Origin of the sequence: Prevotella dentasini JCM 15908 (assembly GCF_000614065.1) — a bacterium.
GTDB lineage: Bacteria > Bacteroidota > Bacteroidia > Bacteroidales > Bacteroidaceae > Prevotella > Prevotella dentasini.
Genome location: NZ_BAKG01000004.1, coordinates 1 through 57,671, shown reverse-complemented (window position 1 = coordinate 57,671; position 57,671 = coordinate 1). Strand labels below are relative to the sequence as shown.

The following is a 57,671-nucleotide window of genomic DNA, read 5'->3' as shown; positions in this document are numbered from 1 at the left end:
ACAAGAGCCTGCGTCTCTACAAGAAATGGCCGCACGCCCTCGATGGCACTTGATATGGCTACGCCCGAAAGGCCGTCGTGGTCGTTGGTAAGCAGCAGCTCTGACGGGTTGCTCACTTGCCGGAGTCCGTTCTGCTCCATCTCGTAGATACCCAGTTCCGAAGTAGAGCCAAAACGGTTCTTGATGCTTCGGAGGATGCGGTACATATAGTGTTGGTCGCCCTCGAACTGAATGACCGTGTCGACGATATGCTCCAGTATCTTCGGTCCGGCGATGCTGCCTTCCTTATTAATATGTCCGATGAGAATAACAGGCACACCGCTCGTCTTCGCAAACCGCAGCAGGGCGGCTGCACACTCGCGTACCTGCGCCACGCTGCCCGGACTGCTGCCAACCTCTTCGGTAGCAATGGTCTGAATGGAGTCGACGACTATCAGCTCGGGCTTGACTTCCCTCACATGCTCGAAGATTCTCTCCAAAGATGTTTCGGAGAGAATCATGATATTGTCAGGAATATCCCTGCTGATACGCTCCGCACGCATCTTTATCTGATGAGGACTTTCTTCGCCACTGATGTAAAGCACGCGTCGGTCAATGCGGAGAATGGTCTGAAGCGTCAGCGTACTTTTACCTATGCCCGGCTCGCCTCCCAAGAGGACGATGCTCCCCTGCACGAGTCCGCCCCCGAGCACGCGGTTCAGCTCGGCATCGCACATATCGGTCCGCGGTTCTCTTTCGACAAGACATCACGCAGTCGCTGTGCCACGTTCTTTCCGGCCGCAAACACCACCGATTCGCCTGCCCTGATAGTCCGGGCGGCATTGCGCGCTGCTGCCGTCCCTGTATCGGAGGCGATGCGTATCTCCTTGAAAGTATTCCATTGGCCACAGTTGGGACATTTCCCAATCCACTTCGTGCTTTCCTGTCCGCAGTTGTTGCAGACGTATGCTATCTTATCCTTTGCCATTGCACGACAAAAGTAACAATAATTTTCCTTGTTACAAAATTTATGCTTAATTTTGCAAGACAATGAAACGATTACATTACCTCCTTATATTAGCTATTCTGGCACTCACAAGCTGCGGTCAGACAACAGAACAGCGAAAGGCAGCAGAGGCAGAGAAGACAAAACTGGAGAAGGCGGCCTACACGGCAGCCTTCAAGATTGCCGTCATGCCGACAATGGACTGCCTGCCCATCTACCTGCTCAAGGACAGCGTGCTCTACGATACAACGAAGGTTGACATCCGCCTGCTCCGCTTCAATGCACAGATGGACTGCGACACAGCCATCATACGGGGCCACGTACAGGCAGCGGCATCCGACCTGATAAGGACGGAACGGCTGAGGAGAATCCGGCACATACCCATAACCTACATGACAGGCACCAACCTTAGTTGGCAGCTCATCGGCAACCGCAAGTCCAAGCTGTCGAAGCCTGCCGACCTCAGCGATAAGATTGTCGCCATGACCCGCTTTTCAGCCACAGACATGCTGACCGACAAGGTAGTCAAGGCCGCCCAACCGAAATATCAGGTATTCCGCTCGCAAATAAACGACGTCTTCGTCCGCATGAAGATGTTACAGAATAACGAGCTTGACGCTTTCTGGTTCGCTGAACCACAAGCCACGCAAGCCCGGCTCTCAGGGCATAACGTGCTCTACGACTCGGCAGAAGATGCCTTCCGTCCCGGTGTCATTGCCTTTATAGAAAAAGACAACCGAACCCTTCAGCAAAACGCTTTCCGGGAGGCTTACGATAAAGCTGTCGAACTCATCAACAAAAACGGAACCGCCTATTACGCCGCCCTGATAGAGAAATACATGCAAGCCGACAAGGCTGTTGCCAAGAGTCTGCCGAAAATAATCTACGAGAAAGCGAACGCTCCCCGTCCGTCGGATGTTCTACAAGCGAGAAAACATTAATGGAGACAAGGCCGGTAAAGACTGCCGCTCCTCTAATCCGCCAGCCTATTACAATAAAAAGTCATCAGCAATGAACGCCAACGAAACTATCAGCACCGCCACCAGCCACATCATAAATCGCCAACTCAGCGAGGCCATTGCCCTGCTCCGTCCCCTCTACGAACAAAAACCCTCGCTTATAGGACACGACGAGTTCGATGCCATCGGCAAAGACTTCCGCCTCATGCAGGACTTTATGCTCCGCGGCTTCAACGACCCGCAGCGCGAACAGATGTACAACACGCTCGTGAGGCGGCTCTACCGTGTGGCGGCAGACCTGCTTATAAGCTGGAACTGCAAGAATACCGACACATACATCACCGCCTTCCGCCTCAGCGACCACCTGAACATGGGGCACGACTTCATCCGCTCAGTGCTCGAAGCTTCGTCTCCGACATAGCCATGCTCTCTTTAGAGCCGGAAGACATGCAGAAGGAGCGGTCGGCAGCCCTCTACAACCGCCATCAGACATTCATGGAACGCCTCTTCAACGCTCTGTGGATTTCATGCCAATGGACGGTAGACGACGAAGACTTCTACACCACCCTGCTGCTCTCTCCCATGATAGACACCACCGACCAGCAGCTCATTCTCTCCGCGCTCCTCATTGCCAACATGAACCATTTCGACATCCATAAGTTTCAGACCCTTGTAAACGTCTACGAACATGCGGAAGACGAGCACGTAAGGCAGCGCGCACTCGTTGGCTGGGTACTGACTATATTCGACGAGATGGACATATTTCCCGAACAGCGCAGCCACATAGAACGGCTCTGTGAAGACAGGCAGACGACACGTGAGCTGCTCGAACTACAGCAGCAGCTCTTCAGCTGCATGGATGCCGAGAAGGACCACGAGCACATACAGCGCAACATCATGCCCGACATCATGCGCAACTCCAACCTGACCATCAGCCGCTTCGGCATACAGGAGAAAGAGGAAGACCCCACCGACCGGATACTCGGGAACAGCGACGAGGACGAGAAGATGGAACAGATGGAAGCCAACATCCAGAAGATGATGAGCATGCAGCAGCAAGGTTCCGACATCTACTTCGGAGGCTTCCGGCAGATGAAGCGTTTTCCTTTCTTCAGCCAAATGGCCAACTGGTTCATGCCCTTCTACATCGCCCATCCCGCTCTGCGGGCCACGGTGGACAAGCTCGGGCCATCCCGCTTCCTCGACGTGCTGATGGAGCGCGGCAGCTTCTGCGAGTCAGACAAGTATTCGCTTGCCCTTGCCATGTCGGCCGTCATTGACCGCATACCCAAAAACATGCTCGAGATGCTCAATTCCGACGAGGCTGTAGGCATCGGAGCGTCGGACATTGACACCCAAAGCCCAGCCTATATACGCCGGATGTATCTGCAAGACCTCTACCGGTTCTACCGCCTCTACGGTGGTGCGGCCCATCTGCTCAACCCCTTCAAGGACGACGGGAAAAGCGAATTTTATGCCGACGCCTTCTTCTTCGAGTACAAAATTTTCATACAGACCGGATTGGATGCACGGAAGGGCGCACTCGCCACCTACCTCTTCCGTCACCACCGCTACGACCAGCTGCAAGAGCTGCTGCCGACATTCTATGCCGACACCACGCAGTACCATACCCTCACGGGCTACAGCTGCCTGCACCACGGCTATCTATCCGTGGCAGCCGAAAACTTCGAGCATGCGCTCAACCTCCAGCCCGACAACGAATGGGCGCAGAAGGGGAAGGCACGCACAGCAATGGAAATGGAAGACTACGAGACTGCCGTCGACGCTTACGACGCCCTGCTGCTCGCACAGCCCGGAAACATATCGTTCGAAATCAGCCGCGCCATCGCCCTGCTGAAACTCGACCGTACAAAGGAAGCACTCGAAAGCCTCTACCGCCTTGACTTCGAACATCCGGACAACGACAACGTGAAGCGCGTGCTCGCGTGGACGCTCCTCTGCGACGGCAATGCCGCAAAAGCCGCCAATCTCTATGAGCAGCTGTTCAGCAACGCCCCGTCAGCCGAAGACTATCTCAATGCAGGTTATGCCGACTGGCTGCTCGGCAACATTGCTTCAGCAATAGACAGGTTCCGCCAGTGGAAGAATCTCAGACATGCCGACCTTGCCGACGAGTTCGACAAGGACGGATACATGCTCGACAAACACAGCGTCTCCCCCACCGACCGCCTGCTCTTAATCAGTCTGGTAAACAGAACGTAGACCGACGCCCGTCTTTGCAGCCCCATTGTAGGCCTGTCTGCAACACTACGACAGAAAGAATCTGCAGGATTTTCACCTTAAAAGCACGTACTTTTTGACTAAAACAAATAATGCTTCTTGCCAAAACATGTAATGCTTTTAGCGAAAGCGTATATACCTTTCGGTTAAAACGTATATACTTTTTAGTGAAAACGTACGTACTTTTAAATGAAAACGTACGTACTTTTAGGTGAAAACGTACGTACTTTTAAGTGAAAACGTACGTACTTTTAAGTGAAAACGTACGTACCTTTAAGTGAAAACGTACGTACCTTTAAGTGAAAACGTACGTACCTTTAAGTGAAAACGTACGTACCTTTAAGTGAAAACGTACGTACTTTTCTATGAAAACGTATAATGCTTTTCCAGAAAAGGCATATCCTGTCCATGAAAAGCTATTATCTCTCTTCTAAAAAACACGGCAATTTGTACCTGCCGTGCAACGTCGGAAAATCTACGCAGACGGTTCTCCGTCTGCCGATGCCCGGCAGGACAGCAAGGCCCGTTCGGAGCGTCGTGCCAGCTGCGACATCATGACCGCGCTAAGCCCTGCCGTCTCCGTACGCAGGCGGCTGCTGCCCAGCGTTACGCTCTCGTAGCCATGCTTCAGCGCGAGCCGTACCTCGTCGGTGGAGAAATCGCCCTCTGGCCCTATCAGCACCGTTATGTCGTCGTCGCCGGTGGACCTCCCGATTTCCGTGAAGAAGTCTTTCCGCTCTATCTCCTCATAGCAGTGGCAGATAAACTTCCGGCCGCCAAGCGGTGCCGCAACGAAATCGGAGAAGCTGCAAAGCGGATTTACCTGTGGCTTCCACCCCTTTCGGCTCTGCTTCATGGCCGAGACGACTATCCGCTCCATGCGGTCGGTACGGATGTTTCTGCGTTCGGAGAACTTGCAGTTCAGGAACGTAATTTCGTCAAATCCCACTTCCGTTGCCTTCTCCGCCATCCATTCCATCCGCCCGATGTCTTTCGTGGGGGCGATTCCCAGATGAATCCGCCCACGCCACGCGCGTTCCTGCGGCAGGGTCTCCACGATGCGGTAGAGGCAGTGCTTGGAGCTGGCCACCGTTACCGCGGCCTTGCAGAAGCATCCCTCGCCGTCCATGAGGAACATCTCGTCCCCCGGCTGCAGGCGGAGGACACGCAGCGCGTGCACGGCCTCGTCCTGCGGAAGCTCTTCCCGGTGCTGCGCGTCGGGAACATAGAAGAATCTGACTTCTTTCATACAGAGTGCATATAAATGATTTTCAGCGACGGAGCTATCCTTGACGTTGCCTTATCTCGTCTCTGAGATAAGACGCCAACTCGTAGTTCTCGTTAGCAATGGCTCGCTCGAGCGCCTTCTGTAGCATGACGTCGTCCAAGGCGTTCACGGGCAGTGCCATGCGCGAATTGTCCTTTTTCATAGAGACGCTTTGCACGTCGAAGAGATGCCGCTCCATAAAAATGTCCAGCCTCGCTATCAGCGAGAGCAACACCGCGTCCGAAGCCCTTACGGGAATGGCTTCGGCCGTCGCCTTGTCAGTCAGCAACGCCTTGTACTGACCGTTGTTTATTGAACTGAAGAATATCTCGTAATGTTCCGCATCCATCCGCGGAACCAGACGGCACAACGTCTCCGGCAGCAGGGTCTCTAAATTGGGGGCCTTGTTCAACCTTATCCCTATCTGGTATTCACTCGGGCCATCACAGACGATTGCCACCTGACGGGCTTCGGAGCGGTCTGCCAGAATCAGCAGTCCTATACCTCTTCGCCTACAATCTCAGTAACTCCTCTGAAAAAGAGCTGTACCTTATCCATTACGAATGTTTGGGACGGAATATCAATGCAAAGCTAATCGCAACAACCAAGGCATAGCCCGCGAAGATGAACCAGCACGTCTGCCAGTCTCCTACCGTCAGGACATCGCCGCCTATGGGCAACGGATGCGTAAAGCGGTTGATGATGGCTTGGGCCGCCAGTGTCCCGATTGTAGCACCGATGCCGTTGGTCATCAGCATGAAGAGCCCTTGGGCCGAAGACCGTATCTTCTCATCCGTACTCCGGTCTACGAAGAGCGAACCCGAGATGTTGAAGAAGTCGAACGCTACGCCGTACACTACCATGGAGAGGACAAACAGCCACACTCCGGGCGTGCCGGGATTACCAAGACCAAACAGGCCGAAGCGAAGCACCCAAGCCAGCATGGCAATCAGCATGACGTTCTTTATCCCGTATCGCTTCATAAAGAAGGGAATGAGGAGAATACAGCAAGTCTCGCTCACCTGCGAGAGGCTGATTAGGATATTTGCGTGCTGCACGCCGAAGCTGTCGGCAAATTCAGGTTGCGCCCCGAAACTGAACAGGAACGGGTTGGCAAAGCTGTTGGTTATCTGAAGGCTCACACCCAACAACATGGAGAAGATGAAGAATATAGCCATCTTCTTTTGCCTGAACAGGGTAAAGGCACGAAGCCCGAAGGCATCTACCAGACTCTTCTTCTCCACATCCCTTGAAACTTGGCAATTGGGCAAGGTGAATGTATAGAAGAACAATATGATGCTTACGACACCCGAGGTAACAAATTGGTTCTGATTGCTTTGAAAGCCCATGATGTCAACCAGCCACATTGTAAGAATAAATCCGATAGTACCGAAGACGCGGATAGGCGGAAAATCCTTGACCGTATCCATTCCTGCCTGAGTCAATGCAGAGTAAGCAACCGAATTGGTCAAAGCCAGCGTAGGCATATAAAAGGCAACGGACAAGGAATAAAGCCCGAATATGATATGAAACTCAGCTGCACTTCCTGCACCAAGACCATAGGCGGCAGTGCCGAACATAAACAATCCTGCCAAAAGATGACACAGACCCAACAGCCTTTGGGCAGGAATCCAGCGGTCAGCCACAATACCCATAAGGGCAGGCATGAAGATAGACACTATTCCCTGCATGGAATAGAACAAACCTATGTTCTCTCCTATGCCAAGGTTCCCAAGATAACGCCCCATAGAGGTCAGATAAGCTCCCCACACTGCGAACTCCAAAAAGTTCATCAGTGCCAAACGTACTTTCAGATTCATGTTTTCAGCTAATTTTCTTTGGCACAAAAGTAGTAAAAATATAAGAAACGACCAAAAGAGAACATAAGAATAATTTCACATAGAAGCAGAAACAAAAAAATTGATTGTCTCACGACAATCAATCTTTTATTAACCTTAATAATCTAATACCATGAAAAACACGATGCAAAGTTAGGGATTTATTATTAACTTGCAAAGTTTCCAAGGCAGAAAGAGTGTAAGATTAACATTACTTAAATCTGCTACCGTCCCAATTATATTTTGTTTGCTTAACTATAGCCGAAACCTCCTGTCGTTCAGAAGACGTGAGCATTATTTGGGCATATTGGACAGACAGGCTATTATCTTTCTCCGAAAGCTGCAACCATATTAATTGGGGTTCCAGTAAAGCCAACAGATGCTCATATTCATCGGTACTCATCGTATCCGGCTTCTCCGTCAAGCAGACAGGAGAAAACGTTGACGGCATTGACTGCCATGCAACAGAATAGAGAGTCAGTCTGCTTTCCGGCTCAGGGCCAAACCATGTCTGCACCATGGCAATAGTCTTCTCATCCAACAGCTTCAACTCTATAACAGACGAATTGCTGAGCTTCACCTTCATGTAATTACTTGTCAGCAAGCTGACAACGCTCGTATCTCCCGACAGGTTTTCCACGGGCATCCAGCCTCCTGCTTCCTTTTCCTGAACCATCTGTTCCCGTAAGGTCTGATTGAGATAGGGAACGACAGAATCAGGCATACTTGCCCACAACTCCCCCATAGTCTGGGCTGACGCCCCGAAGACAATTGTCAAGCACACAATAAGCAAATATAATCTCTTCATATATCAAATAAAACAAAAGTACGATATCGCATACAACTACTAATATTCCCCATCTCATCCATGCAAATAGGACAGTCTCGAAGCCATCAAGCTAACGAGTCTCCCTTCCAAGCACTATCTCAGAAATGGGCCGAAAGTCATATCGCAACGATTACGAAATGTTGAAATGGTAAACAGCCTTGCACCACCAGTGTCAAATCCAACCACGAACTTCCCGTCCTCCGGTGTTTCATCCTCCGTCGTTTGATATTCGCCCCCGTATTTTTCCCATAAACTATTCATACTTGCCACGGCTGTAGACTTGTCAACGCAGGTTTTCTTCAGTCGGAGCAAATGCATTCTTCCCTTCTCGTCAAAGAAAAAGTTAGCCTCGCTGTACCTCTCACCATCGAAAACGACATCCGCAAATACCAGCTTTTCCCTTGTTTCCGTTACCGGAACACCAAATCTGCTTATTAGCGTATCGGACAGCTGCCCATACGCAGTCATAAACCGAATACCATCAATTGTTTTCTGCGCACTGACCATCAAGGTACAAACAGATAAAACAAGGATTATCATCAATCTTCTCATTTGGAATCTTACTTTTAATGTTTAATGCCAATAAACGAGTGCAAAAGTAAGCAAAAAATAACAATTACATGCAGGCATCTCCATAAAAAAGAAACAGACTATTGAATAAATAAAAAAGAGAAAGACCTTATCTTTCTCTTTTTGTAGTCGGTACGAGAATCGAACTCGTATGCCAAGATTGAGAATCTTGTATCCTAACCGTTAGATGAACCGACCGTTAGCCTTTTCATTCAAGAACTTGCTTCCAAATGAGCGGAAGGAGGGGGATTCGAACCCCCGGTACGCGGAAGCGTACGGCAGTTTAGCAAACTGCTGGTTTCAGCCACTCACCCATCCTTCCAGTCAGGGCTCGTTTAACCGAGTTGCCAAGCATTGTTCTCAAATGCGGTGCAAAGATACTATTAATATCCGAAACTGCCAAACTTTTCTAAAAGTTTTTTCTACATTTTTATTTACATCCTATACCGTACGTAGAGGGTAGATTCCAATAGCAAGTGCAAAATTAGACGATTAAATTGTAAAACTCTTGTTTTGGTGTATAGAAAGTGCCGTTTTCGCAGTCTGAAAACGGCACAATCACCAGACCAAAGTGCCGCTTTCACCATGCCTTTCTGTCCATCTGACTATCATATCTTCCGAGGACAAAAATTAATCTTTACATTTAGATAAAACGAAGACAAACATGCTGAATAAAAAGAAAGCGAATACGAAGGTTACAAACTCCATATTCGCCTTTTACCTGATTACGTACAGACAAGACGGATGCTTCATCTGCAATAACTGCAAAAAGAAGGAAACACAGGGGAGAGCACTTAATACTCCGTCTTGTCGGCCTTATTGCGCCATAAATCGAAAGCAGCCATAGCTTCGTTACGGAGGAGAATCTCCGACGGTTTCTTGCGATACTGGGGCTGTACATCTATTTCCTGATAGATAAAATCGTCGTCGAAGCCTATGTCGGCGGCATCCTTGCGGTCGTTGGCATAGTATATCTTGTCAAGATGTGCCCAGTAAATGGCACCGAGGCACATAGGACACGGTTCACAGGAAGTATAAATCTCACAGCCCGAGAGGTCGAACGTCCCGAGTTTCCTGCATGCCTTGCGGATGGTGGAGACCTCGGCATGAGCCGTAGGATCGGTATCAATGGTAACGCTGTTGCTTCCTTCCGCAACAATCTCCCCATTTCTGGCAATGACAGCCCCAAACGGGCCACCTCCGTTACGCACGCTGTTAACGGAAAGCTCAATGGCCCTTCTCATCAATTCTTCTTTGTTCATATTTGTAATGGTTTGTTCTATTTGCTATTCTATTTCTTTCCGCCTTCGGAAAAGAACGGATGCCTCCTTTCAGGAGGAAATTTCTATATATCAACAGACACGGCCGGGTGATTACCCGCCTTGTGCGCGGTCTGAAGACAACTTGTAAATTCTCTCAAAAACCCTGCGCAATTCTGCTTCGTCGTCGATGGTCCGGCGAATCATCTCAAGGTTTTTAGCATTGGGAGAATTGGGAATCCACAGCTTCAGATAGCCCGAACGGCCATACTTCTCCTTTATATGGGCATGAAAACGCTGCCACATCTGCTCCTCGTTTTTCTCCGGGTAATTCTCCATACCGAACTGTACGGCACGCAGGAAAATCATCTCCGGCTCCAAGTCGCGGTCGGCCTCGGCAACAATCTTCCCGTAGATGCTGCGCGGTGCACGGGAACTGCTGGCACGGTGGTCTTCCACCGCCTCTTTCATTATCTTAATCTGTTCGGGCGAGAACCATTTCTTTAGCCGGGCATCGGCAGTGAGAATCTTACCGCCCGTAATGTGGTGGATGGCACGCGGCCCCTCCATGCCGAGGTCGTGGTAGGCAGCTATGACGTAAGCCATATTGGGGTCGGCACCCGTAACGCGCACAAGTTCCATGGAATTATGGATAACCCGCTGTACGTGAGTGAGTCCATGCGATTTCCCGAAAGCAGTATAGCGGGGAAGTATCTGCTGCTCGACAAATTCCATCAAGTCCAAATTTACGTTCTTCGACATCGTTTTGAATAATTATTTATAATGAAAATGACAGCGGAGACTATCGTGTTTGTCAAGAGGCCATGAGCAGACCGAGCGTCGTAACGATACCGAAGACAAACATATTCCGGGCCGTCTGTCCCAGTATCTTGTTGAGTTCGCGCCCTTTCCGTATGCGTATCATCTGCTGATAGGTCAGGACATGGAGGAAGAGGTAGACATCCGGCAAGAAGAAGGCGACGAAATCCGTCCACTGACGGTTACCGTCCCAAACCGTAAGCTGTACGCCCAACACGGCCGCCAATCCCAGCCCGAGGTAGAGCCGTTCGGCATACTTCTCGCCGATTCGTACCACCAACGTCATTTTTCCGTCCCTACGGTCGTTCTCCCGGTCGCGATAGTTGTTGACAACCAGCAGGGTGTCTATTACCAGTCCGCACCAGACAGAAACCGAGAACACGTGCCAGTCGATGCGTTCCGCCCCCTCGGGAAGAACAACATAGCAAGTCAGGCACACGGGAACAATACCGAAGAAGACCAAGACAAGAAGGTCGCCAAGTCCGAGATAGGACAGCCGCGTAGTATAAAGGAAACAGAAAGCGACACAGACCAACCCGACGACTATCATCTCCCAACCACCATAGACAATAAGCGGAAGCCCTGTCAGGCAAGCCAAAGCCGTCGTAACGACAATACCTGCGCGCATGGCAGGGAGCGTTATCCATCCCTCGCTGCACGCCCGTTTCGGGCCGAGCCTCGTGGCTGCGTCGTCGTTGCCCCTAAGACAATCGAAATAGTCATTGATGAAGTTGGCATCTATCTGCATAATGAACGCAAAAAGAAAACAAAGAACGGCAGGCAGCAACCTGAAGCTGTCCCATCCGCCCAACCGCAGCGCGAAAGCGATGCCAATCATAACGGGAACAGCTGCCCCCGTCAGTGTCTTCGGACGTGCTGCCAAAAGCCACGCCTTTGCCGAATTGGCAGCGACAACAGGCTGTGGCTGACTGATATTTCCTTTTACCGGGTCTGTCATGCTTGGTTTATGTTTATCGTTCCGTCTCCTATTCAGGAATCATTGCATTTAGTTGAAGAAGTTCCAGCTGACTCCAAAACGGAATATGCGCTGATTGAGCGGATAGTGGGGCATGAAGAAATAATCACCGCTACTGCCGCTGTTCACGTGAGAGTACATTACAAAGAAGCGTGTGTGCTGGAGCTTAAAGTTGGCATAGACGTTCAGGAGCGGATAGTTGCCTATCTCCGTGCGGCTTGCCTCCGTCTCCTGAATACCGAAAGCTCCGATTCCCGGAATATACTCGGGGGCATAATACTTCGTGAAGTAGCGGCCGTCTACCCCGAAATCGCAATCAAGCACCTTGGCTATCCTGAATCTGATAAACAGGTTGGAGTAGGCATTGAACGCCGGAAGGGGCAGCACTTCCTGCTCGCTCGACTTCTGGAAGGTCAGCACATTCTGCCAGTTGAGGATACCCAGCCGGAAATCTTGCTGAAGCTGAATGGTAAGAAGACTGATGGGACTGCCGTGCTGACGTACATTTGCCTCGCTGTTCTGCACCAGATAATTGTCATTATTAGCCACACGGTCGTTCTGAAGGCCAAAATAAGTATAGTTCTTTATCATATCGTAGCCGACGCGGAGCCGCGTGCGCGTCTTTTCCAAGGCGAACTCTCCGAGCAGGCGCGTGTGCGTCTGAAAACCGGTATTGTTATCCCACCAAAAGTGCCGCGAACGGAAAGTATTCATATAGAACGACGGCGAATCGCGGTGGAAGAAGGCAGTTGCCGCCAACTGCACCGTGTCGCCCAACAAGGGGAAGTTGAGTTCGGCATGGCCGTCCAGATGCAATTGTCCCATATTGGCTCCTGCCACCCACACTTCGCCCGTAAGGTCGTAGTGAAGCGTATTGCCCGATGTTCTCAACAGCTGTCCGCCGACAGACAAGTCGTGCTGATTCCACGCCTGATAGCCATCGAACATAGCCGCAGCAGAGGCTGTGGGGGCAAGGACGGACGGCAGTTCGTAATGGCGCAGCTCGTAAGAGGCAAACGCCTTCAGGCCTGCCTTCGCCCATTTATTGAAACCCTCCAACAGGGCGACGGCAAAGGTGTTGCGGAACGACCAGTGCCGGGTGCGGTCGTAGATGGAATCGCCCGGCGCATCGGGAGAGGTGTAGTAATCGTTCTTATAGTAATTGTCGGGAGTGGCGTATGCCTGATAGATACGGCGATAGTTGTCGAACCGCATCGTATGGATAAAGCTCGTAACGGGCACGTATTCCTCTTTCATCCACTGGTCTGCCGTGTCTTTCACGACGGCAGGGATTTCGGCAAGCTGCTTCATCTGCACGGAATCCTGCAGGTCTACCGTAATCCGCCCTCCACCGTCCTGCTTCTTGGAAGCGGAAGCAGGCGCGTCGCCGACAATCTTGGCATCATCGGGCCGGCCGGAATTAGCCGCATGGTTCCTGTCGTAGCTTCCTCGTCGAACTCCTCCCCGTCTTTCTGCGACTGACGGCGCGCCTTCTCCTTGGCTTTCTCCGCCTGCTGGGCCTGCTTCGACTTGAGGGCAAACTTACGGGCCTCTATCTCCTCCTTCGTCATCGGTACTTTCCTGAAGAATCCGAGGCTGTAGCGGTGGTTGAAGAAAGCATGCTGGTTGTCATTTCTGTTCCAGTTTTTCGTAAGCTGCGTGGGAATCTCCTCCTCGGTGAAGCTCTCGTTGAACGTTTCGGGATGCGTAATGTAGGCATCGTTGGTTATGCCTCCGCCCTCGGCTACCTTCTGATGGTTGAGCGAGAACAGCAAATGCGCCTGATAGCGTTCGCCCAGATAAGAGCCCCACATGGAATAGTCAAGATGCGAGGCACTCTGGTTGCTGTAATAGCCACGCCCGTACAGATAGTCGAACTTAAATCCGAAACCCCACTTCCTGCCTGCATTGACGGCAAAGAGAGCCTTGAAATGGTCTTCCCCGTTGGTTCTGTTTCCTGCCGTATTATAGGAAAGGTTGGTTATAGGCGACAGACTGGAAGTGAAATGAAAGTCGCCCGGCTGGGTGATGGCGTAGCCGTAGGGGTCGAGGAAGAAGAACTCGGACGCGTCTTCGCGGTCTATGAATATGCGGTTCTCGCGCGGTGAGCCGAGATTGCCCAATGAATTGTACTCGCCACGGAGTCCTGTGGTGAATATAGTGTTCATATACATCTCCGAAAGCGTGTCGGGCGTGGCTTCGGTCCGGTTGCCGAACCGCTCGTCTATCGTCCAGACCTTCAGGCCGCGCGGAACAATCTTGTGCTGACTCTGCACGGAATCAGACCTGCCGAGACGGCGGTTGTTCTGATAGCCCTCGGCAGCAAACGTGCCGTCGTCCACCGCCTGAAAATCGTCTATCTGGGCATTGACGGCACACGCTGCCATCATTGCGGCTATAAGCAGGGAGATTCTTCTCATCATCAACGGATAATGCGCAATAAGGCTTCGACAAACTTGAATAGCATGGAGACCAAGACGATGATGATGCCAACCGTCCTGTCTTCCGACATCAGCATAACGATGACGCCGGCAATGGCCCCCAACATGAAGATACCGTTGAGCCACTGGCGCGTATGGATGAACCGGTCGTGCTCTGCCGGACGGCGGCGACGGCTGGGACGGCGTGCCGTACTGTTCTGAAGTTCTTCTGTCATAATAAGATAATAATGAGATAAGGGAATGAAAGTCTTTACTTTAATGAATCCTTGAAAACCTTGAATATATAGTCCTTGCGGTCGACGGTCGCCCGACGGAACTTGCCGGAAACGGGAAGCAGGCGCGTGCGCTTCTTGTTGACGCTGGCCTTGTCGGTTATCCACTCCTCGGCAGTATAGTTGCTGACCTTTCCCTGCACGTCGTAGTTATAAGTCAGGCGGGTCATGGTCAGCACCGCAGCCCCGTCGGTGCAGCTCACCTGCAATACGTAGTTGAACTTGCTGAAGTCCAACGACAGGAATGTGGACGAGAAGACGAGTTTCTCGTGGATGGTGGCAATCAGGCTGTGCTCTCCCGGATTGACCAATGCAACCTTGCTCTCAGCCAACTGATTCTCCTCCTTCGTGAGTCTTGTCAGAAACGCAAGGGCCTTGTCGTAAAGCCGCTCAGCCGGCACACCGGGCACTTCGACCCGTTCCGACCAGACCACCTTGCCGTCGACAAGAGGGATACAGTCTGGCCGAAGATAGACATCGTCGGCCTTGGGGAGGGATGGCCTGCCTTTCGGGGTTGCGGCACTATTGCCTTCGCCGCCTGCAGGCACCGCCCATGAAGACGGCCGAACGGCTTCACCCTCCTTTACGGTTCCCGCCGAAACTGATTCCGAGACAGCCTCCCTTGCCCTTGCAAGGTTCTGCTCGGCTATTTCGAGCTGCCTCCGGGCCTCTGTCAGCTGCCGCTCCGCCTGCCGGAGCTGCTCTTCCGGCGTCAGCGTATTCTGTGCCACGGCCGCCAGAGGCAGGAGAACGACGGCAAGTGCCCATATTTTCTTCATCATTCTGCTGTTTCTTTTCGATTACGAGTAGCAAAGATAGTCATTTTTATTCAATTGCCCTTTTCCGCCTCTTGTTTTTAACCTTTTCCGCCACAGAATTTAACGGTTAACAGAGCCTGCAGGGGCAGACGGGGCACCTGTCCCTGCGCTGTCAATTGTCATAAGGAAGGTTCTCTGCGCCGAAATCCGTTCATTGCGCACATTCTCTCCCCATTGCAGGCGAAGCGCAGACGGACGGACATAAAAAAATGGTGCAAGACCCGTCATAGCGACGGACCTTGCACCCCAAGTAATTTTAAGAGTCATGTGTTTCTTTCTTATGACAGAACGGGAGTGTCGTCGCCGCTGCCCGACTGGCTGCCCTTCTCCTTCACCGTCTCGTATGACGTTTCGCGCAACGAGGCTTTCAGCTCAACGCCCGGAGTGAACGTAACACGGGGCTTGATGTCATCGGTGTTGAAATCCTTTTCCTTCTCCGCTCCCTTGCTCGAAAGCGTGAGGCGCATCGTTCCGAAGTCGCCCAGCTGCACGCTGAACCCGTCGCGCAGATAGCCCGGCAGGCAGTCGATGAAATTGAAGAGCACGTTCTCGATGTCGCCGCGCGTCAGCGACGAGCGGCCGGAGATGTCGCGTGCAATGTCGCGCAGGCTCTTTCTGCCGGCATTGACGGGATTGGCATAAAATTTCTCCTCGGTTTTCTTCTGCGGATTCTTCCGCTTGATTAACTTTACTTTCATACTCGAATTGTTTTAAGTCAATAGTATCCGTGCCTATTGCACGTCAGGGCTGTCTGCCCGTTTTTCTCTTTGTCTTGCAGCCTGTCTCCGCTCCCTGAAACCGGGATTCGGGGAGGCTTTAAATTTATATACGGTTAGCGGAAAATTTCTATACGTATAGAAATATTTTTCTAACCGCTTCCCCGTAAATTTATATACGGTTAGAAATTTTCCGCTAACCGTATATAAATTTACCGCACGCGGCAAGCGGCTTTTCTGATGTCTGAAAAGGGAGGATTCGGTCGCTGTACCACGCTTGGCCCGACTGAAAAGGGACATGGCGGAACGCGCAAAGGAAACTTCCGGGAATCCTTTGCCTACGGGCGTTTGACGGCTGCCGCCGCACGCGTAAGCGTGAGGGATAAAGCGCGGGGTTGCGTCAGATACGTTACCTATATATATGAGAGAGAGAGAGAGAGAGAGAGAGAGAGAGAGAAGTAACAAATTATTTGGAACTGCCAAATAATCCGGCAACTTTTTTTCATCCCGATGAAAATTTCCCTTTCCCGATTGTCTGTCAGAAAGACATACATACTCATGCCTACACCTTATATTATATAGGTGCTGCTGTGTATGGCTATGATTCTCTCTTGTGTTCATTCTTTAATAGTCGTAATTCTACGGCAAAGATATGAAAAGTTTTCCAAAACAGCAAAGAAAGAAGGAGGGAAAGTCATTGAAATGATAGTTTTGCAGAAGCCCCGAAGTATCGGGCCTGATTCGTGTATGGATGTTCTATGCTTAGCGGACGATAAAATAAACCATGCCGTTCTGGTTTTTTGTACGCTGACACAATTTGCATTATACTCCCGGAACGGATGAGTGATTATAAGCCGGAATATACTCTTTCGTTCATTCTTTTTGAACAATTAGCACCAATAAGGGACAGGCCCGTGTCTATCCGGCTTATTTGCCTTAAACAGATGAGAGTGCCTGTCCCTTACAGTTTTTGTTGCAGTCTTTCGACTATATACGAAAGCTACAATTTTACCTTCTTTTTCTTGCCCGTGCTTTCATTGCTCATCCTGTCCAAAGTGGTAACGACGAAAGTATATCTGTCGTTACCGTCACGATAGTTCAGGCGCACCATCGGCTCAGAGGTGATGGCTACAATCTTGGAAGCGTCGTCCAAGTTGACCGGTGCTCCCTGTGCGAAACAATAGACGACGTACTTATAGGGGGCATCCTGCCATCCTTCACCCTTCGGAGCTTTCCACGTCAGGCAGTACCCATCGCTCGTCCAACGGGCCTTCACGCTTTTGGGCTTCCGGGGGGGCTGGCCGTCAATGAACGGCATGGAGGGCTGCAAAGCCGGATAACGCCAGTAGTTGGTGCGGAGAAGCGTCTCGTAATTGCCGGGATTCTGAACTACGGAGGAAGAATACCAAAGAACGGTCCCCGAAACGTTCTCGGCCTGCCCGTGCAGACGACGCTTGGCCGGCAGCTGGTGGGAACGGGGATTCTGCGGGTCGACATTCTTCACGGTTCGCAGTACATCCTCCCCGATGTACAAGGGACGGTTTCCTGCATGATTGTTCCACCACCCTATCAGCTCCTTGTAGTCTGCAGCCTTGTTGCCTATCTCCCAGTAAATCTGCGGAACGCAATAGTCTACCCACCCGTTGTTTACCCATTGTATAACATCAGCATACAAGTCGTCGTAGTTCTGTAGTCCGTTTGTCCGGCTGCCAACTCCCGGCGCGCTCTTTGCATTACGGTAGATGCCGAACGGCGACACGCCGAATTTCACCCAAGGCTTGACGCCGTGGATGGCGTCGCCAAGCTGCTTGATGAAAACACTTACGTTGTCTCTCCGCCAGTCGCCTATGTTCTTGAAGAGATGGCCGTGTTCCTGAAACTCCTTTTGGTCGGGAATTGTCTGCCCAGCCACAGGATAGGGGTAGAAATAGTCGTCGATATGGAATCCGTCAATGTCGTAGCGTCTGACAATGTCTTCTGCTATCTTGTAGATATAATCCCTGTTCTCTGCAATTCCGGGATTGAGAACGTACAGCCCGTCATAGGAAAAGACACGTTCGGGATGGGTAACGGCTATGTGGTTCTGGGCCAAGCGAGTGGTTGTCTTTGTCTTGGCGCGGTAGGGATTTATCCATGCATGGAGTTCCATTCCCCTCTTGTGGCACTGCTCTACCATCCACTGCAACGGATCCCAATAGGGCGAGGGCGGTGTTCCCTGCTGTCCTGTAAGAAACTTGCTCCAAGGTTCATAGCTGCTCGGATAGAGGGCATCGCACTCTGCACGAACCTGAAAGATAATGGCATTGACACCGTCTTTCTGAAGCGCATCAAGCTGTTGGGTCAGCATCTGCTGCATCCTCGCCGTTCCAATATTCTGGAACTGACCATTTACACACTGAATCCAAGCTCCCCGAAATTCACGTTTCTTAGGACCGCCGGCAAAGACACAGCCTCCTATCCCCAAAAACAGAAAAGACAGGAAAGCAATAGATAGAATACGAAACTTATTCATCAATATTTATATTCTGAATGTGATTTTATACGAAAGAAAGGATATGGGACGTCATCTCCGCCGTTTTGCGACATGCTGCCTGCCGTTGCGCTTGGCAATTCTACGAAAGAACTGCCGGTGAAATCTATGTTCTGCCTTCAGAATCTGGCTGAGCTTTACGGCAGAAACAACCTTCAGCATCTTTGCATGATAGTCTTTTTCTAATTCCTTCATCTTAATATTCAGCTCGTCGCACTTTTGTATGGCCTCTTTGGCAGCAGCTTCCGAAGCCGGTTCCTGACGACGATAGAAACGCAAAGATTGATGTAACGCCCGACGCTTCTGCTGCATTTCGTCATAGACAGGGAAAAAACGGGCAGCCTCTTTCTGAGTAAGATGGGCATTGGCAGCGATGTAGCGATGTATTTCAGCAGTAAACTTATGAGAATCGAACTTCTCCTGTGCATAACTTATCAACACTGAAAAGGAGAAAAGAAGCAACAGACTGACTTTATTTATCTTCATAAACCTATATTCTGATTAATATTATTATTCGTCAACAACTATTGTTCGTCAATAACGGCAACATAAAACTCGTCGTCGTCCAAAGCCATATAGTCGATAGCCTCATCCAATACGTCTCGGGAATTATTTTCAGCAAAGGAGGAAACGGAAACTGCCGAAGAAACAGAGCCTTGTTCTGAACTTGTCCGACGATTTTCCTGCCTTGACAACATCAGCCCGGCCACCAGTACCACTACGAGGAACGAAGCAGCTATAGCCAATGGACGCAGGAAGCGGATAACTATGTGCGAAGAATGTTGACGTCCGGCCGTTCCGTTATCCTTAATGCGTGTCATCAACCGGATAGAGAAACTGTCAAAATAACCGTCGGGAACATTGAAAGCACGTTCCTTTCCATATTGTGAATATAGTTCTTGTTCAGAGTTCATAGCTGTATATTTTTTGTACTTTTAGGACGCAAAAGTTCTTATAAGGTTTAATGAAAGGGCGATTAATTGAAATCAAGAATGAGATTTTACGTACTCGGTTATCTTTCGTACGGCAATATGGTATGATGCCTTCAAAGCTCCTTCGGTTGTTCCCAACATCGTGCTTATCTCGGAATACTTCATTTCATCGTAATAATGGAGCACAAAGACAGTCCGCTGCACGTCGGGCAGCTGTGCAATAGCTTCCTGCAAGACAGCCTGCCCCCTGTCCCCATCAAAGTATTCGTCCGCTGTCAGTTTATTGGCAATTCCTGTTTCTTCATTAGAATTTGCCGAAACAAACTTCTTTTGACGGCGAAGAAAATCTAATGCTTCATTTATGGCTATGCTGTACAGCCAAGTAGAAAGTTTGGATTTCCCCTTAAAATCATCCAAACTCTTCCATGCTTTCATAAAAGTATTCTGCAATACATCATCAGCATCGTCATGAAAAAGGACAATGCTACGTATTTTCCAATACAGAGACTTGCTATACTGATTGACCAATAATGCAAAAACTTTCTCCCGACAATCTCTATCAGTCAGGAGACGACCCATCTCAGATTCTTCCATCTGCGACATATCAACTTATACGCCCACTCTATGAGAGGCATACAAGTGCTTATCTGATATAGATTTTGCGAACAACCTTACCCACCTTTACGATATAGCAGCCTTTCGGAAGATTCAGATTATAACGCTTGTCGTTACCATCCACACGAACGCTCATCACACGAACACCCGTTACATTGTAAATCTGAAGTACCTCGTCATTGGCACCCACAACCTGAAGTACGGAACCTGAAACGGAAATAATGATGTTCTGTGCTTCCTGCTCAATAACCTCAATGGCAGTATTGGCCTGCAACCTCATAGGGGAAGCAAATATAGCCATTGAACAGATAAGTATATAGGCAAATATCTTCTTCATCTTTTATTTTCTTAATGCAACTATGCAAAGATAGCATTTTTTAGTGAAAAAGAGGACAGCAGGGCATTATGAAATATTGTTCGATTTGAATTATTTAACAATTATACGTCAAATACAGCTCCCTCTTTTGTCAAATAACTATTCGGAAAGACTTCTTGGGCTTCATGCAGCAAGCGAGTTTCATCGTTATAGCGAGCAGAGTAATGTCCCAAAAGCAGCTTACCCACATGAGCATCCCGTGCTACAATTGCCGCTTGCCGGGACGTACTATGATAGTAAAGCCTTGCCCTGCCTTCATTATCACTGGCATAGGTACTCTCATGATAAAGAGTACTGACGCCCGAAATCATCCGATGGAGATGGCTCATATATCGAGTATCCGAACAATAAGCATAGCTGCGAGAAGGTGTGGCCGGAGTAGTCAGTCTGGCATTAGGAATAATTTTTCCATCTGCATCTATCCAGTCGGCACCCATTTTTATATTATTGATCTGGCTGATGGGTATATGATGGAAGTCTATCATGTCGCGCCGGATATGCGGCAGCATCGGCTTCTCCCTGAAAAGAAAGCCACAGCAAGGTACACGGTGCTGTAAAGGAATTGTCTCAACCGTCAAGCTCTTATCTTCAAAGATAACTGCCGATTGTTCCGTATCAACCGCATGGAACACCACATCGAACTCTAAGCCGTGGCAAAAATAGTCAAGCCCCTGCTTCAGCATAGCACCTAAATCTGCAGGGCCATAGATATGCAGGGGGGCAGTACGACCTGTCATTCCGAAGGAAGAAATCATTCCAAGTAACCCAAAACAATGGTCGCCATGGAGATGGGAAATAAACACGGCAAGCAGTTTGGAAAAATGGATATGCGAACGTCGTAGCTGAATCTGCGTGCCTTCCCCACAATCTATCATAAACAGCTTCTCCCGGATTTCCACAACCTGCGACGAAGCATAGTGCTGAAGGGTGGGAAGCGCACTTCCACACCCTAAGACATGTATTCTAAACGGATTCACTATTATTTCTTTCGCGTAAACGAGAAAATGCCTTCTTTGTTTTCCAATAATAGAGAATCCGCACCTAACTCTTCAACCTCGAAGGTATCACGCGACAAAACGAGCTTACCATTGTATATCTTCCACGAAGTCCAAGGATTCCGTTCAGCCTCAGTGTGCGACACGATAGCTCCCCCTTCCTTTATATCAAAGTTTTTATCAATACTCGTCCATGTACCTATCAGCGAGGTTAAGTTAATGGCCTTACGGATGAAACGGTCGCCATATTCCATATACCCAACGGCTGCAAACTTGTCTCCATTGATTTTGCCTCCTTTGACCACTTCTATTGTGTCGTCGGGATTCACCAAATACTCAATCGTATCACCTGCATCTGTAACCAAAATCAACGAGTTCATGCCACCGTCGACCATAGTTCCGTAAACCGTACTGTCACCAGCGTTCAGCGTGTCAGTGTTCTCTACATTCTTATCCAACACAGGCTTAGCCTTATCCTGCTTACATCCTGCTATGGAAAAGCCGAGGATGCCTACCAATATAAAAATAGTCAGTTTCTTCATATTTGTAATTTGATAATGTAAAAATCAACCCAATAGCTTTTTAGCTTCATTCCAAAGCTCATCCATCTCCCCAAGCGTCATATCCTTTAAAGATTTTCCTGTTTCTGAAGCCCTCTGCTCAATATGCGTGAACCGCTTGATGAATTTCTGATTCGTATATTCCAAGGCATTGTCAGGATTCAGATGATATAACCGGGCTGCATTGATAACAGAAAAAAGGAAGTCGCCTAACTCTTTCGTGGATTTTTCCATGTCTTCTACCTTTAGCTCTGCCTTCAGCTCATCCAGTTCCTCGCTGACTTTTTCCCAGACATCTTCTTTTTGCTTCCAGTCGAAGCCCACATTACGGGCTTTATCCTGTATACGGTACGCCTTGATGAGACTGGGCAAAGAGTCGGGTACACCTGAGAGTACGGTTTTATTCCCCCCCGCTCTTTCTGCTTCCGCTGTTCCCACGTCGACTCTACTTGGACGGACGTAGTTGGAACTTTCGTTTCGCTACTCCCAGTCTCAGGGATATTGACCTGCGACAGTTCGTCCTTGTAAACGACTTGCCCATTTGCATTAACAATCATTTGACTATTCGTAACCACCCAACCAGTCCAGTCTATGAAGTCGTGCCTGAACATCAGCTTGTCCGACTGCGCGTTGCAGACATCGGCAATATCGAATGTATCCGTTTCATTCCCCAACATGGCATAAAATATGACATGCTCCAAAACATCTCCCAACTCCTTGCAGATGTTCTTTACATCTTGTTTCATCAAGGCATCTGCCAACTCGAAAACTTCCTCTATTGTGTTCGGACGAAGACTTTCAAAAGTTTGCTTCCTGTCCCATGGACATTCCTTTCTCAGCCGGTCTTGTATATCCAACAACCGTCCGAAGGCTTCCAGTTTTTCTTTCTTGGTATGCAATCTATTCTATATAATTAGTTAAAAGAAGTACCTTGTACCACTAAATACTAATGCAAAGATACATTTTTCCAATGATTTTTTCGTAATTTTGCATCTGTTTTTAATGATAATAAAGAAATAATATACAACGTAATGGAATTAGCAAGCAAGTACGACCCACAGGTAGTGGAGTCTAAATGGTATCAATACTGGATGGATAACAAGCTATTCAGTTCTAAACCAGACGGCAGAGAGCCTTACACTGTGGTTATTCCACCACCCAATGTAACGGGCGTTCTTCACATGGGACACATGCTGAACAATACCATTCAGGACATTCTCGTCCGCCACGCACGGATGGAAGGCAAGAACGCTTGTTGGGTACCGGGAACCGACCATGCCAGCATTGCCACAGAGGCAAAGGTGGTCAACAGACTTGCGCAGGAAGGTATCAAGAAGACCGACCTTACCCGCGACCAATTTCTGAAACATGCTTGGGACTGGACACACGAGCATGGCGGAATTATTCTGAAACAATTACAAAAGCTCGGTTGCTCCTGTGACTGGGAACGCACAGCCTTTACTATGGATGAAACCCGTAGCGAAGGAGTTATAAAGGTGTTCTGCGACCTGTATAACAAAGGATATATATACCGTGGTGTCCGCATGGTCAACTGGGACCCGCAGGCACAGACTGCTCTTTCCGACGAAGAGGTTGTTTACAAAGATGAACACTCAAAGCTCTATCACCTTAAATACTATGTCAGTCCTGACGACCAAGCCAAGGTAGAGCGCAAGTCGGAAGAAAACATAATGCACAAGGACGACAAGGGCTACTATGCAGTAGTTGCCACAACACGCCCGGAAACTATTATGGGCGACTCCGCAATGTGCATAAACCCCGAAGACGGAAAGAACACATGGCTGAAAGGACTTCATGTCATCGTTCCTTTGGTTAACCGCTGCATCCCCGTAGTAGAAGACAGCTACGTTGACATTCAGTTTGGTACAGGCTGCCTGAAGGTAACTCCTGCCCACGACATCAACGACCACGCACTGGGACTGAAGCATGGACTGGAGACCATCGACATTTTCAACGACAACGGAACTCTCTCCGAAGCAGCAGGCCTCTACGTCGGACAAGACCGCATGGACGTGCGTAAACAGATTTCCAAAGATTTGGAAACGGCCGGACTGATGGAGAGAATTGAGGACTACGACAACAAAGTGGGCTACTCTGAACGTACCAATGTACCTATTGAGCCTAAACTCTCCACACAATGGTTCCTGAAGATGCAGCATTTTGCCGACATTGCGTTGGCACCAGTCATGGACGACGAGATAGAGTTCTATCCAAAGAAATACAAAAACACCTACCGCCATTGGCTGGAGAACATCAAGGACTGGTGCATCAGCCGCCAATTATGGTGGGGGCATCGTATTCCTGCCTACTATTTCAAGAACAGTGAAGGAAAGAACACATACGTTGTAGCCGAGAGTAACGAAGAGGCACTGCGCCTTGCACAGGTTCAGAACCCATCCATCACAGCCACAGACCTCGAACAGGAGAGCGACTGCCTTGACACTTGGTTCTCGAGTTGGCTTTGGCCGATTTCCGTATTCGATGGTATCAATAATCCTGATAACGAGGAAATCAGCTATTACTATCCGACAAGCGACCTCGTAACGGGTCCGGACATCATATTCTTCTGGGTAGCCCGCATGATTATGGCAGGCTACGAATATCGTGGCAAGTTCCCGTTCAAGCACGTTTACTTCACGGGAATCGTCCGCGACAAACTCGGCCGCAAAATGAGCAAGAGCCTTGGCAACTCCCCCGACCCTCTCCAACTGATAGAGAAGTACGGGGCCGATGGCGTGCGTATGGGCATGATGCTGTCAGCCCCTGCCGGCAACGACATTCTCTTTGACGAAAGTCTCTGCGAACAAGGAAGAAATTTCAACAACAAAATATGGAACGCCTTCCGACTTGTCCAAGGATGGGAGACTGAGGAACAAAAGCAGCCTATTGCCAGTAGTCTCGCTATCAGTTGGTTTGATGCTAAATTGAAGGCTGCCAATAACGAAATGGAAGAACAGTTCAAGAGCTATCGCATATCCGAAGCCTTGATGACTGTCTACCGACTCTTTTGGGATGAGTTTTCAAGTTGGTATTTGGAAATGATCAAGCCGGAATATGGAAAACCCATCGACAAGCAAACCTACGAGGAAACCCTCCGCTTCTTCGACGCATTATTAAAGATGCTCCATCCATTCATGCCCTTTATCACGGAAGAACTTTGGCAACACATCTACGAGCGCAAGGATGGTGAAAGCATTATGAGCGTACAGCAGCATCTTCCTTCCCCAACGGCAGAAGAGCTGAAGCTCATTGACGATATTGAGAACGTAAAGCAGATTGTAGGTGGTGTCCGCATGATTCGCAACCAAAAGAATATTGCACCAAAGGTAGAGCTGGAGCTTCATGTCATTGCGCCAAGCCACTATGACACCTACAACAGCATCATTACCAAGATGGGCAATCTCAGCACAATTAAGGTTGTGGAGGAAAAGGCCTCCGATGCTTCCGCTTTCATGGTAGGAACCGACAACTTTGCAGTTCCCGTTGGTGATTTGATAGATGTTGGGGCCGAGTTGGCAAAACTTGAAAAAGAACTTGCCCATTTGGAAGGTTTCCTTACAGGCATCAAGAAAAAACTCTCAAACGAAAACTTTGTTGCCCATGCTCCCGAAGCGGTTATCGCACGCGAGCAAAAGAAACAAAGCGATTCGGAAGAAAAGATTGCCACCATCAAAGCCAACATTGAAGAGTTGAAGAACAGACAATAAACATGTTTCATCATAAATGGTGGTAGGTTTCAGGTCTACCGCCATTTACTTTTACATCCACTATGGCATATTCCCTATATATAATAAGGTTAAAGAATAGACTACAGACTCTATGTACCCTCTTGCTCCTGTCCCTCCTGCTGCTTACCGCCTTTGGATGTGGACACGACGAAGACTTCCCGGTGCCAGAGCCTTCCACGGTCAACAAAACTCTGTTTATGTTTTTCCCATGGACAGGAAGTGCAACCAGCTCGGGATTATACCATAACTTCCTGACTAATATTGCAGGAGTTGAGGCAGCCATAGAAAAAGGGAAGTCTGCCCCAAACACCCGTACCATCGTCCTTATTGCCGATAGCAGAGAGTCTGCCAAGATGTTTGAGATTGTCTATGACGCCGATAAGGGTAAATGCAGCCACAAAATCGTCAAGCAGTACAAGGCTTTGGAAATGACCGGAAAAGGTCTGCAGGAATATATAGGAGAAATGAAACGCTACTCCCCTACTCCACTCTATGCCATGATAATGGGTGCTCATGGCAGCGGATGGATTCCCAAGACCGAGAAGGAAAAGAGAAGCCGGAGCATTGGCGGACTTACCTACACCGAGCAGCTGAACATATCCGAGATAGCATACGCCATATCGTCGAATGGCATAAAGATGCAATTCATCTGTTTTGACGACTGCTATATGTCCAATATAGAACTGGCATACGAACTTAAAGATGCAGCCAACTACCTGATAGCTTCGACGAGCGAGATCATGGAGGAGGGACTGCCTTATCAAGATGTCTTCCAATACATGGCAGCACAGACCCCGGACTACAAGGCCATCACAGATGGCTTTCTCGGCTATTATACCATAGCGAAATATCCATACGGCTCCTTGTCGGTCATAGACTGTGCATACGCTACCTCCATGGCGCAGGTATTACGGCAGATGAACACTTCGGGAATCACCGCCCCCGAGGCTTCCACCCTTTCGGCACAGGATGGTGAAACCGCCTGCCGTTTCTACGATTTGGGCAATTACCTGAGAGAATACAACCATAACCTGCGCATGGCGGACAGAGATACCGTAGAATACCGTTCGGTTATGGAACGCCTGATACCTTCTGCCGTAAAGACCCCACACCTGTTCACCGTCTATCGCGGATGGGACGGCTCGGTCTACGATGTCAGTGCCTACAGCGGCATCACCATCAGCGACCCGTCTACGGCACCAAAAGTTATCCGCAGCAAATCAGAAACCTCATGGTGGAAGGCCACGCACTGATTATTCGTAGTCGTCCACTATGCTGTTGATGAAGTCCATCATCGGTTTTCCCGTCCTGCCAATATCCACCAGACGGCCGACCCACTTGTCGCCCTCGAAGAAGTCGTCTGAAACCTTCACCCAGCAACAATAGTCTTTCATGCGCAGATACCGCATGTACTCATAGTCTTTTGGGAATCCCTTGGGTGCAGTCTTCAGGGCTGTCAGCCCGAATCCTTTCTCACTGATTCTTCCGTCAGTCCATTCGCCCTCATTGGGATAGCCGAACATTTTAACGAACTTCCCATTCTCAACAGCCTTTCTCCACACATCAATGTTTCCCATTATTTCGTTTCGGCAGGAGGTCAGGATGTTTGTAGGCAGCCAGTATGAGCCGACAGCCACCAGACTGTTTCCCGGCTCAACATGGATATAGTATCCTCCACGGAGGGCTTTGCGCCCATGACCGCAAATATATGCTCCGAAATGCCGTTTATAGGGACTCTTGTCGGGTGAGAAACGGATGTCCCGATAGAAGCGGTAAGTACAATCCTTCACACTCAGATGCGAGACTTCGTCATCAAAAGTAGACAAAGCCTGTATGGCCTTTTCTATTCCAGCTTCAAAATCGGCCTTCGCCACCTCGTATTCTCCTTTATGTTCCTGAAACCAAGGCCGGTTATTGTTTGCCGCAATATCCGTCAGAAACCTTGTCAATAGTTTTGTATTCATTTGGGTTGTTGTTTATTCAGTGTATGAGAAACCGTACATAGCCTTAATCCAACTTGCTGTTTTCCAACAGTTTGGGGCAGAAGTCGTCGAACGGGCACTTGCTGCACAACGGGCGTGCGCTCTTGCAGATATAGCGGCCGTGGAGCAGAATCCAGTGATGGGCGGAGGAAACCTCGCCGAGCGGGATATTCTTCATCAGATAATCCTCCACCTTCCGAGGCGTGTTGGCATCCTTCGGTACAAGCCCCATCCGATGACTGACGCGATAGACGTGCGTATCTACGGCAAGCGTCGGCTTGCCAAACCATACAGCCTGAATAACGTTGGCCGTCTTTCGCCCGACACCCGGCAGCTGCGTCAGCTCTTCGGGCGTAGAGGGAACCTCCCCGTTAAACCGCTCTGTCAGCATCCGGGCCATCTCCACCAAGTGCCTTGCCTTGGAGTTGGGATAGGAAACGCTCTTGACCAACTCAAAAACATCTTCACTTCTGCCTTTGCCATCGTCTGGGCATCGGGGAAAACACGAAACAGCCCGGGAGTTATCTCGTTGATGCGCTTGTCGGTACACTGGGCAGAAAGCAGCGTTGCACAAAGCAGCTGAAAGGCCGAGCCAAACATCAGCTCTGTCGTTACCTCGCCAACATTTTCCCGAAAATAACCCAGCACCTTCTCATATCGTTCTTTTCTATTCATCCTGTCTTTTTGTTTTTATCTTGTCAGACATGCAAAGTTACTAAAAACTTAGATAAAATTTGGCTTTTCCATAAAGTTAATGTACTTTTGCATCTGCAACAAAACAACCGTACAATTATGACAACTCCAATGATAGGACTTATTGCTCTGCTCGTTATCGGCCTGATAGGCTGGGGAATCGCAGAGCTGAAGAGCAAAAGCATCACCTTTGTTCACTCCGAAGAGGAAAAGGAAGGCGAAGAAGAAATGCAGGAAGCCTTTGAAGCCAACGGCTGCAAGGAACTGAATCTGCACGACTTGCTGGAACGCAACAGCACCAAGGCTACGACGCCATATAAAAATCCCAAGCTGCCCTCCTGTGCAGGACAGCCGTTCCCTTTTGGGAGGCATCATAGCCCTTAATAGCAAGAAGCCTTAAAGGCTCTGCCAAAGTGCCACTTTTGCTCTGTCAAAGTGGCACTTTGGCATGATGATTCCGGCTATATCGGATAGTCGTTGCTGCCCATGCGCAGACAGGCCCCAATCTCCCGTCCGCCGAAGCGGGCAGCACAGCAGCCCGCCCAACACGTAGAGGAAGGTCCGAACTCCGACGAAGAACTTCCCTAACGTATTACCATTGTAAAGTTACGCATTTGTATTCAGCAACCAATGCACTTTTCAGATTGTTTCAGAAATTTTCCAGAAGCAGGACATCCCCGCAAACAAGCAGTTTTCTTGATAAAAGTAAGGGAAGGCCTTGCCACTTCTTAATTTTGCATTGCAATTCCGATGGGAATCGTCGCTGGAGGGAACAGCGGAACGCCCGGGCACAGGCACAAAAGACCGGCAAACTAACCCTCTCCGAGAAAGAAAAAAGAACCGGGAGAACCGTCCGCAACAGCTCCCGGGGAACGCCCGGAACGATTCCTTAGGAACGACCAAAGCGACTCCTAAGGAACGGTAAGAAGACTTCCTAAGGAACGACTAAAGCGATTCCTAAGGAACGGCAAGAGGACTTCCCAAGGAACGGCCTACCAACCTTATCATAGGGTTTCCTTATCCCGAACTGGCGCATGACATTGAACCCAAATAGTTAATTCCACAATTATAAAAACACACCAACATGAAAAAAATCCCTCTAAAGATAAAATTATTAAAAAGTTATTTGTATCTTTGTGCAACAAATTGAGTTCTTAGTAAACATTGACTCGGACAGATAGAAACTTACCATCTCCACTATCAGACAGTATAGACTACTGATAATGTATAGTTTTCTCATTCGCTCCTCCATGCGCGCAGCGAGGAAGGCTGCACACACCTATCCAAGGCTTTTGATACAGCCCCTCAGCATGAAAATCTGTCTATTCCGGAATAATCTGCGGACATTGCCTGTCCTTAAGCAGTACATTCTCGCTCCCGTTCCATAACACCCATCTTGCCAAACAAGTATGGGGAGGGGAAAGTATGCAAAATACTATCACATAAAAGCAGAACAGCATAGTTTTTTGACCCTGATTATCATACTAACGACATCTCCATGACCATTATTCAGATTAAAGATTAAGACTAAACTTAGAAAGTAATGGATTACAAAATTCTAAAATAGATAGCAGAGCAGATGATTAATCGAAAAGTAATCTAATAAGATATTTTTTATTGTCTCTGAAATAATTTATGTCACAAAAAACATCAAATAACAATAAACAAATAGCAAAGAACACACTACTTCTGTATTTCAGAATGATTTTCATGATGATAGTGAGCCTCTTCACCTCACGTGTTGTCCTGAATACATTAGGGGTGGAGGACTTTGGGCTTTATAATGTCGTAGGTGGCTTCGTTACAATGTTCACGTTCCTGAACAGTGCAATGGCGTCCACAACCCAACGATATCTAAATTTCGAATTAGGCAGAGGAGACACACAACACTTACACAAAGTTTTTTGCACCAGTGTGAATATTCATCTAATGATTTCTGCCGTCATATTTGTCTTGGCTGAGACAATAGGATTGTGGTTCGTTTATCGGTATCTTACTATCCCACCATCTCGTTTTTCATCAGCTATTTGGGTCTACCAGTTCTCCGTCCTTTCCACTATTATAATGGTGATGAGCATCCCTTATAATGCAGCTATTATCGCCCATGAGCGAATGGGTGCCTTTGCATATATTTCTGTTTTGGAAGTAATACTTAAACTCCTTATCGTATATATACTAATAATTTTCAACTTCGACAAATTAAAGCTGTATGCAGTTCTCATGTTTTCTGTTCAGCTATTTATCAGGGTTGTATACGGACAATACAGCGGTAGACATTTCAAAGAAACCCACTATAGATGGATTTGGGACAAGAGTTTATTTCACGAGATGACAGGTTTTGCAGGATGGAATCTTTTTGGCAACCTTGCAATGGTGGGATTTACGCAAGGACTAAACATCCTTCTAAACATATTCTTTGGCCCAGCAATCAATGCGGCGCGAGGCATTGCTGTGCAAGTACAAAACACCATTAAAGGTTTTTGCCAAAACTTCCAGACTGCTATTAATCCTCAGATAACAAAATCATACGCAGAGAATGATTTTGAGTATATGCACTCTCTCATCTTCACCAGTTCTAAGTTCTCCTGCTATCTGCTTCTATTTCTGTCGTTGCCTGTACTGATAGAACCCCAGCAGATACTTGAATTGTGGCTAAAAATCGTTCCAGAACACACTATAAGTTTTGTTCGCTTAATACTCATTATTTCCATCATCGACAGTATGGCCAATCCTTTGGTTCAGGCTGCACTATCAACGGGCAATATAAAAAAATATCAAGTCGTAGTAGGGACTATGCTATTGATGATTCTTCCCATCTCGTATGTTCTTTTGAAATATTTCGGGTGTTCTGCGGAAATCGTGTTTATTGTTCAGTTAGTAGTATTTGTAATTGCATTGTTGGTAAGGGTATGGATACTTAGGTCTATGATAAGTCTATCTTTTAGAGCATATTCGTGGGCCGTTCTATTACCAGCAGGGTCTGTTTGTCTCCTTTCCCCGATACTTCCTTTAATTATCTCTTTTTTTATGGAGGAGGGTGGATAGCTTTTCTTGTGGTAATGATATTAAGTTTCCTGTCAGTCCCCCTGACAGTCTATACTATTGGCCTGACAAAAACTGAGCGTAGTTTTATTGTCGGTAAAGCCAAAGCCATTTTTCTAAAAGTGCGGAGATGATAGAAATACGAGATAAGCACGATTGTTGCGGATGCAATGCCTGTGTACAGAAATGCCCTGTGAGGTGTATCAGGGTCTATGCTGATGAGGAGGGATTTCAATACCCGGCAGCCGATGCAAAGGTCTGCATTGATTGTGGCATGTGTGAAAATGTATGTCCTGAGATAAATGGCCTACCTCAACGACAGCCACTTCATACTTTTGCCGTCGTGAATCCTAACAGACAAATCCTAAAGATAAGTTCGTCAGGAGGAGTATTTACTTATCTTGCTGAGAAAATTTTGGCCGATGACGGTGTGGTGTTCGGAGCAGCATTTGATGTTGATTGGTCTGTACACCACATTGCTATTACCACTATAGAAGAACTATCACTATTACGCGGAAGCAAGTATCTTCAAAGCAGAATAGAGGATAGCTACAGAGAAGCGGAAATGTATCTGAAAACCGGGCGGAAAGTAATGTTTACTGGCACTTCATGCCAGATTGAAGGGTTAAGACTGTTTCTTCGGAAAGAATACGCTAATTTGCTGGCTGTGGAATGTCTTTGTCACGGAGTCCCCAGCCCACTTGTATGGCAGAAGTATCTTCGACAAACTATTGGAGACAAACAAATAGCTAATATTTCTTTCCGTGACAAGTATACAGGCTGGGAGAACTACTCTTTTAGGATTAAGATGGCAGAGGGCGAAGAGTTTACCGAGCTGAGCCGTAACAATGCTTACATGAAAGGCTTCCTTTCCAATATCTTTTTGCGTCCGTCCTGTGAACAATGCCCGTCAAAAGAAGGACGGAGCGGCAGTGATATCCTCCTTGCCGACTACTGGGGGGTAAAGTTCCTTCATCCTGAGTATTACGACAAAGGCGGTACTGGCTTAGTGATGACTTTCACTATGAAAGGCGAGGAGATGATGAAAGGTATCCCTTGTCATTCCGTTGCTTTGGAAGAAGCAAAAAAGTACAACGCTGGATTTTCGTGTCGGGCGCATAGACATAAGAAACGAGCACAATTTTTCGAAAAACTGGAAAAGGAAGATATCGAATCTCTCATCAGAAAATATTGTCGTGTCAGTTTTTTATCCCGAATAGAAAAAAAGGTGATAAATCTAAAAATCAAGATAAGAAACAAAGTCAAATGAAAATAGGTGTTCTGACATTGCCACTCAATATTAACTATGGTGGTATCCTGCAGGCATATGCGTTGCAAACCGTTTTGGAACGCATGGGACATCAGGTTTCAGTTTTCAACAAGCACAAAGAATACCCTTTGCCGAGAAAACGTTTTTTGGTTTATCTGAAAAGATTTGTATGGCGTTATATCCTAAGGAGAAAAAACTATCATGTCTTCGAAGAACAATACCAAAATAAGGTCTATCCTGTTGTTGCCCGAAATATGCTTGCATTTGTAGAGACGTACATTCACGCTGATTACACGGATTTATCTCATCTGAACAATAAAGATTTCGAAGCCTTGGTAGTGGGCAGCGACCAGATATGGAGACCGCAATATTACAAGCCAATTGATAATGCGTATCTTGCTTTTGCCTCAGACTGGGATGTAAGACGAATAGCCTACGCTGCATCTTTTGGGACTGACCTATGGGACTATAGCCCCAAACAGGAAGCGCGGTGCGGGGAACTCATCAAAAAATTTGAAGCAGTGTCTGTTCGTGAAATGGAGGCTGTAGAAATGGTTAGAGAACATTTTGGAGTAAAAGCTGAACATGTCGTTGACCCCACGCTGCTGTTGGAAAAGGAAGATTACATTCATCTGATAGAACAAGAGAATACCCATAAGAGCACGGGCGATATGCTGGTATATGTTCTTGACGAGACTGAAGAAAAGCAGGCATTCATTGATAAAATAGCAAAGAAAAAAGGTTGATGCCTTTCAGGGTTAATTCCAAAGCTGAAAATTGGCATGCTCCGTTACAGGAAAGAATTCAGCCACCTGTAGAACAATGGCTCAGGGGCTTTTACGATGCAAAGATGGTTATTACCGATTCTTTCCATGCTTGTGTGTTCTCAATTATTTTTCAAAAACCATTTGTGGTTTTTGGGAATACTAACAGAGGATTAAGTCGCCTGAAATCCCTTTTAGAACCATTAGGACTTATGAATAATATCATATCGCCGGACCATAAATGCAATGCGTCCTGTGACATAAACTATCAGAATGTAGAACAAAAGATAAGCAAATATAAGGCAAAATCCTTAGATTTTCTACATAGCGTATTAGACAAATAATTCTGTCGTACAACTTGTAGAGATATTTCCCTTAATTTTCTCCTTATCAAATAAATATGATTATATACTATTTGCTGTTCTTTGTTTTTCTCTATGGTCTGATAAAGAATTACAAGAATACTATTCTCATTTATATTCCGACAAGAATAACACTGCATCAGGGTATCGTGCTTTGGCCAAGTAATCCTACCCTAATGTTTGATACCGCTGCTTGCTTTTTCATTCTACTGCTGTATCTTGGCAACAGAGTATATAAACAAAAGGGGAAATTTCCTTTCACAATACCTCTTACTATCTTCATCATATCTGAGTTTTGCTCCTCGTTTCTCAGCAACACGCAGGGCAATTTCTTTAATTTCATTCAAAATGTCATTGTTGGGGTGTTATTCATCTATATATTATGGCAGGTAATTAACAATGCTGAAGATATAAAGAAAATAATAAAGGGATATTCCATCATCTTTACCATTGCTGTTTTGCTCAGTATATTCGAGCAATTCACCCATTTTAATCCAGTGATAGCACTCGAAAAGGCGTTGTTGCCGTCAAGTGCACCAGCAGGCCTTATTTGGGAGTCGCATCAGGTAAGATTCGGTATTTTCCGTGCGCAGGCTTTTATGTCAATCAGTATCACGTATGGAGCATATTGTCTGCTGTTCTTCCTTTTCTATTTTGGATTCAGCATGAGACATAAATGGGCCAATTATTATCATACCACAAAACAAAATATTCTTAAGCTGCTGCTTTTCCTCGGTATATTCCTGAGTGGATCTAAAGCTCCTATTTTATCTTCACTCATTGGTTTCCTGCCTTATGTACGATTAAAATGGATCAAAAATTTCAGACTATGGATAGTTCTCATTGTACTGATAACTTTATCAGAAGGCCTGATAAGTAATATGTATCAAGACATATCTGACTCTTTCACGGTTGATTATAGTTACGAATACACTGGTGGTAGCTCTCTCGCGATGCGACAGACACAGTTCGCTATATCCTATAGCTTTTTCCAACAAGCACCTGTCATCGGTAACGGAACGAAATATCTGTCAGTTGTCCGTGAGGCAAATCCAGATATTTTGGGTGCGGAAAGTATCTGGTTCGGACTTCTCATTGAGAAAGGTGCTCTGGGTATTCTTGCATATATCATCTTGTTGATTTATCCATTGTTCAAGGGGCAGCGAGGGGATAAAAAGATTCAGTGGGCTCTTTTCCTGTCTTTCATTGCGGTTAATACGATGACAACGGTACCGGGATTGAATTTTACTTTCTATTATACTCTGATGATTCTGATATTGAAGAGTCAGATATTGGAACAATCAGCAGAGAAAAAACAAATACAAACAAAAAATATGATGGTATTGAGTATAATCATTCCTGTTTATAATATTTCACAGTATCTTCCTCGCTGTATTGATAGTTTGCTGTGCAGCAGTAGGAATTATGAGATTATCCTGATAGATGACGGAAGTACTGATGACTCCGGTAAAATTTGCGACCAATATGCCGATACTTATGATGTCGTGTCGGCTTACCACAAACAGAATGGTGGCGTATCGTCAGCAAGGAATCTTGGACTAACAAAAGCTACGGGGAAATATGTTTATTTTGTAGATGGAGATGATTGGGTAGACCGTATAGACAGTCTTATCACTACATTACGGACTTCAGACAGTCCTTGTTTATGTGTGAACTATGACAATATAAACTCTGAAGGAACCATTTGTAAGCAAAAGAAATATGTTTTTGACCACACGCCATCTTTAGAATTTGCAAAGCAAAAAGATATTCATTTCCATGCGCTATGGGGCTTTGTCTATTTGAAAGAAAACATAGATAAATATCATTTAAAGCTCAATGAAACGTTAAGATATTCTGAAGACTGGCTCTTTTGTGTGCAGTATTTAGCCTTATGTCCGGAAGTGGCTTCATGCAAGGATTTTGTTTATCATTACCGAATAGACAGAGTTGGCTCTGCCATGAATACAGCATATACTGTAAAGGACATTTGGTCTTATCTGACGGTTTACGATTCGATGCATGTCTGTAAATATATAGAAGGTAACCGACTAATAGTCTTGTCAGAGGAAGAAAGATGTCTGTCTTACATATTGAATGTTATCAGTGCTAATCTTTCCAGTCTGGATAAAAGAGAAATACAGAAAGCCCTAAGAGAGAGGATTAATTGCTCTTTGATAAAAGCGTCCTCTATAAAGAATGGTGTGAAATTCTTAGTTGCATATTTGAATATCCGTCTATTGAATAAAGTGAAATGATATGAAACAAATAAGAGAATTATTGTATCGTTTAAAATATATTTTCCATTATATAGTAGTAAAATTGCTGTATAATGAATATATAGAATCAGATTTTGAGAGTTTTAATAAGAGTTTGTTTCACGATAAAGTAAAACACTCATTAGCTTTCATCTTACAGAAATATCCTGAGTTTAGAAATCTGTTCTATTACAGATATAACAGCATAAGGCGTTAATTGCTTTTTTATCGTTTATTGCTCCACCCTGTGACTCTTTCAGAATAGGTGCTGACAAGCTCGGGAAATCTCCAATGTTTTATCATAGTTTTTCCACTATCTTAAGCTGTAAATCGATTGGAGATAATTTTATTGTAAGAAACAATACTACTATAGGAAATAAAAATTTGGACAGAGATTTACGTCCTATTATTGGAAATAACGTAGATATTGGGGTAAATAGTGTTATTATTGGCAACATAGTTATAGGCGACAATGTTATTATTGGAGCTGGTTCTGTGGTCGTAAAGGATGTGCCCAGTAATTCTGTTGTGGCAGGTAATCCTGCAAGAATAATTAAACAATTATCATGAAATTATTATATGTAGTCAATAAAATAGATGGCCGTGGGGGACTTAATCGTATAGCTTTCGATAAGATAAATTATCTTATTGACTTCTTTGACATTGACATTGTCTTTTATGGTGATGAGCACAACAAACCTTTCTATGAGGTTGATTCACGGGTTAAATTCCATCCTATAAAAGTTGATGCTCTGTCATCATACGGAAAGAAGTTTTTGTTTGCGTGGAAAGCGTTTAGGGAATATCGGCAATTATTAAAGATAATAAAGCCTGATATTATCATCAACATGAATGTTAATTTGCTTTCGTGGCTAATTCCTTTTGTAGGCCGTTCCATCCCCAAGATTATAGAGCTTCACCAATCATTTGATGGTGTGAAAATCTTTAATGAGAATACTTATGGTAAAGACAGTTGGAAAGGTAAATTTTCCTTTTTCCTAAGAGATACGGTCTATCCAAAATATGACAAAGTGGTTGTCCTTACTCATACAGACATGAAAAAATGGGGATATAGAAACATGATGGTTATTCCTAATTTCACTAATATGCAGTCGCCGACCACAACTGATGTATCGCAGCCCTATTTTCTTTGGTGCGGTAGACTCTCCAATCAAAAAGGATTTGACTATCTGATAAGTATTTGGGAAGAATTCTGTAAACAAAGAACAGATTGGAAACTTGTTCTTATAGGAAAATTCGCAAACAAGAGTCCGCAACAGGAGAAAAAATTTGAATCTTTTCTGGAGAGAAATCAAGGCACGGTTGATTATGTCCCTGAAACAACTGATATGGATTCCTACTATAATAAGGCTGCCATTTATATTTCGACTTCTCGATATGAAGGTCTTCCTCTATGTTTAATCGAGGCTGCAACCAAAGGTAAGCCCATAATAGGTTTTGACATCACAGGAAACGATGAGGTAGTTTCTAATAATGAAACCGGGATTCTTGTTGATTCTTATAACATTCACTCATTTACGGAAGCAATGCTAAGGCTTTGCAAGGACGTTGAAACGAGGAAGAAATACAGCCAGGCTGCTTTTCAAAAGGCAAAAATATTCAATAAGGAAAGTATAATGCAGTCTTGGCTTACGTTATTCAGAACCATAAAACAGCAAAAAGTATGAAGCATCTTACACTTTTCGATACATCTATTGGGACAGACAATCAAGGGGACAGAATCATTATGTATTTCTGTCAACTCCAGCTGAAAGATATTCTAAAGAATGATTATTTTACGTATAAGGTACCGACCCATCTTGAGATAGGTAAAAACACCTATGCATGTAGTAATGTGTCTGAGTATAGTATTGTTTGCGGGACAAATATCCTTAAAACAAGTATAATCACCAATCAGGGTTGGCGTCTACGTCCCCGGGATATTCTTAATTTGCATGGATTATGCCTGATGGGAGCGGGATGGAGTAGCTACAAAGAATTTCGGTTTGTTCCGTATACGCGATGGGCTTATCACCATATTCTCTCAAAGAATATGCTTCACTCTGTTCGTGACAGTTATACAGAACGTAGAATGAGAGCTATTGGTTTTGACAATGTCATCAATACAGCCTGTCCGACGATGTGGAGACTGACACCAGACTTCTGCCGTACTATTCCTACTCATAAGCATAGGAATGTCATAACTTCTTTGACCGATTATGAGCAGAATCCAGAACTGGACAAACTTATGCTAATGAAATTACATGCCAATTATGATAAAGTCTATTTCTGGATTCAGCAAGATCGGGATTTGGAATATCTTAAGTCATTAGATGCAGGATTTCCTATTGAGGTGATTGGTTCTGACGTTGAACAATATCATAATTTTCTGCGCGAAGCAAAAGACTGTGACTATATTGGTTCAAGACTTCATGGGGGAATCTGTGCACTCAACTATGGTGTTAGGACTTTAGTGGTAGGTGTTGATAATCGTGCTGTGGAAATCCACAAAGATACCAAATTGCCTTTTATCAAACGGGAGAATATTGCAATGATTGATAATTGGATAAATAGCAAACAGCCAACTGAACTTGATTTGCCTTGGAAGAATATCTCTAAATGGAAATCACAGTTTCAAGAGAATACAAGGAAGAAATAAAAAAGTCGGAAATGGTATTCAGGAATAATCGGAAGCTGTGCTTAGTTTTGCTTTTGCCAATTTTTTCTTTATGTTTATTAAAGGTTTCTGCTCAGAGGCAATATAACCCAAGTTTTGAAGAGTTACCTGTATGGGCCGACGAATTCTCATACACAGGAGCACCCAAGAAAAGTATATGGGGCATTTCCATTGACAAAAACGGGGAAACTCCTCGGACAAGATACGTTGACAAAAGTGATAATGTCAGAGTCCGTAAAGGCCGTTTGGAGCTACGGGTAAAGAAAGTAGGAGTGCAACAATCTATGTATGAGGGTGGCAGAGTTTACACTATAAATGCAAGAAGCATCAAATATGGTAAGATAGTAATACGGGCCAAAGTCCCAGCTTGTTTCGGTTCATGGATTGCATTATGGTTACGGGTTGTCGACGTGAAAGGAAAAGATGTGCGAGGCGAGATAGATGTGATGGAATATTTCGGAAGTTGGAACCGAAAGAAATTCCAAGCTAACGTCCATCTATGGGGGAAACTCAGAGGAAATAAGAAACATATTCAAAATCCGATGTTCACGAATCAAGATGTTTCAGCTTGGCACATATACACTTTGGAATGGTACAAAGACAGGCTCGTTTGTTATATGGATGACGTAAAAACCTACGAAATTGCAAAGCACGACTTACAAGAATGGCCTTTTGACACAGATTATCAGTTACTGTTAGCTCATACTTATGCTTCAAAAAATGCAAAGAATGTAGATGATAGGCAGCTTCCTGCCACCTTACTAATAGATTACGTCAGATACTATCGATTAAAATAAATAACTCAAATAATTATAAGACATCTGAGGTTTGTACGAGTGCAATATCTATATACCTATTCCTTTAAAAATATTTCTACTATGCTTTTACTTAGCAAAATTGCCAGCAAACTGAGGGAAACCTATATATATATCATCTTTATAAAGAAAGAGAGGATAGGATTCTTTGTAATAAAAGGTTGCCTTATCTGAAAACTATCAAGGAGATAATCACACCGGAGACTTCTATCATTTCCTCCAACTGTCTTGCCGGCCGTTTTATGCAAGACCTAAATATGAAATATAACTCGCCTACACTTGGACTTTATTTCTTTTATCCTGACTATATTGATTTCTTACAAAATCTTGAATTCTATCTGAAGAAGGCCCAAATACAGTTTGTGGAACACTCAAAATATAAGATAGGTGATGAAAGAAGGAGCAAATGGAAGCATTGGTATCCCATAGGCTTATTGGATGGAAAAGTAGAGATTCACTTTCTCCATTACTACTCTGAAGAGGAGGCCGCAGAGAAATGGTATCGCCGTGCTACGAGGCTGGACATGGATAAACTGGTCATTATTGGTTCCGACCAGAATTTATGTACTCCGCAAGATATGCTGAATTTTGACAAACTACCCTATGAGAGAAAGATATTTTTCTCCTCACGCCCTGTAAAAGGCGACTCCATTATTTATATGAAAGAATTTGATGGTCAGGGGCAGGTTGGTGACCCATATAAACAGGGAGACCTGTTTTATAGATATTTTACTGAATATGCAAATACGTGGAAATAAGGGGGCACAGCTTCGCACCATTCATTGTTTAGTAATCAAATAACGAGATATGCCCACATTAGCACAAAAAAAAGACTGCACGGGATGCGCCGCCTGCTTCAACGCCTGCAACCATGGTTGCTTGGAAATGAAGAGGAATGAAGAGGGCTTTGAGTATCCGCAAATAGACTTGGACAGATGTGTGGAATGTAAACTGTGCGAACGCTCCTGTCCCGTCGTTACACCCTTGGAGAATAGAAACTCAGACAGCCCACAGGCTTATGCCGTTTGGAACAACACCGACCGTACCGTGAGCAGCTCGGGGGGAGCTTTCTCCTCCTTTGCGAGATACGTGATAGCACAGGGTGGCATTGTCTATGGTACGGCTTTCGACAACAACCTCCATCTTTGCCATCAAGGAGTAGAGACTGTAGAAGGACTAGTGCCTCTACGTGGCAGTAAGTATGTGCAAAGTGAGATAGGAAATGTATATAAGGACATCCGCAAATACCTACATACAGGACGATGGGTACTTTTCTGTGGCACACCCTGTCAAGTTGCAGGATTAAAGGATTACCTACACAAGGACTACAATCATCTCGTATTGCTTGACCTCGCATGCCACGGTGTACCCTCAGACAGCGTCTGGCAGAGCTATCTTCAGAAGCTGACGGAACGTTTTGCCGGTGTTCGTCCTTCAGCGTTTGAATTTCGCCGAAGAAACGGATGGGGTTTTGCCCCATCCGTTTCTTTCCATCAGAAATTGCGCCCTATTTATGGAGTGGATGCCCTCTATATGGAGGCTTTCGACAAATCGGCTTTGTTCAGGGAGTGTTGTTACCATTGTCCCTATGCGCAGCCACAGCGCGTAGGCGATTGTTCCTTGGCCGACTTCTGGGGATTGGGGCGTTATGGAGTTCCGTTCAAACATGATGTGATGAAGGGCGTGTCGTTAGTGTTGGCTAACAACGAGAAAGGTGAAAGACTGATGCGACAGCTTAAAGATACGTTCTTGGAAGAGCGAACCTTAAAGGAAGCACTTGCGGAAAATGCCAATCTCAATCGTCCTTCGCCAATGAACCCGCGGAGAAATGAAATTATAGCAGCCTTCCTTGACAAGAACAAGTCATTAGAAGCTATTGACAAAGAGTTCCACCTTGTGAACCACAGCATCAAAGAGACGGTGAAGATGTATGCTTCCAAGTGGCATCTGTTTGAAATCGTCAAGCGAATGTACAACTTCTACAAGTCTCATAGATAAACTGACACGATGAAGAAAAAAATCTATTCGTTCAATTCCGAACTTTATAAGGTAACGGGAGTACAAAAGGTGATGATGGACGTACATCGTGCCATACAGGACGAGTACGATGCAAAAATAGTGGGTACTATCCCGTTTGAACGTATTCATACCGATCATCACATCATGCGGGACGAGTATATTAGGCTCTTATCACCTTTTCACTTCTATGACTCGGTAGTCATTCTTCACGAACGCAAGTTTCTCCTGCTGTTCTGGCTGTTGAACCATCTCCTTTTTCAGAAGATAAAGCTCGTGTATATTCATCACAATACCCTTTTCGGGCACAAGCTGCTGTCTATCTTCCCCAAGCACGTTGTGGCTATTTCTGACAGCGGTATCCAAAATCTGACGGAATACTTCCATGTGCCTACAAGACACATTACGAAGATATACAACTGCGTAAAGGATATACAGCCAGAACCCCACCCTTATAGGGGAACTCTGCCTGTAACGCTGCTTCTTCCGGCACGAATCAATGAACAGAAGCAACAGACTGAGATTGTCAGAAATCTGAAAGAACGGCTTTCGGAGAATGTTAAGATTTGCTTCGTGGGAACAGGACCGCAATGTGAGGAATTGAAACAGATAATTGGTACGGACAAGCGATTTGAGTATCTGGGCTATCGTTCAGATATATACAGTTTGTTGCATCAGGCAGACTTCATGCTCCTTTATTCCCGACACGAGGGTTTGCCTATCACACTGATAGAGGCAGATATGATGGGTACACCGGTTATCTGCAATAATGTAGGCGGAAACGAGGAAATAGTGAAGGATGGTGTTAACGGCTTTGTCGTAAACGACTGGGCGCAGCTTGCAGACCGTCTAAACCAATTGTCACAACTCACGGAAAGCCAGTATCTGTCTATGTCGGAGGCCGGTCGTAATCTCTACAAACAGAATTTCACTTTCGAGTCTTTCCAAAAGGATTATCTTTCACTACTAAGCACACTCTGAGCATAATGAAAATAGGCATACTCTCCATGCAGGAGGTAAAGAACTATGGATCGTTTCTCCAAGCATTCTCTCTCAAAAAGAACATAGAGGCTTTGGGACATCAGGTAAACTTTATCAATATCGTCCCGGGCAGACAGCTCGCAGAATATCAACAGCCAAAATTAGCGCGTTATCGGAAACTCGTGTCCCGACTTTGGGGATGGGATTTTTCCCGTCGGTTTAAGACCATATATCAGTTTCAGGCCCGATTCTCCAAAGAGTTTATCCCCTATCTCGGAGTAGAGAAGAAATCGGGTAAAGAACATTACGACATGGTGGTAATCGGCAGTGACGAAGTGTTCAACTTTGCCCAACAGACGTGGTTCGGATTTTCCCCACAGCTCTTCGGGCATGGACTGGATGCCAATAGGATAATCACCTATGCCGCCTCATTCGGTGCTACAGACACAAAGAAGATGGAAGCTTTGGGATTGAAGGAGGAAGTGGCAGGCTATCTGAAAAAACTCAACAGCATCTCCGTGCGCGACATCAACAGCTACAGCACGATAAAGGAACTAACAGGACATTCTCCACAAATGAACGTAGACCCCGTCCTCATCTACGATTACATCGAACACATTCCTACACAGCGGCACAAGAGCGACTACATCATCGTCTATTCCTATCCCGGACGCATATCCGACAAGGATGAAATTGCCGCCATCAGGTCGTTCGCCAAAAACAAGAAACTCCGCCTGTTGTCCATCGGGCACTACTTCCCATGGTGCGACGAGGTCATTGTCCCGACACCATTCGAAGTGCTCGGTTATTTCCGCGATGCAGCTTATATTATTACAGACACCTTCCATGGAACGATTTTCTCCATCAAGTTCAACAAGCAATTCGCCACTATCGTCCGAAGCATGAACAACAACAAGCTCACCTCACTCCTGGAACAATTCGAATTGTCTTCACGCATAGTCTACTATCCGGACAACCTAGCCACTATAGAAGATGCCCCCATTGACTACACTATTGTGAACACACACATAGCGGAGGAAAAAAAGAAAAGTATAGCCTACCTCAAACAAAATATAATATAAAATAAATAATTGATGACGACATCATTGATAAATCAGATAATGGTGACAGATGGCTGCTGGAGAGAAACTGGCTTTTGTACAAAAGCTCGTATCTATACTTATCTCAACCCCGTATCCTACCTTGAAGCACTGAAGCATAAGGAGTTATTCACAGAGTTTGATGGAATCTTCGCTGATGGTGGGTTACTTGTAAAAGCTATTAAGATACTATACGGGAAGAGCATCAAGCGTAGGAGCTTTGATATGACTTCGATGGCACCCAAGCTATTCGAGTATGCCACCGCAAATAGAAAAAGCATTGCCATTGTAGCCACCAAACAAGAATCGCTGGAACAGGCAGTAAATATATTCCGAAAGAGCTACCCCGGAATCAATATCTCCTACTATCGCAACGGATTCTTCTCTAACGAGGAAGAGAAAGAACAAGAGGCGCGCAAGATTACAACTTTAAATCCCGACTTCCTCATCGTGGGAATGGGAATCATCATGCAGGAAGACTTCCTCCTGAAAGTCAGACGAGCCGGTTATCAAGGCATTGGCTTTACATGTGGTGGATTCATCCACCAAACGGCACAGAATAAAGCCGACTATTACCCACAATGTAGATAATTACGGACTGCGGTTTCTTTACCGCATGTACAAGGAGCCACATACCCGCAGCCGTTATGTCAAGGCTGCTTTAATCTTTCCACTAAGATTTCTATGGGAGCGCATTGGGGGCAGGTAGATATCCTGAATATTGGCATTGACAACCTGACAAGGAGCGAATTTCTGCGACGACTGCAGAGCGGTGTGGTCTTCACGCCCAATGTAGACCATCTCGTGCGACTACAACATGACCGGCATTTCTACGAGTGTTATCAGCAGGCCGACTGGATAATCTGCGACTCGCGCATCCTATACTTCCTCTCACACCTCCTCCCCGTCCCTATCTGTGAGTCCATTCCCGGCAGCAGCTTCTTCCCCGAGTTCTGCCACTTCCATGCAAAAGATGACAATACACGCATCTTCATCTTAGGCGGCAAAGAGGGCATAGCACAAAAGGCGATGGAAAACATCAACAACCGAATAGGAAGGAAAATTGCTGTCGGAGCATTATCGCCCAGTTTTTCCATTAACAGGAACGAAAGCCGAAGAATAGCAGACGTTATTAATCAAAGTGATGCAACGGTCGTACTGACAGGACTGGGCGCACCCAAGCAAGAGAAGTGGATTATCGCACACCGGCATCTGATGCCGCGGGTAAGGATATGGCTGGCATTGGGTGCAACCATAGATTTCGAAGCAGAAACACTCAGCCGTGCCCCTAAGGCATGGCGCAAGTTGGGGATGGAGTGGTTTTACCGCTTCCTCCATGAGCCCAAAAGACTATTCCACCGGTATTTCGTTGACGACATGACATTCTTCTGGCATTTCGGACGACAACTGCTACACATTTACCACAATCCTTGGCAGGAAAACCAGACATAAACAGTTCATATACAGAAATATTTCAATATCATCATTATGACATACAAGCGCACAATCGTCATTACCGGCGGAGCCGGTTTCATCGGGTCGCACGTAGTGAGACTATTCGTCAACAAGTACCCAGAGTATAAAATCATCAATCTCGACAAGCTCACGTATGCCGGGAATCTCGCCAACCTCAAGGACATTGAGGACAAGCCAAACTATCGGTTCGTAAAAATGGACGTCTGCGACTTCGAGGCCTTCTATCGCCTGATACAAGACGAGAAGGTGGACGGCATCATTCATCTGGCAGCAGAAAGCCACGTAGACCGCAGCATCAAGGATCCGTTCACCTTCGCACAGACCAACGTCATGGGCACGCTCGCCCTGCTACAGGCAGCGAAGCTCTACTGGGAGTCGCTGCCCGAGCGGTACGAGGGCAAGCGGTTCTACCACATTTCAACCGACGAGGTGTACGGGGCACTCTCACTGACCGACCCTGACGGCATAGAAAGTCCCTTCACGACAGCAGCATCTTCGGAGCACCATCACGCCTACGGCAGGGACTTCTTTCTTGAAACGACGAAGTACAATCCCCACTCACCCTACTCTGCGTCAAAGGCCAGCTCGGATCATTTCGTACGTGCCTTCCACGACACCTACGGCATGCGACCATCGTAACCAACTGTTCGAACAACTATGGCCCCTATCAGTTCCCGGAGAAGCTCATTCCACTATTTATCAACAACATACGCCACCGCAAGCCGCTCCCCGTATATGGTGAAGCTCAACGTGCGCGACTGGCTCTACGTTGAAGACCACGCACGCGCCATCGACCTGATATTCCACAAAGGCAACGTGGCCGATACCTACAACATCGGCGGATTCAACGAGTGGAAGAACATCGACATTATAAAAGTTGTCATCAACACCGTCGACCGACTGCTGGGACGCAAGGAGGGCGAAGACCTCGGACTCATCACCCACGTTACCGACCGTCTCGGCCACGACCAGCGTTACGCCATTGACAGCCGAAAGCTACAGAAGGAACTCGGATGGGAACCAAGCCTGCAGTTCGAGGAAGGAATAGAGAAGACCGTAAAATGGTACCTCGACCATCAGGAGTGGATGGACAACGTTACGAGTGGCGACTACATGAAGTACTACGATAACATGTATGGCGGCAGATAGAAATATCGGCAAATACATAGAGTTTCTAAGATTCTGTCTCCACGAGGAGGCGGAGATTCCCGAGTGCGTGTCAGACATGAACTGGCACGCACTCCTCGCCTTTGCCCGCAAGCAGAGCATCGTGGGCACCTGCTGGGAGGGCGTCAGCCGGCTTTCCGACATTGCCAACAAGCCTACCGAAGACGATATACTCGAATGGATGAGCATCGTCGGCACCATTCGAAAGAGAAACCGCCAGACCGACAAAGTGGCGGCATGGACAACGGAAAATTTCAGGAAAGAAGGATTCGAGACCTGTCTTCTGAAAGGACAGGGAGCCGCCCTCCTCTATCCCGACCCGTTGCTGCGTATGCCGGGCGATGTAGATGTGTGGGTCAGGCCGGAAGGCGGCCAAAAAGAAAAGGAAGTCATCGCCTACGTCAGACGCTTCTGCCCCAAATCAAAAGCCTGCTACCATCATATAGACTTCGTCTCCAAAGAAAACATCCCCATAGAGGTGCACTATCGTCCGCAATGGATGAACAGCCCCATTCACAACCACCGCCTACAGAAATTCTTCGCACAAGAGGCCGACCGACAATTCAACCATACGGCAGAACTGCCCAATGGTTCAGGGAGCATCAGTGTACCCACGGTTCGCTTCAATATTGTCTTTATGCTGGCACACGTTTACAACCACCTCCTGCATGAAGGTATCGGATTCCGGCAACTCATTGACTACTATTACCTCCTCCGCAACAGACCTGCAACAGACAAGGAAACAAACTGGGCAGATCTGTTCCGAAAATTAGGACTGAAGTCATTTGCCCGTGCCGTAATGTGGCTCATGCAAAGCGTCTTCGGACTGGAAGAGAAATACCTGCTCGACAAGCCCGACAAACGGTTGGGACAACTGCTACTCAACGAGATGACCGAAGGAGGAAATTTCGGCAAGTACGACGAACGTACACTGAGCGGCACCTATACCTCGCCTATGGCCAAGAACGTCCAGCGTATCCTGCGCGACATCCGCCTGATGTGGTATTTCCCATCCGAATGTCTGTGGGAACCATGGTTCCGCATCTACCACTGGATATGGAGAAAAAGAAACAATTGACTATTTCAGGAAACACTCCAAAAGAAATAACGCTATACAACAATATATGGAAAAAACAGCACTTATAACAGGCATCACCGGACAGGACGGATCCTATCTGGCAGAACTGCTTTTAGAAAAAGGCTACGAGGTACACGGCATCATCCGCCGCTCGTCCGTCGACTACCGAGAGCGCATTGCCCATCTGGAGGGGCAGCCCCATTTCCACCTCCACTATGCCGACCTCGGCGACTCCATGAGCATACTCGGAGTCATCGGCTCCGTGCGACCGACCGAAATATACAACCTCGCTGCACAGAGCCACGTGCAGGTCAGCTTCGATTCGCCCGAGTTCACAGCCGACGTCGATGCCGTGGGCGTGCTGCGCATACTCGAAGCCGTGCGGCAGCTCGGACTTACCAAGACCTGCCGCATCTATCAGGCATCTACATCCGAGCTGTACGGCAAGGTAGAGGAAGTGCCCCAGAACGAGAACACACCCTTCCATCCCTACAGCCCCTACGCCGTGGCAAAGCTCTACGGCTACTGGATTGTCAAGGAATACCGCGACGCCTATGGCATGTACTGCTGTTCGGGAATCCTCTTCAACCACGAGAGCGAGCGGCGCGGCGAGACCTTCGTTACACGCAAGATAACCCTCGCTGCGGCACGAATCAGGCAGGGATTGCAGCAGAAGCTCTACCTCGGCAACCTCTCCTCGCTCCGCGACTGGGGCTACGCCAAGGACTACGTCGAGTGCATGTGGCTGCTGCTGCAGCAAAAGAAGCCCGAAGACTTTGTCATTGCCACGGGCGTGCAGCACAGCGTTCGCGACTTCTGTCTCCATGCCTTCCGCCGCGTGGGCATCGAGCTTGAGTTCCAAGGCGAGGGTATGGACGAGAAGGGAATTGACAAGGCAACGGGAAAAATCCTCATAGAAGTAAGCCCCGACTTCTACCGCCCGACCGACGTGGTCAATCTTTGGGGCGACCCGACAAAGGCAAAGGCCAAACTGGGATGGAATCCTTCCAAAACGACTTTCGAGGAACTGGTCAATCTCATGGTAGACCACGACATGGCGAAAGTAGCCTCCGACGGTGCTGCCGAAAAGGTACGCACCAACCTTGCCGAGTATCTCGAAAAGGGAATTGTAAAGTAAGCCCGGCGGAAAGCCCCACCCCACATACGCCCCATAGGCCGGCAGACAACGCGAACCTGACGGAATTTATCATTATAAAGCCGTGCATCCATGTGCAAAATACATGGGTGCACGGCTTTTTCATACCCCTATAGACGCAACAACTATTCACGACAGCCTTACCATGAAATAACCCGGAAGCGGTACTGTCCTATAAAAGCGTGTAAGTTCCATTTTCTTTTTTTCTTCAAATACGAAGATAAAAAATGAGCTTACACACTTTGCGGGGATAGTTCATAGAATAAAGACAATGAAAGAAGAAATGGTAAATGTAAACGGAAACTTCTGAATAGCAGCAATTTATGCACTTTGCTGCATTTTGTGATATGGCAAGGTCGGGCAAAAAACGGCAATAGTTCCGTTACCAAATCGTAACCCATAAGGCACAAAGCAAAAAGGGGTTACGAATTGAATGTAAACAGCTGTTCCATAGGTTTTTATTCCTCATCTTTCATTTTTCTGCATAGTTCAAGAATTCTTGTTCGTATGTACTTTGCAAACAAAGGAAATTTAGAAAAAACGACAGAAAAAATGAAAGAAAACAAACTGAAAGTCTCGTTTTTCGTACAGGCTAAACGAGCGGACAAAAAAGGCATGGTGCCGCTTATCGGACGGATAGAACTGGGCAGGAAGCATTCCGCCTTTTCCGCCAAAAAGAAAGTCCCATTATCTCTTTGGGACTGCAGGAAGCAACGTCTTCTCGGCAAGAGTGCCATTGCAGATTCAATCAACCGGTATTTGAATGAATGCACCGCGCTCGTTCACGCACGTTATCGGGAACTCTGCGAAAGGGGAGAGACATTCTCGGCTTCGGACGTGCGCAATGCCTATCAGGGACAGCTTTGTCAAAACGCAATGCTTTTAGAGTGCTATGCCGAATACCTCAGACAGATTGAGGAAAGGGTGGGCATAGACAGGGCAATGAAAACTTTGGAGCTGCGCACCTATCAGCAAACGCTTCTTCGGGAGTATATGCGGAGGAAGTACAAGTTAAGTGATATTCCGCTTATGGAGCTGGATATTTCCTTTATAGAAGGCTATGAATACTTTCTGACAATAGACAGAAAACTGAAGCGTGGCAGTATATGCAGTGCCTTGACCGCCTTAAAGGCGGTTGTGAACAAGGCTGTCAAAAACGGCATGACAGGCATGTACCCATTCATTGGCTACAGTTACGAGAAACTGAAAGGAACACCGAGAAACATCACGCAGGACGACCTGCAAAAGATTATCGACCTGCCCGTCAAATGGGAGAAATATCGTGTCGTCCGTGATTTGTTCGTGTTCTCCTGCTTCAGCGGTCTTGCAATTTCGGACATACGCAATCTCAAAGAGGAAAACATCATCATTGAGGAAGGAAAGCTATGTATAAAAAACAAGCGTGTCAAGACAAAGACTCCTTTTCGAGTAGTGGTTCTCCCTCCTGCCAAGATAATCATGGAAAGATACAGGGGCAGACGGGCAGGATATGTGTTTGATGTTCCCCCAAGAGACGTGGTTTACAATGCAATGCACTACATACAGAGGAGTATCGGTATGGAAGCTCCACTGACCTTTCACATGGCCCGGCATACCTTTGCATCGGTCATCACCCTGTCGGCAGGTGTCCCGATAGAAACCGTAAGCGGCATGTTGGGACATACAAATTTGAGAACGACACAAGTGTATGCAGCGGTCAATTCCGAAAGAATAAGACAGGATATGCAGAAGATTCAACAGCGGATAGAACACACATTCACCTTAAAATTATAGTTTATGGCACGCAGTACATTCAGGACATTATTTTACATCAACCGTTCCAAACAGAAGAAGAACGGCAAATGCCCGATAATGGGACGCATTACCATTGACGGGCAGCAGGTACAATACAGCATGGGGCTGGAAATCAATCCTGACAATTGGGACGCAAAGCATGGCAGATGCAAAGGCGACCTTGACGAAATGAAGAACATCAACCGCATACTGACAGAAAAGGAAGGACAGATGCAAGCCAAATACACTGAGCTGGTTTGGCAAAAGGGGTATGTAAGCGCAGAACTTCTCAAAAGCCGTCTGACGGAGGATTCTCAAAACAATGGCATGCTCATGGAAGAGGCAGACCGTTTTATAGAGGAAAAACGCCCGTGTGTGGGAGTTACCATCGCACAATCCACTTTTCGCAACTATATCTATGACAGGCAGCTTATAGTGTCGTTTTTGCAGGAGAAATACGGAGTGTCGGATATTTGCTATTCACGGTTGGATTATGGCTTTATAGAGGATTTGGACTTCTACCTGAAAAGCAAGCGCAGACTTTCACCCGCCACCATTCAGATGACGGTTGTCTTCCTGAGAAAGCTCATAGGCATCGGGCAACGGAAAAAATACATCCGCCGGGACCCGTTTGTGGATTTCAAGGCGGAAAAGCCACACGGCACGAGAAGGTATCTTACAACGGAGGAGCTCAACCGCATTTTGCAAACGCCCATCATCAACAAGCAGTTCGAGCGGGCAAGGCAGCTCTTCATTTTCTGTGCCTTCACGGGACTGGCTCGTGTGGATATGCTGCGACTGACCCCAAGGCATATCCACCATTATGATGACGGGACTTGTGAGATACGCATCAAAAGGCAGAAGACGGACGTGGAAGCCATCATCCTCTTCTGCCATCGCAAGGGAGATACTGGACATCTATATGAAAGGAAAGCAACCCGATGAGCAGATTTTTCCGACATTGAATGTCAGCAAGGCATCTTTCGCCTGTATAAACATCGGTCAGATATGCCGGATAGAGAAAGGCTTGACCTTTCACATGGCTCGCCACACTTTCGCCACGACCATCTGCCTTTCCAACGGTATGGCAATGGAAACGCTCAGTAAGATGCTCGGACACAGCGACATTGGCACGACACAGATTTATGGAAAGATTACCGACCTAAAAATCAGAGAGGACATGAGCCGTTTGCAGGAACATAAAAGCAAGGCTTTTTCTGACTATACAGAATCCATCGAAAAGCAAGGTACAACAGCATTTTAGAAATCATCAAATATCTACAAAATGAAGACAGATAAAAAATACAAAGGAACTTTCCTACTTTCGGTTGAAGCTAAGAAGTTACATTGGTGAGCATCACCCCGAAAGATTGCAAGACATAGAATTTATCACCGCACGGGCAGACATGGCACTGACCGCCTACTGCGATGCAGTGGCACAGGGCTTCACGCATCCCGAAGCGGAGAGCATGGCAAGTGAGGTTCTGTATCAAGGGTTGCACTTCTCCAAGTATGATACGCTTGTATCCGTGTTGGAAAACGAGTTTGAAAGGGAACTGCCTGCATCGCTTCCTGAAAGACTCGCACCCGTTTTGTTGTCGAACAAGGCTGTTCAAGCCACATTCGACAAGTTCGGTTTGACGGACGAATTTGTCGCAAGCGGACAATACGACCGTCTTTGCACCGAACTCACAGGCACGATTGTGCTGCTCATTGAGAGCAATAACTTGCCAATAATCGGTCAGACGAACGGATAAAGCCAACGCTTATTCTCTGCAAACAATCTCACGCAAATCTCCTGAAGCCGTAATCGGTCGGGCAAAGGTATGGCAGTTGCCTTGATTGCCCGCAAGGTCAAGCCCTGCAGATGGAGCGGAAAATCTCCACCGCAGGGCTTTTTCTCTATACCTTGATACAATCATACTTGCAAAACAATCTTTCGTGCGGTCGTATTTTTCACTCCAACCTTGCAGCAATAGGCGAACCGCCCAAAAAAATGCCCGAACGAATACGGCATACTCAGGCTCTTTGGACGCAAGCGATAAAACAAATATTCAATCGTGCAATCGTATAAATAACCTTTTGCCCTATTTCTCAATCGCTCGGAAGAAAGAACTATTGTTCTTTCAAAATATCGACCGTTCGGACTATCTGTTTATCGAACGATAGAACGTCCGATATGTCGAACTCTCGAATGTTCGGGAGTTACCTGCTTCCATATTCGCTGATATGGAACGAACCGGCACCTCTTCTCATTACCGCAATTCTTGTATCTTCCCATTGTTTTCATCTTTAACTTCCCTTGTTTTCCCTCTGTTTCCCTGCTTTTTTTCTATGCTTTCTTGCACTTACCTTTGCACACGACAATAGCGGCAATGAACTGTATATGGGTTTGTTTGCCGAGTAACAACAACGTAATTAAAACAAAATCAAGGCAATGAAACTCATTATCATCGACCGCAAAGCGTGGGAGCGACATCGCTCCGAATTTGCAGACTTTATCCATCGTGTGGAACAGCTCATCGGTAATCCTCCTGAGACCGAGCAATGGCTCGACAACGAAGCCGTGTGCAAGCGTTTGGGTTATCAGCAAGCGTACCCTGCAATCATACAGAGATACGGGAAAAATCCCTTTCTCAATGATTGGACACAAGTGTTATTACAAGCAGACCAACATCTGTGAAATGCTGAATGAAGTCAAGGAATGAACGAATTATGGCAGAGAATGAAATCATTACGCAGGAAGCCCCTCAGATGCAGTTGTTTTCACAGTTGATGGAGGGTACATTGAAGAAACTGGAGCGGTATTGCGCAACAGCACGCCCCATGCTGGGCGGAGAGGTTTACCTCACGGGCGAGGAGGTTTGCAGCCAATTACGGCTCAGCACACGCACGCTCCAAGAGTACAGAAATGCAGGAACGCTTCCTTTCTGCAAAATCGGAGGAAAGATACTCTACAAACAGAGCGACGTACAAGCCATGCTTGAAAGATATTATAATCCGATACCCAAGAAGCTATGGTAAGTGTAAAGGAGCAGAGAGCGAATGTTTTGGGATATGTGGAACAGGTGCTTCGGGAACACCTCGATCAATACAAGGAGGATGTGGAAAGATGGCGGAAACCCTGAACAACTGCAATCCTCGAATGCAAGCCTGTGCAGAGTTACCGCATTCAATGAATGCAGTAACACGGCATGGGCTTATAATCCATTTTCTACATCAGCAAGGTGTGTCTTTGTGACACAAACTACCGTTTGTCCCACAAAGACCCTTGCCCCGAAGGGGGATTAAATCACTTCGAAGTCGTAATTAGAAGAATAAAAACAAGAGTATATGGCAAGCAATAAATCAGGGAAAAGAGTACCGAAAAGGTATGGTGATATGCCCGACAAGTGGGACGACTGGCACGTCCGCCTGCCCGACCCGAAAGACCAGCTTCGGGTAATAGACCTTTATCACAAGTCTGGTTCAAAGTCCAAGTCCGAATTCGTGCGTACAAGATTATTGGGTGAGCATTTCAAAGTGATAACAGTGGACAAGTCTGTCGTGGAGTATTACCGCAAACTCTCCGAACTTACAGCCCAAGTACATAAGATTGGTACAAACTATAATCAAGTTGTCCGCCTGATGTACCTTTATACGGCAGAGAAAAGCATACAGGCATTGCTGCAGGAGCTTGTCGGTTTGACAAAAGAACTCACCGCCCTGCAAGAGAAGGCGGTGAGTTTGACCATTGACTATCGAGAGAGATAAGGAATGTAGGATGGGATTATATTCTTCCATGCATTTTTCGCAGCAGATTGCCCAATGAACGTACTATCTGAAAGTCCACCGTCCGGTTCTCCACCATTATTTCTGTTCAAGTATCATTTTATAGGTTTTATACCAATATTTTATGAACAGTGTTGCCGACACGGACAATATAAATGCCTCTTGATGGTATTTGGATAGAATGGGAGGAAGTTAGGCTTCCATGATCTATCATCTCGCCATCTATGGCATAAACCGAATAACGGACAGGAGCAGAAAGGCTTTCCGCCACCTCAATGACAAGCATGCCGTCTTTTCCATATACTTTGCACTTCCCTGCATCGTCCGCCATAGGTGTTTCTATCCCGGATGGGAACTTGTCCGTCTCGATGATATTGGTGAAGTAGTTCCAGCCGAAAGCCTGACGGTACTTCTCGCCCGAGCCGATGGGGACATAGACTGGTATATCGTTGGGGGTAAAGCCGTGGAATGGTCCATTTCCCGGGTTTATCTTGTCTTCTGCACAATACGGTGGGTTGGGAGAACGGGAATAAATATTCTTGATGTATTTCCAATAGGCACCACTTCCACCTCCTAAAAACTCAAGTGAAGCAGGAAAAATGATAGAATCGAATGCACAATACCAAAAAGCATTCTGTTCTATGCTTTTTAACCCTTCCGGAAGATTAATGCTTTTAAGCATGTAATTTGAATCAAAAGAACTAACCCCGATCTTTTTTATGGTATTAGGAAGATCTACTCTCTCTAATGAATCATTATAGGCTGCAAAATAATCCGGAATGCAAGTAATATATTCATTTTCAGGAATATGTATATAGCGCAATCTATCACACATAGAGAAAGAGAATGATGCAATTTTAGTTACGGAATTGGGCAAATCTGCCATTATTAAATCAGAAGCATAAAATGCACCCTCGCCAATACTATCCAACCTTCCGGGAAATTAACTTCAGATATTCTTGTGTTATAAAAACAGTCATCCGAAATTATTTTCAGCGACGTTGGCAATGTTACTTTGTCGAAACATTGACAATTCAAGAAACATCTTGCAGGAAGTTCGGTCATCCCGTCAGGTATCACGGGATTGGTCTTAAACCAATGACAATTGGCAAAAGCAGCCCTGCCGATTTTTCTAAGATTTCGAGGAAAGTTTATTTCTTCCAATTTCATTTTCATAAAAGCATATTCACCGATTTCCTGAATATTTTCCGGAAGGATAATTCGCCGAATATTCAAATGTATAGAACTCGTTCCATCTTGTTTTTTAGGGTTATATAATGCAAGATCCGGAATTTTTCGGCCTTCTATCTGAGTATCTTCCAAGTTCAACACAGTGAGTTTACCTTTAAAACTACATTTCCACATAGTTTTAAAATCTGTTTTGTTGATCGGACCATGTACAACCAAAGAGTCTATGGCATTCCACTTGTCTCCTAAAACTTGTTCTAACTGCCCGTACTCGCTCACTCTCGCATCATAGAAACTGACTTGCCCCCACGCCTTTTGAAAAAAAACGGCAAGAAACAAAGATACGAACAAAAGATTTTTTTTCATCACTCTAAAATTTTTACTTTATAAAAATGGCAACAAGGAAAGTGTGTACCCCTCCCCGTTGCCGAAAAAATAATTATCTTTTATTGAACTTCTTATTGTCTATAATTTGACCATCAACAGAATAGGAGAGTAGATAAATGCCGTTTGGTAAGGAAGTTACATCAAACTGCATCTTTTTTGTGTCAAGAGGAAGAGCCTTATTCAATAGAATTGTCCCTTGTGTTAAACTGCTTACTTGAAGCACAGCATTTTTTGAATTGACAGGACTGTGCAACTCAACATTTATAAAATCATCGACCAATGTGGGGGCGACTGATTTCAATCCGGTCTTGGATTCCAATGTAATACTTTCTCGCACCATTTCACCCTGAGAAGAGAGGGCTGTTACGGAGAATTCATTATTTTTTGCGGTTGGATTTACCGTAATTTTATTTCCTTCTCCTAAATCTTTGCCATTTCTATCTGTCCAGCGGGCAGAATAGTCTGTTCCTTGCCAGTCTGCCGAGAGTTCATATTCCCCCACTCCGACTTCAACAGGGACAATGTCAATCGGCTTATAGCTAAGTATCGGGGCTTCCACAACAAATGTCTCCCCTCCGACAATCTTACCTGTCTCATCTTTTTGTATCAAGTCAAAAGTATACTTTTCATTAGGATATGCCGACACGCCATTGATATATACCGATTTTTCCATAGGAACATTATTTGGTTATTAAATTATATATTGTGTATATCTGATTTTTCAGTTTCGGGAATGGAGAGCTGGGCACTCAATGCACTTCTGTATGACAATCCAAGATATATATTTCTTATGGAAGATATAACCTTTTCTGTTTCCACAGTTTGAGTAATCTCTCCTTTCTGTTTGGCAAGCTCTATCACCTCACGCCATTCATTGTTCTTCCTGTCCTCATATTCCTGAAACTTCTCTTTCCAGTTCGGGTAATTGTCTTTCAGGTACAGTATGAATGACATGAAATTGGCAGAGGTGACTGTGCCCTTTGTCATCATGAAAAATGAATTCATGCGCCGACCGATGTTTTCCACACGGCTGTCAATGAAATCCTTTAATGGTGTCAGGCTTGTGGTATCAGGGAGGTCATACCCATTATCACTGAGAAACTCAAATACAAATCTATCAACGGCATGATGGAATATGTCCTCTTTATTCTTGAAATGATGGAACATGTTGCCGCGAGAGACATTGGTCGCTTCCACTAAGTCCGAAAAGGATACGGCTGCATATCCTTTTTTCAAGAACAGTCTGAACGATTCGTTAAGGATGATATCCCTTTTGCTTATGTTTTCTTTATCTGTCTGATTTTCCATAAATCCATAACGTTAAACTTGAAAACAGAACATTTGTTCTGCTGCTTTCAGTGCAATAGTATGCAAAATATTTCAACCTGCCAAATTTTTCGAAGGATTTTTCTTTAAAAAGTTTTATTTTTCTCATTTCCTCTCATCTTGCAATACCAAATCGTTTGATTCTGACCTTTTTTTCAGACGTAATGATAAGACAAAAAATCCTTTCAAATTACTTTCATTGGACTTAGTATGTGATTATTTTTAGGTGTGCCTGCAATTTATTTCCGTAAAAACACGCTGTTTTCATCAGAAAATCATTATCTTTGCAACATAGTACAACGTGTTCTTTGAGGCATTGCAGAATAAAGAAAGGGAAAGAAACTCGCTCGTTTCCAACTCGTAACCCTTTTATCCTTTATTCTTTCTTATCTTATTGATTATCTGAAAGATACAAAATTCTAAAATCTTTTGCGGGGATAGTACCGGTTTCCGGCAGGATTGGCCGTTGTTTTCCGGGCTTCAGGGGGGCCTAAAATTTATATACGGTTAGCGGAAAATTTCTATACGTATAGAAATATTTTTCTAACCGCTTCCCCGTAAATTTCTAACCGTATATAAATTTTCCGCTAACCGTATATAAATTTTCCGCTAACCGTATATAAATTTTCCGCTTGCCGCAAA

The 57,671-nt window shown here is 46.2% G+C and carries 48 protein-coding genes, 2 tRNA genes and 10 pseudogenes (1 of these 60 running past the window's edge); 31 read left to right on the top strand and 29 right to left on the bottom strand.

The genetic code is table 11. The features are described 5' to 3' along the window. A pseudogene (gene radA / locus JCM15908_RS11930) lies at positions 1–967 on the bottom strand (DNA repair protein RadA); it reaches 430 nt to the left of the window's first position. A 62-nt stretch (positions 968–1,029) separates the two neighbouring features. On the opposite strand from radA, the gene JCM15908_RS02990 reads away from it, so the two are divergent. The 3 genes from JCM15908_RS02990 to JCM15908_RS11925 all read left to right on the top strand — a co-directional run bounded on the left by JCM15908_RS02990 (position 1,030) and on the right by JCM15908_RS11925 (position 4,167). Further along, on the top strand, positions 1,030–1,926 hold the full coding sequence (locus JCM15908_RS02990; protein WP_025002215.1) for an ABC transporter substrate-binding protein: 897 nt from the start codon (positions 1,030–1,032) through the stop codon (positions 1,924–1,926). Between the two features lie 70 nt (positions 1,927–1,996). Next, the gene (locus tag JCM15908_RS14990) at positions 1,997–2,365 is read left to right on the top strand and encodes a hypothetical protein (RefSeq protein WP_234396357.1); all 369 of its coding nucleotides are present in this window, start codon (positions 1,997–1,999) and stop codon (positions 2,363–2,365) included. Positions 2,366–2,367: 2 nt separating this feature from the next. Then, positions 2,368–4,167: a tetratricopeptide repeat protein gene (locus JCM15908_RS11925; protein ID WP_234396356.1), complete on the top strand. Its 1,800-nt coding sequence runs from the start codon at positions 2,368–2,370 to the stop codon at positions 4,165–4,167. A 493-nt stretch (positions 4,168–4,660) separates the two neighbouring features. On the opposite strand, the gene JCM15908_RS02980 is transcribed toward JCM15908_RS11925, so the two are convergent. The 22 genes and pseudogenes from JCM15908_RS02980 to mazG all read right to left on the bottom strand — a co-directional run bounded on the left by JCM15908_RS02980 (position 4,661) and on the right by mazG (position 22,897). Continuing rightward, positions 4,661–5,434, bottom strand: coding sequence for an RsmE family RNA methyltransferase (locus JCM15908_RS02980; RefSeq protein ID WP_025002214.1), 774 nt, complete (start codon positions 5,432–5,434; stop codon positions 4,661–4,663). A 34-nt stretch (positions 5,435–5,468) separates the two neighbouring features. Next, positions 5,469–5,912, bottom strand: a complete 444-nt coding sequence (locus tag JCM15908_RS11920; RefSeq protein WP_306303697.1) for a UvrB/UvrC motif-containing protein — start codon at positions 5,910–5,912, stop codon at positions 5,469–5,471. 97 nt (positions 5,913–6,009) lie between these two features. Next, the gene (locus JCM15908_RS02970) at positions 6,010–7,272 is read right to left on the bottom strand and encodes a nucleoside permease (RefSeq protein WP_025002213.1); all 1,263 of its coding nucleotides are present in this window, start codon (positions 7,270–7,272) and stop codon (positions 6,010–6,012) included. 229 nt (positions 7,273–7,501) lie between these two features. Then, positions 7,502–8,098: a DUF3256 family protein gene (locus tag JCM15908_RS02965; RefSeq protein ID WP_025002212.1), complete on the bottom strand. Its 597-nt coding sequence runs from the start codon at positions 8,096–8,098 to the stop codon at positions 7,502–7,504. Positions 8,099–8,212: 114 nt separating this feature from the next. Further along, positions 8,213–8,671 carry a hypothetical protein gene (locus JCM15908_RS02960; RefSeq protein WP_025002211.1) on the bottom strand — a complete coding sequence of 153 codons (459 nt, stop codon included), beginning with the start codon at positions 8,669–8,671 and terminating at the stop codon, positions 8,213–8,215. 144 nt (positions 8,672–8,815) lie between these two features. Continuing rightward, positions 8,816–8,887, bottom strand: a tRNA-Glu gene (locus JCM15908_RS02955). A gap of 37 nt (positions 8,888–8,924) precedes the next feature. After that, positions 8,925–9,011: transfer RNA gene (locus tag JCM15908_RS02950), tRNA-Ser, on the bottom strand. A gap of 472 nt (positions 9,012–9,483) precedes the next feature. Further along, complete coding sequence (locus tag JCM15908_RS02945) at positions 9,484–9,951, bottom strand: nucleoside deaminase (RefSeq protein ID WP_025002210.1); 468 nt, start codon at positions 9,949–9,951, stop codon at positions 9,484–9,486. A 111-nt stretch (positions 9,952–10,062) separates the two neighbouring features. Further along, positions 10,063–10,710 (bottom strand): HD domain-containing protein, encoded by a 648-nt coding sequence (locus JCM15908_RS02940; protein WP_025002209.1) that lies wholly within the window; start codon positions 10,708–10,710, stop codon positions 10,063–10,065. A gap of 52 nt (positions 10,711–10,762) precedes the next feature. Beyond that, positions 10,763–11,725: a 1,4-dihydroxy-2-naphthoate octaprenyltransferase gene (gene menA / locus JCM15908_RS02935; protein ID WP_051530747.1), complete on the bottom strand. Its 963-nt coding sequence runs from the start codon at positions 11,723–11,725 to the stop codon at positions 10,763–10,765. Between the two features lie 48 nt (positions 11,726–11,773). Next, positions 11,774–14,163: pseudogene (locus tag JCM15908_RS11915) on the bottom strand (putative porin). Between the two features lie 2 nt (positions 14,164–14,165). After that, positions 14,166–14,399, bottom strand: a complete 234-nt coding sequence (locus JCM15908_RS02925) for a hypothetical protein (protein WP_025002207.1) — start codon at positions 14,397–14,399, stop codon at positions 14,166–14,168. Positions 14,400–14,434: 35 nt separating this feature from the next. Then, complete coding sequence (locus JCM15908_RS02920) at positions 14,435–15,238, bottom strand: DUF4468 domain-containing protein (protein ID WP_051530746.1); 804 nt, start codon at positions 15,236–15,238, stop codon at positions 14,435–14,437. A 314-nt stretch (positions 15,239–15,552) separates the two neighbouring features. Beyond that, a complete protein-coding gene (locus tag JCM15908_RS02915; protein ID WP_025002205.1) occupies positions 15,553–15,972 on the bottom strand; it encodes an HU family DNA-binding protein in 420 nt (139 codons plus the stop codon). Positions 15,973–16,990: 1,018 nt separating this feature from the next. After that, entirely contained in the window at positions 16,991–18,502 is a 1,512-nt protein-coding gene (locus JCM15908_RS02910; RefSeq protein ID WP_025002204.1) for a glycoside hydrolase family 10-like protein, read from the bottom strand. A 51-nt stretch (positions 18,503–18,553) separates the two neighbouring features. Continuing rightward, positions 18,554–19,006, bottom strand: coding sequence for a hypothetical protein (locus JCM15908_RS02905; protein WP_025002203.1), 453 nt, complete (start codon positions 19,004–19,006; stop codon positions 18,554–18,556). Positions 19,007–19,044: 38 nt separating this feature from the next. Further along, entirely contained in the window at positions 19,045–19,434 is a 390-nt protein-coding gene (locus tag JCM15908_RS02900) for a hypothetical protein (protein WP_025002202.1), read from the bottom strand. 72 nt (positions 19,435–19,506) lie between these two features. After that, positions 19,507–20,055 (bottom strand): RNA polymerase sigma factor, encoded by a 549-nt coding sequence (locus JCM15908_RS02895; RefSeq protein ID WP_025002201.1) that lies wholly within the window; start codon positions 20,053–20,055, stop codon positions 19,507–19,509. A 40-nt stretch (positions 20,056–20,095) separates the two neighbouring features. Further along, a complete protein-coding gene (locus JCM15908_RS02890; protein ID WP_234396364.1) occupies positions 20,096–20,368 on the bottom strand; it encodes a T9SS type A sorting domain-containing protein in 273 nt (90 codons plus the stop codon). A 137-nt stretch (positions 20,369–20,505) separates the two neighbouring features. Beyond that, positions 20,506–21,420 (bottom strand): ribonuclease Z, encoded by a 915-nt coding sequence (locus JCM15908_RS02885; RefSeq protein ID WP_025002199.1) that lies wholly within the window; start codon positions 21,418–21,420, stop codon positions 20,506–20,508. 2 nt (positions 21,421–21,422) lie between these two features. Further along, on the bottom strand, positions 21,423–21,980 hold the full coding sequence (locus JCM15908_RS02880) for a lipocalin-like domain-containing protein (RefSeq protein WP_025002198.1): 558 nt from the start codon (positions 21,978–21,980) through the stop codon (positions 21,423–21,425). 24 nt (positions 21,981–22,004) lie between these two features. Beyond that, positions 22,005–22,897, bottom strand: a pseudogene (mazG, locus tag JCM15908_RS11910) (nucleoside triphosphate pyrophosphohydrolase). Positions 22,898–23,029: 132 nt separating this feature from the next. Here mazG and JCM15908_RS02870 point away from each other — a divergent pair. Continuing rightward, positions 23,030–25,726 carry a valine--tRNA ligase gene (locus tag JCM15908_RS02870; protein ID WP_025002197.1) on the top strand — a complete coding sequence of 899 codons (2,697 nt, stop codon included), beginning with the start codon at positions 23,030–23,032 and terminating at the stop codon, positions 25,724–25,726. A 218-nt stretch (positions 25,727–25,944) separates the two neighbouring features. After that, positions 25,945–27,000 carry a clostripain-related cysteine peptidase gene (locus JCM15908_RS02865; protein ID WP_159101295.1) on the top strand — a complete coding sequence of 352 codons (1,056 nt, stop codon included), beginning with the start codon at positions 25,945–25,947 and terminating at the stop codon, positions 26,998–27,000. Here JCM15908_RS02865 and JCM15908_RS02860 read toward each other — a convergent pair whose 3' ends face one another. Next, positions 27,001–27,711: a DUF2461 domain-containing protein gene (locus JCM15908_RS02860; protein WP_025002195.1), complete on the bottom strand. Its 711-nt coding sequence runs from the start codon at positions 27,709–27,711 to the stop codon at positions 27,001–27,003. A 43-nt stretch (positions 27,712–27,754) separates the two neighbouring features. Next, positions 27,755–28,404: pseudogene (nth, locus tag JCM15908_RS11905) on the bottom strand (endonuclease III). Positions 28,405–28,521: 117 nt separating this feature from the next. Between nth and JCM15908_RS11900 the strand changes: the two are divergent. The 26 genes and pseudogenes from JCM15908_RS11900 to JCM15908_RS02730 all read left to right on the top strand — a co-directional run. Further along, a pseudogene (locus tag JCM15908_RS11900) lies at positions 28,522–28,725 on the top strand (hypothetical protein); the annotation flags it as partial. A gap of 1,611 nt (positions 28,726–30,336) precedes the next feature. Next, complete coding sequence (locus JCM15908_RS11895; protein WP_234396355.1) at positions 30,337–31,467, top strand: MATE family efflux transporter; 1,131 nt, start codon at positions 30,337–30,339, stop codon at positions 31,465–31,467. A 127-nt stretch (positions 31,468–31,594) separates the two neighbouring features. Beyond that, on the top strand, positions 31,595–32,734 hold the full coding sequence (locus JCM15908_RS02840; RefSeq protein WP_025002193.1) for a Coenzyme F420 hydrogenase/dehydrogenase, beta subunit C-terminal domain: 1,140 nt from the start codon (positions 31,595–31,597) through the stop codon (positions 32,732–32,734). Continuing rightward, a complete protein-coding gene (locus JCM15908_RS11890) occupies positions 32,731–33,480 on the top strand; it encodes a polysaccharide pyruvyl transferase family protein (protein WP_148295499.1) in 750 nt (249 codons plus the stop codon). Before JCM15908_RS02840 ends, JCM15908_RS11890 begins: the two co-directional genes overlap by 4 nt. Further along, positions 33,480–33,842 carry a polysaccharide pyruvyl transferase family protein gene (locus JCM15908_RS15550; protein ID WP_148295498.1) on the top strand — a complete coding sequence of 121 codons (363 nt, stop codon included), beginning with the start codon at positions 33,480–33,482 and terminating at the stop codon, positions 33,840–33,842. The genes JCM15908_RS11890 and JCM15908_RS15550 overlap by 1 nt, the downstream gene beginning before the upstream one ends. A 56-nt stretch (positions 33,843–33,898) precedes the next feature. Next, complete coding sequence (locus tag JCM15908_RS02830; protein ID WP_025002192.1) at positions 33,899–36,118, top strand: glycosyltransferase family 2 protein; 2,220 nt, start codon at positions 33,899–33,901, stop codon at positions 36,116–36,118. Between the two features lie 291 nt (positions 36,119–36,409). Then, the gene (locus JCM15908_RS15350; protein WP_025002191.1) at positions 36,410–36,688 is read left to right on the top strand and encodes a serine O-acetyltransferase; all 279 of its coding nucleotides are present in this window, start codon (positions 36,410–36,412) and stop codon (positions 36,686–36,688) included. Next, entirely contained in the window at positions 36,685–37,806 is a 1,122-nt protein-coding gene (locus JCM15908_RS02820) for a glycosyltransferase (protein WP_025002190.1), read from the top strand. Before JCM15908_RS15350 ends, JCM15908_RS02820 begins: the two co-directional genes overlap by 4 nt. Beyond that, positions 37,803–38,777, top strand: a complete 975-nt coding sequence (locus tag JCM15908_RS02815) for a polysaccharide pyruvyl transferase family protein (protein ID WP_025002189.1) — start codon at positions 37,803–37,805, stop codon at positions 38,775–38,777. Before JCM15908_RS02820 ends, JCM15908_RS02815 begins: the two co-directional genes overlap by 4 nt. Next, a complete protein-coding gene (locus tag JCM15908_RS02810) occupies positions 38,738–39,592 on the top strand; it encodes a glycoside hydrolase family 16 protein (protein ID WP_025002188.1) in 855 nt (284 codons plus the stop codon). Before JCM15908_RS02815 ends, JCM15908_RS02810 begins: the two co-directional genes overlap by 40 nt. 179 nt (positions 39,593–39,771) lie before the next feature. Then, complete coding sequence (locus JCM15908_RS02800; RefSeq protein WP_025002187.1) at positions 39,772–40,368, top strand: DUF1919 domain-containing protein; 597 nt, start codon at positions 39,772–39,774, stop codon at positions 40,366–40,368. A 49-nt stretch (positions 40,369–40,417) separates the two neighbouring features. After that, positions 40,418–41,608 (top strand): Coenzyme F420 hydrogenase/dehydrogenase, beta subunit C-terminal domain, encoded by a 1,191-nt coding sequence (locus tag JCM15908_RS02795; RefSeq protein ID WP_025002186.1) that lies wholly within the window; start codon positions 40,418–40,420, stop codon positions 41,606–41,608. Positions 41,609–41,617: 9 nt separating this feature from the next. Further along, positions 41,618–42,607 carry a glycosyltransferase gene (locus JCM15908_RS02790; RefSeq protein ID WP_025002185.1) on the top strand — a complete coding sequence of 330 codons (990 nt, stop codon included), beginning with the start codon at positions 41,618–41,620 and terminating at the stop codon, positions 42,605–42,607. A gap of 5 nt (positions 42,608–42,612) precedes the next feature. After that, positions 42,613–43,689 carry a polysaccharide pyruvyl transferase family protein gene (locus JCM15908_RS02785; RefSeq protein ID WP_025002184.1) on the top strand — a complete coding sequence of 359 codons (1,077 nt, stop codon included), beginning with the start codon at positions 42,613–42,615 and terminating at the stop codon, positions 43,687–43,689. 12 nt (positions 43,690–43,701) lie between these two features. After that, positions 43,702–44,416 (top strand): annotated as a pseudogene (locus JCM15908_RS11880) (WecB/TagA/CpsF family glycosyltransferase). Next, entirely contained in the window at positions 44,392–45,159 is a 768-nt protein-coding gene (locus tag JCM15908_RS02775; protein ID WP_025002183.1) for a WecB/TagA/CpsF family glycosyltransferase, read from the top strand. The pseudogene JCM15908_RS11880 and the gene JCM15908_RS02775 overlap by 25 nt, the downstream one beginning before the upstream one ends. Before the next feature lie 36 nt (positions 45,160–45,195). Next, positions 45,196–46,332, top strand: a pseudogene (locus JCM15908_RS11875) (dTDP-glucose 4,6-dehydratase). Next, positions 46,319–47,428, top strand: a complete 1,110-nt coding sequence (locus tag JCM15908_RS02765; protein WP_025002182.1) for a nucleotidyltransferase family protein — start codon at positions 46,319–46,321, stop codon at positions 47,426–47,428. The pseudogene JCM15908_RS11875 and the gene JCM15908_RS02765 overlap by 14 nt, the downstream one beginning before the upstream one ends. Before the next feature lie 46 nt (positions 47,429–47,474). Beyond that, positions 47,475–48,566 carry a GDP-mannose 4,6-dehydratase gene (gmd, locus tag JCM15908_RS02760; RefSeq protein ID WP_025002181.1) on the top strand — a complete coding sequence of 364 codons (1,092 nt, stop codon included), beginning with the start codon at positions 47,475–47,477 and terminating at the stop codon, positions 48,564–48,566. Positions 48,567–49,136: 570 nt separating this feature from the next. Then, complete coding sequence (locus JCM15908_RS02755) at positions 49,137–50,357, top strand: site-specific integrase (RefSeq protein WP_025002180.1); 1,221 nt, start codon at positions 49,137–49,139, stop codon at positions 50,355–50,357. Positions 50,358–50,360: 3 nt separating this feature from the next. Next, positions 50,361–51,621, top strand: a pseudogene (locus tag JCM15908_RS11870) (tyrosine-type recombinase/integrase). 31 nt (positions 51,622–51,652) lie between these two features. Continuing rightward, on the top strand, positions 51,653–52,114 hold the full coding sequence (locus tag JCM15908_RS02745; RefSeq protein WP_036892666.1) for a DUF1896 domain-containing protein: 462 nt from the start codon (positions 51,653–51,655) through the stop codon (positions 52,112–52,114). 680 nt (positions 52,115–52,794) lie between these two features. After that, positions 52,795–53,065: pseudogene (locus JCM15908_RS14310) on the top strand (helix-turn-helix domain-containing protein). A gap of 7 nt (positions 53,066–53,072) precedes the next feature. Continuing rightward, positions 53,073–53,381, top strand: coding sequence for a helix-turn-helix domain-containing protein (locus JCM15908_RS02735; protein WP_025002178.1), 309 nt, complete (start codon positions 53,073–53,075; stop codon positions 53,379–53,381). 2 nt (positions 53,382–53,383) lie between these two features. Beyond that, positions 53,384–53,485, top strand: a pseudogene (locus tag JCM15908_RS15660) (DUF3408 domain-containing protein); the annotation flags it as partial. Between the two features lie 205 nt (positions 53,486–53,690). Next, a complete protein-coding gene (locus JCM15908_RS02730) occupies positions 53,691–54,110 on the top strand; it encodes a plasmid mobilization protein (RefSeq protein ID WP_025002177.1) in 420 nt (139 codons plus the stop codon). A 127-nt stretch (positions 54,111–54,237) separates the two neighbouring features. Here the strand turns inward: JCM15908_RS02730 and JCM15908_RS15430 are convergent, their stop codons facing one another. The 4 genes from JCM15908_RS15430 to JCM15908_RS11855 all read right to left on the bottom strand — a co-directional run bounded on the left by JCM15908_RS15430 (position 54,238) and on the right by JCM15908_RS11855 (position 57,011). Next, a complete protein-coding gene (locus JCM15908_RS15430) occupies positions 54,238–55,059 on the bottom strand; it encodes a leucine-rich repeat domain-containing protein (protein WP_306303696.1) in 822 nt (273 codons plus the stop codon). Further along, positions 55,017–55,682 (bottom strand): leucine-rich repeat domain-containing protein, encoded by a 666-nt coding sequence (locus JCM15908_RS15425; protein ID WP_306303695.1) that lies wholly within the window; start codon positions 55,680–55,682, stop codon positions 55,017–55,019. Before JCM15908_RS15425 ends, JCM15908_RS15430 begins: the two co-directional genes overlap by 43 nt. 73 nt (positions 55,683–55,755) lie before the next feature. Then, positions 55,756–56,376 (bottom strand): T9SS type A sorting domain-containing protein, encoded by a 621-nt coding sequence (locus tag JCM15908_RS02720; RefSeq protein ID WP_025002176.1) that lies wholly within the window; start codon positions 56,374–56,376, stop codon positions 55,756–55,758. A gap of 23 nt (positions 56,377–56,399) precedes the next feature. Continuing rightward, complete coding sequence (locus JCM15908_RS11855; RefSeq protein ID WP_148295497.1) at positions 56,400–57,011, bottom strand: TetR/AcrR family transcriptional regulator; 612 nt, start codon at positions 57,009–57,011, stop codon at positions 56,400–56,402. Positions 57,012–57,671 lie beyond the last annotated feature (660 nt).

Coding starts and splice junctions, on each gene's coding strand:
- JCM15908_RS02990 (WP_025002215.1), top strand. CDS start 1,030: ATGAAACGATTACATTACCTCCTTATATTAGCTATTCTGGCACTCACA.
- JCM15908_RS14990 (WP_234396357.1), top strand. CDS start 1,997: ATGAACGCCAACGAAACTATCAGCACCGCCACCAGCCACATCATAAAT.
- JCM15908_RS11925 (WP_234396356.1), top strand. CDS start 2,368: ATGCTCTCTTTAGAGCCGGAAGACATGCAGAAGGAGCGGTCGGCAGCC.
- JCM15908_RS02980 (WP_025002214.1), bottom strand. CDS start 5,434: ATGAAAGAAGTCAGATTCTTCTATGTTCCCGACGCGCAGCACCGGGAA.
- JCM15908_RS02970 (WP_025002213.1), bottom strand. CDS start 7,272: ATGAATCTGAAAGTACGTTTGGCACTGATGAACTTTTTGGAGTTCGCA.
- JCM15908_RS02965 (WP_025002212.1), bottom strand. CDS start 8,098: ATGAAGAGATTATATTTGCTTATTGTGTGCTTGACAATTGTCTTCGGG.
- JCM15908_RS02960 (WP_025002211.1), bottom strand. CDS start 8,671: ATGAGAAGATTGATGATAATCCTTGTTTTATCTGTTTGTACCTTGATG.
- JCM15908_RS02945 (WP_025002210.1), bottom strand. CDS start 9,951: ATGAACAAAGAAGAATTGATGAGAAGGGCCATTGAGCTTTCCGTTAAC.
- JCM15908_RS02940 (WP_025002209.1), bottom strand. CDS start 10,710: ATGTCGAAGAACGTAAATTTGGACTTGATGGAATTTGTCGAGCAGCAG.
- menA (WP_051530747.1), bottom strand. CDS start 11,725: ATGACAGACCCGGTAAAAGGAAATATCAGTCAGCCACAGCCTGTTGTC.
- JCM15908_RS02925 (WP_025002207.1), bottom strand. CDS start 14,399: ATGACAGAAGAACTTCAGAACAGTACGGCACGCCGTCCCAGCCGTCGC.
- JCM15908_RS02920 (WP_051530746.1), bottom strand. CDS start 15,238: ATGATGAAGAAAATATGGGCACTTGCCGTCGTTCTCCTGCCTCTGGCG.
- JCM15908_RS02915 (WP_025002205.1), bottom strand. CDS start 15,972: ATGAAAGTAAAGTTAATCAAGCGGAAGAATCCGCAGAAGAAAACCGAG.
- JCM15908_RS02910 (WP_025002204.1), bottom strand. CDS start 18,502: ATGAATAAGTTTCGTATTCTATCTATTGCTTTCCTGTCTTTTCTGTTT.
- JCM15908_RS02905 (WP_025002203.1), bottom strand. CDS start 19,006: ATGAAGATAAATAAAGTCAGTCTGTTGCTTCTTTTCTCCTTTTCAGTG.
- JCM15908_RS02900 (WP_025002202.1), bottom strand. CDS start 19,434: ATGAACTCTGAACAAGAACTATATTCACAATATGGAAAGGAACGTGCT.
- JCM15908_RS02895 (WP_025002201.1), bottom strand. CDS start 20,055: ATGTCGCAGATGGAAGAATCTGAGATGGGTCGTCTCCTGACTGATAGA.
- JCM15908_RS02890 (WP_234396364.1), bottom strand. CDS start 20,368: ATGGCTATATTTGCTTCCCCTATGAGGTTGCAGGCCAATACTGCCATT.
- JCM15908_RS02880 (WP_025002198.1), bottom strand. CDS start 21,980: ATGAAGAAACTGACTATTTTTATATTGGTAGGCATCCTCGGCTTTTCC.
- JCM15908_RS02870 (WP_025002197.1), top strand. CDS start 23,030: ATGGAATTAGCAAGCAAGTACGACCCACAGGTAGTGGAGTCTAAATGG.
- JCM15908_RS02865 (WP_159101295.1), top strand. CDS start 25,945: ATGTTTTTCCCATGGACAGGAAGTGCAACCAGCTCGGGATTATACCAT.
- JCM15908_RS02860 (WP_025002195.1), bottom strand. CDS start 27,711: ATGAATACAAAACTATTGACAAGGTTTCTGACGGATATTGCGGCAAAC.
- JCM15908_RS02840 (WP_025002193.1), top strand. CDS start 31,595: ATGATAGAAATACGAGATAAGCACGATTGTTGCGGATGCAATGCCTGT.
- JCM15908_RS11890 (WP_148295499.1), top strand. CDS start 32,731: ATGAAAATAGGTGTTCTGACATTGCCACTCAATATTAACTATGGTGGT.
- JCM15908_RS15550 (WP_148295498.1), top strand. CDS start 33,480: ATGCCTTTCAGGGTTAATTCCAAAGCTGAAAATTGGCATGCTCCGTTA.
- JCM15908_RS02830 (WP_025002192.1), top strand. CDS start 33,899: ATGATTATATACTATTTGCTGTTCTTTGTTTTTCTCTATGGTCTGATA.
- JCM15908_RS15350 (WP_025002191.1), top strand. CDS start 36,410: ATGTTTTATCATAGTTTTTCCACTATCTTAAGCTGTAAATCGATTGGA.
- JCM15908_RS02820 (WP_025002190.1), top strand. CDS start 36,685: ATGAAATTATTATATGTAGTCAATAAAATAGATGGCCGTGGGGGACTT.
- JCM15908_RS02815 (WP_025002189.1), top strand. CDS start 37,803: ATGAAGCATCTTACACTTTTCGATACATCTATTGGGACAGACAATCAA.
- JCM15908_RS02810 (WP_025002188.1), top strand. CDS start 38,738: ATGGAAATCACAGTTTCAAGAGAATACAAGGAAGAAATAAAAAAGTCG.
- JCM15908_RS02795 (WP_025002186.1), top strand. CDS start 40,418: ATGCCCACATTAGCACAAAAAAAAGACTGCACGGGATGCGCCGCCTGC.
- JCM15908_RS02790 (WP_025002185.1), top strand. CDS start 41,618: ATGAAGAAAAAAATCTATTCGTTCAATTCCGAACTTTATAAGGTAACG.
- JCM15908_RS02785 (WP_025002184.1), top strand. CDS start 42,613: ATGAAAATAGGCATACTCTCCATGCAGGAGGTAAAGAACTATGGATCG.
- JCM15908_RS02775 (WP_025002183.1), top strand. CDS start 44,392: ATGGGAGCGCATTGGGGGCAGGTAGATATCCTGAATATTGGCATTGAC.
- JCM15908_RS02765 (WP_025002182.1), top strand. CDS start 46,319: ATGGCGGCAGATAGAAATATCGGCAAATACATAGAGTTTCTAAGATTC.
- gmd (WP_025002181.1), top strand. CDS start 47,475: ATGGAAAAAACAGCACTTATAACAGGCATCACCGGACAGGACGGATCC.
- JCM15908_RS02755 (WP_025002180.1), top strand. CDS start 49,137: ATGAAAGAAAACAAACTGAAAGTCTCGTTTTTCGTACAGGCTAAACGA.
- JCM15908_RS02735 (WP_025002178.1), top strand. CDS start 53,073: ATGGCAGAGAATGAAATCATTACGCAGGAAGCCCCTCAGATGCAGTTG.
- JCM15908_RS02730 (WP_025002177.1), top strand. CDS start 53,691: ATGGCAAGCAATAAATCAGGGAAAAGAGTACCGAAAAGGTATGGTGAT.
- JCM15908_RS15425 (WP_306303695.1), bottom strand. CDS start 55,682: ATGAAAAAAAATCTTTTGTTCGTATCTTTGTTTCTTGCCGTTTTTTTT.
- JCM15908_RS02720 (WP_025002176.1), bottom strand. CDS start 56,376: ATGGAAAAATCGGTATATATCAATGGCGTGTCGGCATATCCTAATGAA.
- JCM15908_RS11855 (WP_148295497.1), bottom strand. CDS start 57,011: ATGGAAAATCAGACAGATAAAGAAAACATAAGCAAAAGGGATATCATC.